Source organism: Cupriavidus taiwanensis, assembly GCF_900250075.1.
GTDB classification, from domain to species: Bacteria; Pseudomonadota; Gammaproteobacteria; order Burkholderiales; family Burkholderiaceae; genus Cupriavidus; species Cupriavidus taiwanensis_C.
Genome location: NZ_LT977070.1, coordinates 2,163,153 through 2,218,392 on the forward strand (window position 1 = coordinate 2,163,153; position 55,240 = coordinate 2,218,392).

55 protein-coding genes and 1 tRNA gene (2 of these 56 only partly in view) are annotated in these 55,240 nt (G+C 67.7%); 15 read left to right on the top strand and 41 right to left on the bottom strand.

What is annotated here, in order from left to right:
• The 3 genes in view from CBM2588_RS09980 to tsaB are tightly spaced (each overlapping or abutting the next) and all read right to left on the bottom strand, a layout consistent with a single transcriptional unit that may run on beyond the window.
• Positions 1–148, bottom strand: the start of a protein-coding gene (locus CBM2588_RS09980) for a uracil-DNA glycosylase (RefSeq protein ID WP_115680409.1). The gene continues 719 nt to the left of window position 1, outside the view; the window shows 148 of its 867 coding nt (coding positions 1–148); the start codon lies at positions 146–148; its stop codon lies off the left edge, out of view.
• On the bottom strand, positions 145–705 hold the full coding sequence (rimI, locus tag CBM2588_RS09985) for a ribosomal protein S18-alanine N-acetyltransferase (protein ID WP_115680410.1): 561 nt from the start codon (positions 703–705) through the stop codon (positions 145–147). The genes CBM2588_RS09980 and rimI overlap by 4 nt, the downstream gene beginning before the upstream one ends.
• On the bottom strand, positions 702–1,457 hold the full coding sequence (gene tsaB, locus CBM2588_RS09990) for a tRNA (adenosine(37)-N6)-threonylcarbamoyltransferase complex dimerization subunit type 1 TsaB (RefSeq protein WP_115681455.1): 756 nt from the start codon (positions 1,455–1,457) through the stop codon (positions 702–704). Before tsaB ends, rimI begins: the two co-directional genes overlap by 4 nt.
• Before the next feature lie 131 nt (positions 1,458–1,588).
• Between tsaB and CBM2588_RS09995 the strand changes: the two genes are divergently transcribed.
• Entirely contained in the window at positions 1,589–1,858 is a 270-nt protein-coding gene (locus tag CBM2588_RS09995; RefSeq protein ID WP_012353003.1) for an acyl-CoA-binding protein, read from the top strand.
• A gap of 21 nt (positions 1,859–1,879) precedes the next feature.
• Here CBM2588_RS09995 and CBM2588_RS10000 read toward each other — a convergent pair whose 3' ends face one another.
• Both CBM2588_RS10000 and CBM2588_RS10005 read right to left on the bottom strand, forming a co-directional pair.
• Positions 1,880–3,361 carry a DHA2 family efflux MFS transporter permease subunit gene (locus CBM2588_RS10000; protein WP_115680411.1) on the bottom strand — a complete coding sequence of 494 codons (1,482 nt, stop codon included), beginning with the start codon at positions 3,359–3,361 and terminating at the stop codon, positions 1,880–1,882.
• On the bottom strand, positions 3,358–3,828 hold the full coding sequence (locus CBM2588_RS10005; protein ID WP_115661942.1) for an SRPBCC family protein: 471 nt from the start codon (positions 3,826–3,828) through the stop codon (positions 3,358–3,360). The genes CBM2588_RS10000 and CBM2588_RS10005 overlap by 4 nt, the downstream gene beginning before the upstream one ends.
• A 243-nt stretch (positions 3,829–4,071) precedes the next feature.
• On the opposite strand from CBM2588_RS10005, the gene CBM2588_RS10010 reads away from it, so the two are divergent.
• The 7 genes from CBM2588_RS10010 to CBM2588_RS10040 all read left to right on the top strand — a co-directional run bounded on the left by CBM2588_RS10010 (position 4,072) and on the right by CBM2588_RS10040 (position 9,240).
• A complete protein-coding gene (locus tag CBM2588_RS10010; RefSeq protein WP_115680412.1) occupies positions 4,072–4,479 on the top strand; it encodes a VOC family protein in 408 nt (135 codons plus the stop codon).
• Positions 4,480–4,645: 166 nt separating this feature from the next.
• Positions 4,646–4,894 carry an AbrB/MazE/SpoVT family DNA-binding domain-containing protein gene (locus tag CBM2588_RS10015; protein ID WP_025584520.1) on the top strand — a complete coding sequence of 83 codons (249 nt, stop codon included), beginning with the start codon at positions 4,646–4,648 and terminating at the stop codon, positions 4,892–4,894.
• Entirely contained in the window at positions 4,888–5,208 is a 321-nt protein-coding gene (locus CBM2588_RS10020) for a type II toxin-antitoxin system PemK/MazF family toxin (protein ID WP_115680413.1), read from the top strand. The genes CBM2588_RS10015 and CBM2588_RS10020 overlap by 7 nt, the downstream gene beginning before the upstream one ends.
• A gap of 201 nt (positions 5,209–5,409) precedes the next feature.
• Positions 5,410–6,219, top strand: a complete 810-nt coding sequence (locus CBM2588_RS10025) for a MetQ/NlpA family ABC transporter substrate-binding protein (RefSeq protein ID WP_115680414.1) — start codon at positions 5,410–5,412, stop codon at positions 6,217–6,219.
• 116 nt (positions 6,220–6,335) lie between these two features.
• Positions 6,336–6,422: transfer RNA gene (locus CBM2588_RS10030), tRNA-Leu, on the top strand.
• A 309-nt stretch (positions 6,423–6,731) separates the two neighbouring features.
• Positions 6,732–8,288, top strand: a complete 1,557-nt coding sequence (locus CBM2588_RS10035) for a serine hydrolase (RefSeq protein WP_115680415.1) — start codon at positions 6,732–6,734, stop codon at positions 8,286–8,288.
• A 94-nt stretch (positions 8,289–8,382) separates the two neighbouring features.
• Positions 8,383–9,240: a metal-dependent hydrolase gene (locus tag CBM2588_RS10040; RefSeq protein ID WP_439897444.1), complete on the top strand. Its 858-nt coding sequence runs from the start codon at positions 8,383–8,385 to the stop codon at positions 9,238–9,240.
• 9 nt (positions 9,241–9,249) lie between these two features.
• On the opposite strand, the gene CBM2588_RS10045 is transcribed toward CBM2588_RS10040, so the two are convergent.
• Entirely contained in the window at positions 9,250–10,353 is a 1,104-nt protein-coding gene (locus tag CBM2588_RS10045; RefSeq protein WP_115680417.1) for a mandelate racemase/muconate lactonizing enzyme family protein, read from the bottom strand.
• Between the two features lie 304 nt (positions 10,354–10,657).
• Here CBM2588_RS10045 and CBM2588_RS10050 point away from each other — a divergent pair, with 304 nt between their 5' ends.
• On the top strand, positions 10,658–12,097 hold the full coding sequence (locus CBM2588_RS10050; protein ID WP_172583578.1) for a hypothetical protein: 1,440 nt from the start codon (positions 10,658–10,660) through the stop codon (positions 12,095–12,097).
• A 98-nt stretch (positions 12,098–12,195) separates the two neighbouring features.
• Here CBM2588_RS10050 and CBM2588_RS31025 read toward each other — a convergent pair whose 3' ends face one another.
• Positions 12,196–12,951, bottom strand: a complete 756-nt coding sequence (locus CBM2588_RS31025; RefSeq protein WP_115680420.1) for a helix-turn-helix transcriptional regulator — start codon at positions 12,949–12,951, stop codon at positions 12,196–12,198.
• A 326-nt stretch (positions 12,952–13,277) separates the two neighbouring features.
• Between CBM2588_RS31025 and CBM2588_RS10060 the strand changes: the two genes are divergently transcribed.
• Positions 13,278–13,697, top strand: a complete 420-nt coding sequence (locus tag CBM2588_RS10060; RefSeq protein ID WP_115680421.1) for a DUF1801 domain-containing protein — start codon at positions 13,278–13,280, stop codon at positions 13,695–13,697.
• Between the two features lie 12 nt (positions 13,698–13,709).
• Here the strand turns inward: CBM2588_RS10060 and CBM2588_RS10065 are convergent, their stop codons facing one another.
• Positions 13,710–14,696, bottom strand: a complete 987-nt coding sequence (locus CBM2588_RS10065) for a Bug family tripartite tricarboxylate transporter substrate binding protein (protein WP_115680422.1) — start codon at positions 14,694–14,696, stop codon at positions 13,710–13,712.
• A 291-nt stretch (positions 14,697–14,987) separates the two neighbouring features.
• Here CBM2588_RS10065 and CBM2588_RS10070 point away from each other — a divergent pair, with 291 nt between their 5' ends.
• Both CBM2588_RS10070 and CBM2588_RS10075 read left to right on the top strand, forming a co-directional pair.
• The gene (locus tag CBM2588_RS10070) at positions 14,988–16,751 is read left to right on the top strand and encodes an ABC transporter ATP-binding protein/permease (RefSeq protein ID WP_115680423.1); all 1,764 of its coding nucleotides are present in this window, start codon (positions 14,988–14,990) and stop codon (positions 16,749–16,751) included.
• A 90-nt stretch (positions 16,752–16,841) separates the two neighbouring features.
• A complete protein-coding gene (locus tag CBM2588_RS10075; RefSeq protein WP_115680424.1) occupies positions 16,842–17,360 on the top strand; it encodes a hypothetical protein in 519 nt (172 codons plus the stop codon).
• Between the two features lie 35 nt (positions 17,361–17,395).
• Here the strand turns inward: CBM2588_RS10075 and CBM2588_RS10080 are convergent, their stop codons facing one another.
• The 6 genes from CBM2588_RS10080 to CBM2588_RS10105 form a co-directional block, all read right to left on the bottom strand.
• On the bottom strand, positions 17,396–17,872 hold the full coding sequence (locus CBM2588_RS10080) for a ferritin-like domain-containing protein (protein ID WP_115680425.1): 477 nt from the start codon (positions 17,870–17,872) through the stop codon (positions 17,396–17,398).
• A gap of 71 nt (positions 17,873–17,943) precedes the next feature.
• Complete coding sequence (locus CBM2588_RS10085) at positions 17,944–18,375, bottom strand: universal stress protein (RefSeq protein WP_115680426.1); 432 nt, start codon at positions 18,373–18,375, stop codon at positions 17,944–17,946.
• A 184-nt stretch (positions 18,376–18,559) separates the two neighbouring features.
• Positions 18,560–19,303, bottom strand: a complete 744-nt coding sequence (gene phbB / locus CBM2588_RS10090; RefSeq protein WP_115680427.1) for an acetoacetyl-CoA reductase — start codon at positions 19,301–19,303, stop codon at positions 18,560–18,562.
• A 276-nt stretch (positions 19,304–19,579) separates the two neighbouring features.
• On the bottom strand, positions 19,580–20,137 hold the full coding sequence (phaP3, locus tag CBM2588_RS10095; protein ID WP_115680428.1) for a TIGR01841 family phasin PhaP3: 558 nt from the start codon (positions 20,135–20,137) through the stop codon (positions 19,580–19,582).
• Positions 20,138–20,479: 342 nt separating this feature from the next.
• A complete protein-coding gene (gene aceB / locus CBM2588_RS10100) occupies positions 20,480–22,066 on the bottom strand; it encodes a malate synthase A (RefSeq protein ID WP_115680429.1) in 1,587 nt (528 codons plus the stop codon).
• Positions 22,067–22,117: 51 nt separating this feature from the next.
• Positions 22,118–22,819 (bottom strand): haloacid dehalogenase type II, encoded by a 702-nt coding sequence (locus tag CBM2588_RS10105; protein ID WP_115680430.1) that lies wholly within the window; start codon positions 22,817–22,819, stop codon positions 22,118–22,120.
• 291 nt (positions 22,820–23,110) lie between these two features.
• On the opposite strand from CBM2588_RS10105, the gene CBM2588_RS10110 reads away from it, so the two are divergent.
• Positions 23,111–24,061: a LysR family transcriptional regulator gene (locus tag CBM2588_RS10110; RefSeq protein WP_115680431.1), complete on the top strand. Its 951-nt coding sequence runs from the start codon at positions 23,111–23,113 to the stop codon at positions 24,059–24,061.
• A 169-nt stretch (positions 24,062–24,230) separates the two neighbouring features.
• Positions 24,231–24,665 (top strand): universal stress protein, encoded by a 435-nt coding sequence (locus tag CBM2588_RS10115; RefSeq protein WP_012353026.1) that lies wholly within the window; start codon positions 24,231–24,233, stop codon positions 24,663–24,665.
• A 79-nt stretch (positions 24,666–24,744) separates the two neighbouring features.
• Here CBM2588_RS10115 and CBM2588_RS10120 read toward each other — a convergent pair whose 3' ends face one another.
• The 25 genes from CBM2588_RS10120 to CBM2588_RS10240 form a co-directional block, all read right to left on the bottom strand.
• The gene (locus tag CBM2588_RS10120) at positions 24,745–25,506 is read right to left on the bottom strand and encodes a M48 family metalloprotease (RefSeq protein WP_115680432.1); all 762 of its coding nucleotides are present in this window, start codon (positions 25,504–25,506) and stop codon (positions 24,745–24,747) included.
• A 654-nt stretch (positions 25,507–26,160) separates the two neighbouring features.
• Positions 26,161–27,456, bottom strand: a complete 1,296-nt coding sequence (gene aceA, locus CBM2588_RS10125; RefSeq protein ID WP_115680433.1) for an isocitrate lyase — start codon at positions 27,454–27,456, stop codon at positions 26,161–26,163.
• A gap of 337 nt (positions 27,457–27,793) precedes the next feature.
• Entirely contained in the window at positions 27,794–28,744 is a 951-nt protein-coding gene (locus tag CBM2588_RS10130; protein ID WP_172583579.1) for an alpha/beta fold hydrolase, read from the bottom strand.
• Between the two features lie 98 nt (positions 28,745–28,842).
• Positions 28,843–29,259 (bottom strand): gamma-glutamylcyclotransferase family protein, encoded by a 417-nt coding sequence (locus tag CBM2588_RS10135; protein ID WP_115680435.1) that lies wholly within the window; start codon positions 29,257–29,259, stop codon positions 28,843–28,845.
• 2 nt (positions 29,260–29,261) lie between these two features.
• Complete coding sequence (gene rraA / locus CBM2588_RS10140) at positions 29,262–29,759, bottom strand: ribonuclease E activity regulator RraA (protein WP_115680436.1); 498 nt, start codon at positions 29,757–29,759, stop codon at positions 29,262–29,264.
• 48 nt (positions 29,760–29,807) lie between these two features.
• Positions 29,808–31,547 carry a thiamine pyrophosphate-binding protein gene (locus tag CBM2588_RS10145; RefSeq protein WP_115680437.1) on the bottom strand — a complete coding sequence of 580 codons (1,740 nt, stop codon included), beginning with the start codon at positions 31,545–31,547 and terminating at the stop codon, positions 29,808–29,810.
• Between the two features lie 57 nt (positions 31,548–31,604).
• Positions 31,605–32,867, bottom strand: coding sequence for an MFS transporter (locus tag CBM2588_RS10150; RefSeq protein WP_115681456.1), 1,263 nt, complete (start codon positions 32,865–32,867; stop codon positions 31,605–31,607).
• A gap of 153 nt (positions 32,868–33,020) precedes the next feature.
• Positions 33,021–33,845 carry a LytR/AlgR family response regulator transcription factor gene (locus CBM2588_RS10155; RefSeq protein ID WP_012353034.1) on the bottom strand — a complete coding sequence of 275 codons (825 nt, stop codon included), beginning with the start codon at positions 33,843–33,845 and terminating at the stop codon, positions 33,021–33,023.
• A gap of 119 nt (positions 33,846–33,964) precedes the next feature.
• The gene (locus CBM2588_RS10160) at positions 33,965–35,140 is read right to left on the bottom strand and encodes a sensor histidine kinase (protein WP_115680438.1); all 1,176 of its coding nucleotides are present in this window, start codon (positions 35,138–35,140) and stop codon (positions 33,965–33,967) included.
• 61 nt (positions 35,141–35,201) lie between these two features.
• A complete protein-coding gene (locus tag CBM2588_RS10165; protein WP_115680439.1) occupies positions 35,202–35,597 on the bottom strand; it encodes a terminase in 396 nt (131 codons plus the stop codon).
• A 245-nt stretch (positions 35,598–35,842) separates the two neighbouring features.
• On the bottom strand, positions 35,843–36,787 hold the full coding sequence (locus CBM2588_RS10170) for a CysB family HTH-type transcriptional regulator (RefSeq protein ID WP_111517800.1): 945 nt from the start codon (positions 36,785–36,787) through the stop codon (positions 35,843–35,845).
• Positions 36,784–37,896: a sulfate/molybdate ABC transporter ATP-binding protein gene (locus CBM2588_RS10175; RefSeq protein WP_115680440.1), complete on the bottom strand. Its 1,113-nt coding sequence runs from the start codon at positions 37,894–37,896 to the stop codon at positions 36,784–36,786. Before CBM2588_RS10175 ends, CBM2588_RS10170 begins: the two co-directional genes overlap by 4 nt.
• Positions 37,893–38,834 carry a sulfate ABC transporter permease subunit CysW gene (gene cysW, locus CBM2588_RS10180; protein ID WP_115680441.1) on the bottom strand — a complete coding sequence of 314 codons (942 nt, stop codon included), beginning with the start codon at positions 38,832–38,834 and terminating at the stop codon, positions 37,893–37,895. Before cysW ends, CBM2588_RS10175 begins: the two co-directional genes overlap by 4 nt.
• A gap of 1 nt (position 38,835) precedes the next feature.
• Positions 38,836–39,804, bottom strand: coding sequence for a sulfate ABC transporter permease subunit CysT (gene cysT, locus CBM2588_RS10185; protein ID WP_115680442.1), 969 nt, complete (start codon positions 39,802–39,804; stop codon positions 38,836–38,838).
• Positions 39,805–39,960: 156 nt separating this feature from the next.
• Positions 39,961–40,632, bottom strand: a complete 672-nt coding sequence (locus CBM2588_RS10190; RefSeq protein ID WP_115680443.1) for an RBBP9/YdeN family alpha/beta hydrolase — start codon at positions 40,630–40,632, stop codon at positions 39,961–39,963.
• Entirely contained in the window at positions 40,629–41,501 is an 873-nt protein-coding gene (locus CBM2588_RS10195) for an EAL domain-containing protein (RefSeq protein WP_115680444.1), read from the bottom strand. The genes CBM2588_RS10190 and CBM2588_RS10195 overlap by 4 nt, the downstream gene beginning before the upstream one ends.
• 197 nt (positions 41,502–41,698) lie before the next feature.
• Positions 41,699–42,616 (bottom strand): ATP-binding cassette domain-containing protein, encoded by a 918-nt coding sequence (locus tag CBM2588_RS10200; protein ID WP_115680445.1) that lies wholly within the window; start codon positions 42,614–42,616, stop codon positions 41,699–41,701.
• A gap of 36 nt (positions 42,617–42,652) precedes the next feature.
• Positions 42,653–43,456: an aliphatic sulfonate ABC transporter permease SsuC gene (gene ssuC / locus CBM2588_RS10205; protein WP_115680446.1), complete on the bottom strand. Its 804-nt coding sequence runs from the start codon at positions 43,454–43,456 to the stop codon at positions 42,653–42,655.
• Between the two features lie 14 nt (positions 43,457–43,470).
• Positions 43,471–44,643, bottom strand: coding sequence for an FMNH2-dependent alkanesulfonate monooxygenase (gene ssuD / locus CBM2588_RS10210; protein WP_115680447.1), 1,173 nt, complete (start codon positions 44,641–44,643; stop codon positions 43,471–43,473).
• 30 nt (positions 44,644–44,673) lie between these two features.
• Entirely contained in the window at positions 44,674–45,702 is a 1,029-nt protein-coding gene (locus tag CBM2588_RS10215) for a sulfonate ABC transporter substrate-binding protein (protein WP_115680448.1), read from the bottom strand.
• A gap of 158 nt (positions 45,703–45,860) precedes the next feature.
• Entirely contained in the window at positions 45,861–46,484 is a 624-nt protein-coding gene (ssuE, locus tag CBM2588_RS10220) for an NADPH-dependent FMN reductase (RefSeq protein WP_115680449.1), read from the bottom strand.
• A 73-nt stretch (positions 46,485–46,557) separates the two neighbouring features.
• Complete coding sequence (locus tag CBM2588_RS10225) at positions 46,558–47,562, bottom strand: sulfate ABC transporter substrate-binding protein (protein ID WP_115680450.1); 1,005 nt, start codon at positions 47,560–47,562, stop codon at positions 46,558–46,560.
• A gap of 401 nt (positions 47,563–47,963) precedes the next feature.
• Complete coding sequence (locus tag CBM2588_RS10230) at positions 47,964–48,503, bottom strand: ferritin-like domain-containing protein (RefSeq protein ID WP_115680451.1); 540 nt, start codon at positions 48,501–48,503, stop codon at positions 47,964–47,966.
• 254 nt (positions 48,504–48,757) lie between these two features.
• Entirely contained in the window at positions 48,758–48,973 is a 216-nt protein-coding gene (locus CBM2588_RS10235; protein WP_115680452.1) for a hypothetical protein, read from the bottom strand.
• Positions 48,974–49,038: 65 nt separating this feature from the next.
• Positions 49,039–50,301, bottom strand: coding sequence for an MFS transporter (locus tag CBM2588_RS10240; protein ID WP_115681457.1), 1,263 nt, complete (start codon positions 50,299–50,301; stop codon positions 49,039–49,041).
• 240 nt (positions 50,302–50,541) lie between these two features.
• Between CBM2588_RS10240 and CBM2588_RS10245 the strand changes: the two genes are divergently transcribed.
• Entirely contained in the window at positions 50,542–51,519 is a 978-nt protein-coding gene (locus tag CBM2588_RS10245; protein ID WP_115680453.1) for a GlxA family transcriptional regulator, read from the top strand.
• 145 nt (positions 51,520–51,664) lie between these two features.
• Here the strand turns inward: CBM2588_RS10245 and clpB are convergent, their stop codons facing one another.
• Both clpB and CBM2588_RS10255 read right to left on the bottom strand, forming a co-directional pair.
• Positions 51,665–54,253: an ATP-dependent chaperone ClpB gene (gene clpB, locus CBM2588_RS10250; RefSeq protein ID WP_115680454.1), complete on the bottom strand. Its 2,589-nt coding sequence runs from the start codon at positions 54,251–54,253 to the stop codon at positions 51,665–51,667.
• 223 nt (positions 54,254–54,476) lie between these two features.
• Positions 54,477–55,240 carry the 3' portion of a MaoC/PaaZ C-terminal domain-containing protein gene (locus tag CBM2588_RS10255; protein ID WP_115680455.1) on the bottom strand. It continues 118 nt past the right edge of the window, so the window shows 764 of its 882 coding nt (coding positions 119–882); the start codon falls outside the window, past its right edge; it ends in the stop codon at positions 54,477–54,479.

Sequence of the window (55,240 nt, forward strand, 5' to 3'; positions counted from 1 at the left end):
TCATTGCCGCGGGCGCCTCGGCTGCCGGCATCGCGGCCGGCTGCGCCGCCAGGTCGGGCTGCGCCTCTGCCTGCGCCGCCCGGGACGCGCGCGGCACCCATTCGGTCGGAATGCCCAGCACCTCGAGGAACTGCGCACGGCGGCTCATGCCCGTCCCTCCGTGCCGTCGTTGGCGGCGGCCTGCGCCGGCCAGGCGCGGCGCAGCACCAGCGCGTCTTCGCGCTTGCCGCCGGGTGCCGGGTAATAGCCCTTGCGGCGTCCGATCTCGGCAAACCCCGCCGCCTGGTACAGCGCGATCGCGCCGGTATTGGAGGGCCGCACCTCCAGCAGCATGGTGTGGATGCGGTGCGCGTGCGAGGTCGCCAGCACCACCGCGAGCATCAGGCGCCCGAGCCCCTGGCGCTGGCGCTGCGGCTCGACCGTGATGTTGAGCAGGTGCATTTCATCGACCACCGGCATCAGCACGGCGTAGGCCACCAGCGTGCCCGCCGGGTCGCGCAGCGTCAGCCCGAGATGCCCGGACTTGACCGAGTTCTCGAAATTGCCGCGCGTCCACGGATGGCTGTAGGCGCGCGCCTCGATGCCCGCCACCGCCTGCAGGTCCAGCGCGCTCATGCGGCCCAGCGACCAGCCCTCGGGCAGCGCCGGCATGGCCGGCACCTCGGGCCAGTCGTTGCGGTCTGCGAGGGGATACGCGGCGCTCACGATGCGCTCCCCGGCCGGGCCGCCGCGCGCGCCGCCGCCACGGCCTCGCGCTCGGCGATGGTCTGGGCGACCTTGTCGCGCAGGTAGACCGGCATGGCCTGGTCGGCGTCGATGGTCTCGCCGCGCGCCAGCGCGCGCAGCGCCAGGGCAACCATCGGCTGCGCATGCGGCATCGCCTCGGGCAGCACGCGCGCGGCGCGGCCGAGGCCCGCCAGGCGTTCGCCAAACACCGTGGACGCGTTGCCGGCCAGCCAGAATTCGCCGTCGGGCAAGGCCACGGTTTCGGGCGCGCCGACCTGCATCGGCGTGAGTTCCGTCCACTCCCGCGCGCCCGCGTTCCAGCCGAAGGCCGCCGCATAGGCCTCGTCCATGCGCGCATCCAGCGCCACCAGCACCGCGGTGCCGTCCGGCAGCGCCGGCGTGGCGGCGCGGGCGCGCTCGGCGCAGGCCATCAGGGTGTTGACCGGCACCACCGGCAGGCCGGCGCCGAACGCCAGCCCCTGTGCCACGCCGCAGGCGGTGCGCAGGCCGGTGAACGAGCCCGGGCCGGCGCCAAAGGCAATGGCCGCGCAATCGGCCAGCGCAATGCCGGCTTCGGCGAGCAATTCGCCGGCGGCCGGCAGCACGCGCGCCGACGAGCGTGCGCCGGTGTGCTCATGACGCACCAGGCACTCGAGGCCGGCGTCTGCCGCGCGTCCGAGCGCGACCGAGCACCACTCCGTAGAAGTTTCAACAGCAAGAATCCAGGACATGGCGCGATTGTAGCCGTTGGGCCCGGAATCGAGGGCTTCTTCGGTTTTATACGGACGGCGCGCCCGCGCGGGGCGGCTATCATCGGACTGCATTTTCGCAATCCAAGACAGTCCACACGGAGGAACCCCCAATGAGCGACCTGCAGGCACGCTTCGAACAGGCCCAGATCGACGTCAAGCAACTGAGCGAGCGCCCCAGCAATATGTCCCTGCTGCGCCTGTACGCGCTGTTCAAGCAAGGCAGCGAGGGCGATGCGCACGGCGACAAGCCAGGCATGACCGATTTCGTCGGCCGCTACAAGTTCGAGGCGTGGGAAGCGCTGCGCGGCACCGCGCGCGAACAGGCGATGGAGCAGTACATCGCGCTGGTGGAAGAACTGCGCAGCGGCGCCGCCAGCTGAACCATTCCGGCGCGGCCGGCTTCAGGCCGCCGGCGCCGGACGCGGCCGGATGCGCCAGGCCGCCAGCATCGCGCTGGCGATCACCACGCCCACCGCGAGGAAGGTCTCGTCGAAGGCGCGGATGCGCGCCGCCTGGAGCGCGCTGTCGCCGAGCTGGCCCAGCAGTGCGCCATGCTCGGCCAGGCGCCACTGCAGCCCCACCCCCGCCAGGCTCACGCCGATGGCGCCGCCCAGTTGCCGCAGGAAGTTGATGCAGCTGGAACCCTGCGCGATCAGCGTGAAGTCCACGCCGCGCATCGCGCCCAGTGTCAGCGATGGCAGGATGCAGCCCAGGCCGATCCGCCCCAGCACCGCCAGCGCCACCAGCACCAGGTAGGGCGTGGCGCGCGAGCTCAGTGCCATCAGCAGGAACGACAACGACAGCAGCGCCAGCCCGAACGACACCTGCACATGCGGCGGGATCCGGTGCGTGAAGCGCCCCGCCGCCGCAATCGTCAGCGCCAGCATCACGCCCGCCGGGAACAGCACCAGGCCGGCGCGCGACGGGGTGTATTCCAGCGCCATCTGCATATAGACCGGCAACAGGTAGGTCGAGCCAAACAGGCCCGCGCCATAGATGAAGGCCACCACCGCCCCGGCCGCGAACTGCCGGTAGCTGTACAGCCGCATATTCATCAGCGGGTACGCCGCGCGCAGCTGCCACATCACGAAGGCCGCCAGCATCAGCACGCCGAAGCCCGTCAGCGCCAGGCCCGCGGCGACGCTCTCGCGCATCTCGACCACGCCGTTGAGCAGGCTGACAGTGGCGAGGCCGGCCAGGCCCAGCCCGCGCCAGTCCAGCGGCTGGCGCTCGCCCATCATGATCGAGTCCACCGCCATGAAGCGGCGCGCCATCAGCACCGCCAGCAGCGTCAGCGGCACCACCACGAAGAAGATCGAGCGCCAGCCGAAGGCCTCGACCAGGAAGCCGCCCAGGCTGGGCCCCAGCGCCGGCGCCAGCACCACGCCGAAGCCGAACATGCTGATCGCCTTGCCCTGCTCGCGCTCTTCAAACACCCGCAGGATCAGGATATTGGGCAGCGGCTGCATGATGCCCGCGGCGATGCCCTCGGCCACGCGCATGGCGATCATCACGCCGTAGTTGGGCGAGAAACCGCCCACCAGCCCGCCCGCGCCCAGCAGCAGCGACGCGCCCAGGAAGGTGCGCCGCAGCCCGTAGCGATTCAGCAGCCAGGGGGTCAGCAGCATCGACATGGTCATCGCGATCATGAAGCTGGCCGCGACCCATTGCGCGCGCTCCTGCCCCAGCACGAAATGCCGGCTCAGGTCGGGAATCGCCACATTGACGATGGTGGACGAGACGATCGACGAGATCGTGCCCAGCATCAGCGTCGCCAGCACCAGCCAGCGCAGCCGTTCGCCATAGCGCTCGCGCAGCGACTGCCGGGTCGGCAGATCCGACCGCTGGCCGGAACCTTCCGGCGTGGCGGGGCCCTCGCTCACCCGAGCCGCCCGGTGTCGGCGATCTCGCGGATCTTGCGGACGGTGTCGATGTCGGCCGCGTGGTACGCGGACTTGACGATCTCGGCGTAGCGGTCGTCGCCGCTGGCGTCGACGGCCGGCATGGTGGTGTCATAAATAAAGCGCAGCAGCAGCGCGCCCGGACCCGGGGTCTCGATCGCCATGGTCAGCGTGCCGCCGGCATGCTCGGCGGTGGCCGCGGTCTCATAGCGCACCAGACGGCGCGGCTCGTAGACCACGTGATCCTCGATCGAGGCCTCGCCGAAATGCAGCACCCGGTCGATCCAGTTGTCGCCACGGCCCACCACTTCGGCGCGGTCCAGGCCCAGCACGAAAAGCTCGGGAGATTCGGCGCGCAGCACCAGGCCCTGCCACACCTGCTCGGCCGTCAGCGGTTCCAGCTGCGGGTTGCCCGGATCATTGATCTCCACCAAGTGCTCAAAACGCAACTTCACTCTCCCATTTGCGATAAGTCGATATTATGAAGTCTCCGCGTATTCGCGAGTCCTTTTTGTCTGCGCACTGCAACATTGTGCCGACCCTGGCCCTCTCGGATATCGGCCAGACTCGCGTCGGCTGGAGCCCCCCGCGTGAACGCCGCGCCCGGCTGCAACATCACTCCTGACAGCAGCTGTCAGGAGGCCCGGCGCACAATGCGGCCGCTTTCACACGGAACGCTGCAGGAGGCTGCGATGGAGTTGCTGATCAATATCGATGTCGACGACCTGGCGCGCGGCATCGATTTCTACGCGCATGGATTGGGGCTGCGGCTGGGCCGCAAGCTGTTCGACGGTTCCGTCGCCGAGATGCTGGGCGGCAATGCCCCGATCTACCTGCTCGCCAAGCCCGCGGGCACGCGCACGACCACGCGCGCCGCGACCCGGCGCGACTATCGCCGTCACTGGACCCCGGTTCACCTCGATTTCGTCGTCGCCGACCTCGAGCAGGCCATCGAACGCGCGCTCGAGGCCGGCGCCGAGATCGAGGACTGGCCCCAGGAATTCGCCTGGGGCCGGCAGGCCACGCTGTCGGACCCGTTCGGGCACGGGCTGTGTTTTATCGAATGGAAGGGCCAGGGCTACGGAGCTGTCGCCAACTGATTCGGGCGTACCGCGCGGCGCGGGCGTTTTCGGACAATTCGCCTGTTGCCGGCTGCGCCGGGATGTCACATTTCCATGCAGCGTCGTGCCTGCCTGTTTCCTTGATGCCCGCGGTGTAATAACATTGTGCTGACGCCAGTACTGGCTACACCATGAGCAACAAGACATGAAGGCAACGATCCGCAAGATGGGCAACTCGCAAGGTGTCCTGATTCCCAAGGCAATCCTGGCACAGCTGGGTCTGGAGAATGAAGTGGAAATGGAAATCGTGAATGACACGCTGGTGCTGCGCCGGCCCCGGCAGGCACCGCGGCAAGGCTGGGCCGAAGCCAGCCGGCAGATCGCCGCGGACGGCGACGACACCCTGGTGCTGGGCGAGCTGCCCAACGCCGACGACGCGGAGCTCAAATGGTAGCGCGTGGCGATGTCTGGCTGGTCGCGCTCGATCCCACCGTCGGCAGCGAGATCGAGAAGACGCGCCCCTGCGTCATCCTGTCGCCGCCCGAGATGCATGACTACCTGCGCACGGTAACGGTCGCGCCGATGACCACCGGCAGCCGGCCGGCACCGTTTCGCATACCGGTGACGTTCCAGCGCAAGACCGGCCTGATCCTGCTGGACCAGCTGCGCACCGTCGACAAGTCGCGGCTGGTGAAGCGCGCGGGCGGCCTGAGCGACCGGACCGTGGCAGACACCTTGCGTACCTTGCGCGAATTGTTTGCGGACTGAGCCGCGGCGCCGGGGCATTAAATGCCGGCACGCGGCCGCTGGCTGGCTTCATAAGCTTATGAAAAAGAAATAGACGCCAGAATCGTCCGCGCCGCGCCATCCGGACGCAATTGCGTTAATCTGTGCCCTCGCTCCGGACAGGCGATCCCTGCCCCTGCGATTGCCTCTCACTCGCCACACAACAAGATCTTCACCATTCCTATGCGCACGTCTTTCATCAAGCGTCTGGCGGCAGCTGTGTCCGCCGTGGGTTTTATCGCCGCCGGCAGTGCCGGGGCCCAGGAACAGACCATCCGTGTCGGCACGGTCAGCGGGCCGGACGCCGAAGTCTGGCAAGTGGTCCAGAAGGTGGCCAAGCGCAATGGCCTGAACGTGAAGGTGGTCGAGTTCAACGACTACGTGCAGCCCAACGCCGCGCTCGACGCCGGCGACCTCGACGCCAACAGCTTCCAGCACCAGCCGTACCTGGACAGCCAGGTGAAGCAGCGCGGCTACAAGATGCAGAGCGTGGGCTACACCTATATCTCGCCGCTGGGCATCTACTCGAAGAACCTGAAGTCGCCCAAGGACCTGCCGCAGGGCGCCAAGGTGGCGGTGCCCAACGACCCCTCCAATGAAAACCGCGCGCTGCTGCTGCTGCAGGCGCAAGGCGTGATCAAGCTGAAGGCCGGCGCCGGCACCAACGGTTCCAATGCCACGCCGCTGGACGTGGCCGAGAACCCCAAGAAGCTGAAGCTCGTCGAACTGGACGCGGCCCAGCTGGCGCGCGCGCTGCCCGATGTCGGCGCCGCCGTGATCAACACCAACTACGCGCTCGCCGCAGGCCTGCAGCCGACCAAGGACGCGATCGCGCTGGAAGACATCCACAGCCCGTACGCCAACATCATCGTGGTGCGCACCCAGGACAAGGACAAGCCGTGGGTCAAGAAGCTGGTGGCCGCGTACCAGTCCGAAGACGTGCGCCAGTTCATGAAGGCGCAGTACAAGGGCGCGATGGTGCCGTCGTTCTGATTGCCGACGCGCGCCGCGATCGCTGCTGAGCACGGTCGTTAAAGTTTTTTTACACGGCGCCCGCGCAAGGGCTTGCAAATTCCGCCGCCTTCGGTAGAATTCGCGGCTCACCACCTGCCCAGGTGGCGGAATTGGTAGACGCACTAGGTTCAGGTCCTAGCGGTGGCAACACTGTGGAGGTTCGAGTCCTCTCCTGGGCACCACAATTCAAAAAAGGTCTGCGCATGCAGGCCTTTTTTCTTTTCCGCCCAGGAAGAAAAGCGCTTGAGCGCTTTTCGCGAGGACGAGAAGGGCTGCGCTTGCAAGCGCAGCCGGGGTCGCGCATGCGTGACCGAGTCCTCTCCTGGGCACCAGAGTTTCAGGCAAAGGCCCGCACGACAGTGCGGGCCTTTTGCTTTTGCAGCGTCGTAACCTCTCTCTCCTTCGCCTCCGGGCTACCGATCGCATACAGTAGTTCCATCCACAGGCCACGGCCCAGCCACGCCTGTTCCGCGTCATAACGGAGAACTACCGTGGGCAAACTGCAAGAGCGTCGCCGTTTCCTGGGAGCCGCGCTGGGCGGCCTGCTGGTCCCCGCGCTGCCGGCGTGCGGCGGCGACGACGACGAACCGCCCAAGCCCACGCCACCCGAGCCGGTTCCTCCGGCGCAGATTACCCAGGCCATCGCGCAACTGGACCAGCTGGTCGCGGACCTGATGGCGAGTTCACGCGTACCCGGGATGGCGGTCGCGGTGGTGCGCGGCAACCAGACTGTTTACGCCAAGGGCTTTGGGCGCCGGCTGGTGACCGATCCCGCGCCGGTCGATGCCGACACCGTGTTCCAGCTGGCCTCGGTGTCGAAGTCCATCGGCGCCACGGTGGTCGCGCGCCAGGTCGGGCGCGGCGGCATCAGCTGGGATACGCCGGTGCGCACGCACCTGCCCTGGTTCACGCTGGCCGATGCCGAGGTGTCGGCGGCCGTCACCATCGGCGATCTCTACGCCCACCGCTCCGGCCTGCCGGACCACGCCGGCGACCGTCTCGAGGACATCGGCTACGACCGCCAGCAAGTGCTGACGCGCCTGCGCTTCATGCCGCTGCATCCGTTCCGCGCGGTCTACGCGTACACCAACTTCGGCATGACCGCCGCCGCCGAAGCGGTTGCCGTCGCCGCCGGCACCGACTGGGCCACGCTGTCGGAACAGGCGCTGTACCAGCCCCTGGGCATGACGCGCACCAGTTCGCGCTTTGCCGACTATGCCGCGCGCGACAACCGCGCGCTCGGCCACGTGCGGGTCAACGGCAACTGGGTGCAGGGATCGACGCGGATGCCCGATGCGCAATCGGCGGCGGGCGGCGTCAGTGCGTCGGTCAACGACATGGCGAAATGGCTGACGATGCTGCTCGCCAAGGGCGAGTTCGGCGGGCAGCGGGTGGTCGATGCCGCCGCGCTGGCGCCCGCGATAAGTCCGCAAATGCAGAGCAACCCGCCCGCCGGCGAGCGCCCTGCCGGCTACTATGGCTATGGCTTCAATGTCGGCACCACCGAACTGGGCCTGACCTCGCTCAACCACTCCGGCGCCTTCGCCCTTGGCGTCGCCACCAGCTTCATGGCGGTACCAGAACTAAACCTGGCCATCGTGACGCTGACCAACGCGCAGCCCATCGGCGTGCCGGAAACCCTGAGCGCCCAGTTCTTCGACCTGGCGCAATTCGGCGCCATCCGCCGCGACTGGGGCAAGCTCTACGGCGATGCGCTGGCACCGCTGCTGGAGCCGGAAGGCCGGCTGGTGGGACAGCCGCGCCCGGCCAATCCGCTGCCGGCGCGTGCGCTGTCGGCCTACACCGGCACCTACCGCAACGACTACTATGGTCCGCTGCAGGTCGCCGACCAGGGCGGCACGCTGGTGATGACGCTGGGCGCGACGCCGCTGGTGCTGCCGCTGAGCCACTGGGACGGCGATATCTTCACCTTCACGCTCGCCAATGAAAACGCCATGCCGGGCACGATCTCGCAGGCCGCGTTTTCCAGCGACCGCGTCTGGCTGGAGTTCTACGACCATGAGGGCCTCGGCATGTTTGTGCGCTAGCCCGCTGCGTTGCATAGGGATCCGGTATCGGTCCGGCATCGATCCGGCATCGATCCACTCACGGAGGAAGGACATGCTCAGACACCTTGCGAGGATGCTCGCCGCCGTCATCACGCTCACCGCCCTGCTCGGCGCCTGTGCCGCGCCCACGCCGCCGGCGGACGCCCCGCGCCCGGTAACGCCCGGCCAGCCCACCGCGGGCAAGGCCGAAGTGCTGTGGCTGGGCCAGGCCGCCACGCGCATCACCACGCCGGGCGGCAAGGTCATCGTGATCGACCCATGGCTGACCAACAATCCCAAGACCCCGCCCGGCTTCAAACAGCTGCCCGCGCTCGGCAAGGTCGACCTGATCCTCGTCACGCATGCCCACAACGACCACCTCGGCGACACCCCCGCGCTGGCCCGGCTGACCAACGCGCCGGTGTACAACGGCGGCGGCCTGGGCCGGGCGCTGGTCAGTCTCGGCCTGGTCCCGGAGGCGCAGGTGCAGCGCTTCGGCAAGAGCGGCACGGTGATGCCGTTTGGCCCGGCGGGCCCGAAGATCACGGCGGTGCATGCGGAACACTCGTCGGAACTGGCGCTGAAGAACCCGGCCACCGGCAAGGACGAGACCCACTACGGCGGCGAGCCGGTCGGCTACGTCATCGAACTGGAGAACGGCTTCCGCATCTGGCACATGGGCGATACCGGGCTGTTCGGCGACATGCGCCTGATCGGCGAGATCTACAAGCCGGATCTGGTGCTGATCCCGATCGGCGGGCATTCCACCATGGGACCACAGGATGCCGCGATCGCCGTGCGCGACCTGATCCGGCCGCGCTTCGCCATTCCGATCCACTACCAGACCTCGCCGCAAGCGAGCGGCACGCCGGAGCAATTCAAGGCGGCGCTCGGTACTGGTGCCGCGGCAAGCGTGATCGTGCCGCAGCCCGGAGAGAAGGTCGACTTCTGAGCGCCGGCGTCAGCCGACGCGGTAGCGCCGGATCACTTCCGGATCCGGGTCGAGGCCCAGGCCCGGGCCGGCGGGCAGCGCGATCATGCCGTCGCGCGGCACCACGGCATCGCCCAGCACTTGCGCGGCCATGTCGAAGTAGCGCCATTCGATCATGGCGTCGGCATCGCCCAGCGCCGCGGTGGCATGCATGGCCGCCAGCAGTCCGGGGCCGTCGTAGAAGGTATGGACCATCACCTGCGCGTTGTGCGCCCTGGCCAGGGCAAAGACATCGCGCAGCGCGCTGATGCCGCCCATCTTGGCCGGGCTCGGCTGCACCACATCGACGGCACCGATGCCAAGCAGGTGCTCGAATTCCATCAGCGTGGTCGCATTCTCGCCGGCGGCGAGCGGAATCGCGCATTGCCGGCGCAGCGCCGCGAGTCCGGCGTAGTTCTCGGGCGGCCACAGCGGCTCTTCCAGCCACCTTAGCGACAAGGGCTGCAGGGCGCGGGCCATATCGATGGCCTCGTGCAGCGTCCACGGGCAATTCGTATCCAGCGTGATCTCGATATCCGGGCCCGCGGCCGCGCGCGCAGCGCGGATCACGGCCAGGTCGACTTCATGCAGCTTCAGGCTGCGGTAGCCATCGGCGATGGCGCGCCTGACGTTGACCGCGATCGCTTCGGCATCGGCATAGCGGATCAGGCTGGCGTAGGCCGGCAGCTGCTCGCGCCGCGCCCCGCCCAGCAGCCGGTAGACGGGTAGCCCCGCCGCCTTGCCGCACAGGTCCCACAGCGCGATATCGAGCGCCGACAGCCCGTAGAACAAGGGCCCGCTGCGCCCGAACACATGGAAGCTGCGTTGCAGGTCGAGGCCGATCGCATCGATCTGGCTCGCGTCACGGCCGATGCAGGCCGGCGCCAGCATCTGCTCGATCGCCGCCCGGGCCGCGGGAACGCCGACAAAGCCGAAGGTTTCGCCCCAGCCGACCAGGCCGTCATCGGTGCTCACCTTGAGCAGCAGCGAATCGGCGGCCTGCATGCCGGCCCCGCCCCAGACCCCCGCAGCCGACACGCCGCCGACCGTGAACGGAATGCGCAGGGCGATGGCTTCGATGCCGGCGATCTTCATGGCGCGCTCCTTTGGTCCGCGGTCGCTCGGGCTACGACAGGCAATGCCGATGCCCATGCCGCGCAGGACTTCAATATAGGCCACAAGGCGGCCCCGCATGACCGTGGACCACCGGCGCGTATTGCAGCCACCCTGTGGAATCCCACAGGGTCGGCGCGCCACCCTGCCCGCCTTTCCCTATTCTCGCCCGTGGCAATTCGCGCCAGCCCCAGGCATCGCGTCCGCTGCGGCCTCCACAGCGGCGCCATGCCGGCCCCGGCCGCGAATTGATCGTTGAAGAACAAGATCCGAAAGGGAAGACTCAATGCGTAAGACGATTTTGCTGATGGCGATTTGCGCGGCGCTGTCCGCGTGCGGCGGGGACGATAACAGCACGACACCGCAACCCAACACCGGCAACCCTGGCACCCCGGGAACGCCCGGCACGCCCGGCACGCCCGGCACGCCTGGCAACCCCGGCACGCCAGCGCCGGCGGGCTGGACCGATCCGGCGCCGTTCACCGAGGCCGGCGCGGGCCATGTCAACGTCGCCATCGATGCCGCGGGCAACGCCATCGCGGTCTGGATGCAGCTCGATGAGGGCACCGCCAACGAAAGCGTGCTGGCAAGCCGCTACGTGCCGGGTTCCGGCTGGAGCGCGCCGGTGGCGCTGGAAAACGACGCCGCCGGCGCCACCGACGGTCCGCAGATCGCGATGGACCGCGCTAGCGGCCGCGCCATGGTGGTGTGGGCGCAGCTGACCACCGCGGGCGCCTACGACATCTGGGCCCGGCCCTTCGACCCGGCCACCGGCTGGGGCACGCTGGCCCGCATCGAGACCGGCGCCGGGCTGGCCGTGCAGCCACAGGTCGGCATGGACACCAGCGGCAACGCGGTCGCGGTGTGGAGCCAGCGCGACGGCCAGTTCGGCCCGTTCAAGATCGTCGCGAACCGCTACACCCCCGCCAGCGGCTGGGGCACGGAATCGACGTTCGCGACGCCCAATGACGCCGGCATCCAGAACCTGCGGCCGCAGGTTGCCATGGCGCCCTCGGGCGAGGCGATCGCCGTGTGGGAACTGACCGACCTGGCCAGCAACGGCATCTGGACCAGCCGCTTCAGCGGCGGCAGCTGGGACGCGCCCAGCGAGCTGGTGCGCGACGACAGCATCGACCGCTCGCTCGGCTATCCCGCCATCGCCATGGACGGCAGCGGCAATGCCACGCTGGTATGGGGACAATCCGATGTCGCCAACGGCACCGTGGCAAGCACGCTGTACGCGCGGCGATTCACCTCGGCCTGGCAGAACCCCGTCGCGGTGGCGCCGCCGGTGGCCGAAGCCTTCATCAGCAAGGCGCGTCTGTCGGTCAATGCGCGCGGCGACGCCATGGTGGCCTGGGGCCGCAACGACAACACGCTGGTGGCCAGCGTGGCCCCGGCCAACGGCGCCTGGGGCAGCGAGACCGTGCTGCTGAGTGCCAGCACGCGCACGCCGAGCCTGCCGACGGTTGGCCTGGACGGCGCCGGCAATGGCTTTGTCGCCTGGACCCAGGCGCCCGACGGCAGCAGCGTGGCCGACCTGTGGACCAACCGCTATGTCGCCGGCACCGGCTGGGGCACCGCCGCGCTGGGCGAGAGCTACGGCGACACCGCCGCGATTCCCGCGCTGGCGGTGAACGAGAAAGGCAATGCGGCGCTGGTCTGGAACCAGTGGAGCGATGCCGGCACCCGTATCGCCGGCCGCTATTACACGCCGGCCAACTGACGCGCGGTCGTCGCGCCGACTGCAAGCCCCGGGGGAAGGTGTTGCCCCGGGGCTGCTCCGCGTTAACCGCCGGCCGCCCGGTCAACGCCGCATTGGTGTCAGATCGACAGCAGCCCCAGCGCCACCGCGCGCGCGCAGGTGGCCTGGCGCCCGCGCGTATTGAGCTTGCCGGCGGCAACGTTGAGGTGGAAGTAGACGGTGCTCTCGCTGATGCCGAGGATGCTGGAGATCTCCCATGTGGTCTTGCCGATCGCCGCCCAGTGCAGGATCTCGCGCTGGCGCCGGCTCAGCGCCGGGCGCGCGGCCTCGCCTTGCAGCCGCCGCAGCGCCGAATGCAGGCAGTGCGCAAAGTAGCTCATCGGTGGCAGCGTGGTGCGCAGCGCGCGCAGGTCGCAGGTGGCATCGGTGGTCAGCGTCATGAAGGCCCAGTCGATGCCGGGCGTCCATAGCGGAATGGTCAGGCCGGCGTTGAGCCCGTGCTCGCCCGCGCTGCGCAGCAGCTTGCGCGCGCTCTGTCCGATATCGCGACGCGTGTGGTCGACCTCGCCCAGCGCATTCCACGACGTCGCCGGCATGCCCGCGCGCACGTGCGCCACGCGGGCGTCGCCATCCTCGTGCCGCTTCGCGCGCAGCGGCTCGTAGCGCGCCCGCGCCCAGTCCGCCGAAAAATCGTGGAAGCAGACGAAGTCGTTGTCGTCGTGCGGGCCCAGCGTGGGCTGCTTCATGACGTAGGCATGGTGGTTGAAGCCCATGGCCCGGGCCGCGCGCAGCGCCACCTGTGCCACTTCCTGCGGCGTGCGCGCGTTCAGCACGGTCTCGGCATATTGCCAGTCACGAAGCGGATCTACCTTCATGCAATCTCCGGCAGGATGCGCGCCCGTCGCGGGTGCGATCGTGAAGACGCGGCCGTGCGGCAACTGGCCGCCGGCCAATGAAGCTTGCGAGGGTATGCGAATTCCGCCGCCATGGAACGCCCCGTTCGGGGGAAGCGCTTCGGCATGCGCGGGCCGCGCGGCCCCTGGCTAAGGCTTCCACTCCGGCAGCGCCGCGGCCTGCCGGATCCAGTGCGCCGGCAGCGCCTCGTCGAAGTTCTCGCCTCCCCTGGTTGACGCGGGTCGGCGAGACCGCACTGAGCGGCTATGATAAGCCGGTCAGCCAGAACCTTGAGGAACGAGCATCGATGCAGCCATCTGAACAGATCGACCAGCTGATCGCGGGCCTGGCCGACTGGCGCGGCCAGACCCTGGCCAGCCTGCGCAAGGCCATCCTTGCCGCAGACAGCGGCATCGTCGAGGAATGGAAATGGATGGGCAGCCCGGTATGGTCGCGCGACGGCATGATCGCCGTCGCCAACGCCCACAAGGCCAAGGTAAAGGTTACCTTTACCAACGGCGCCAGCCTGCCCGACCCGGACCACCTTTTCAACGCCGGCCTGGGCGGCAGCAAATGGCGCGCGATCGACTTCGCCGAGGGCGACAAGATCGATGCGCGCGCGCTCAAGGCCCTGGTCCGCGCCGCGATCGCATTCAACCAGGGCAAGGCGAAGAAAAAAGCGCCGGCGCGCACCCGGGCACAGGCCAGCCAGCAAGACGACGCTTGAAGCGCAGGGAGTTCAGCTTCCCTCGATCTTGAAGCCGATGTCCTTGATGAACTGCCCCCAGCGCGCGTGGTCGGCGCGGATCTGCGCGGCAAACGCATCGGGCGTGACCGCCTGCGGCGGCAGCACGCCCACGCCCGCCAGCCGCTTCTGGTAGGCGGGATCGGCCAGCACCTTGCGCACCGCGGCGGAGACCGCCTCCACCGTCTCGCGGGGCATGGCCTTGGGGCCAAACAGCGCGAAATAGCCGCTGAGCTGCTCCATCTCGGGGTAGCCCAGTTCGCGGAACGTGGGCGCGCCGGGCGCGAGCTCGGAGCGTTCCGGGATGGTGGTGGCCAGCACCTTGGTCTTGCCGGACTGGTACAGCGGCACGCCGGTGGTCAGGCCGTCGATCATCAGCGGCACCACGCCGCCCACCAGATCCTGCGTGGCAGGCGCGGACCCCTTGTACAGCACCGGTTCGAGATTGGTGCCGGCGAGCCGGTTGAACAGCAGCGGGCCGAAGTGTGACGACGTGCCCGGACCGTACGAGGCCGAGTGGATCGGCTTGCCCGGATTCGCCTTGGCGTAGGCCACCAGTTCCTTCAGCGTGTTGTACGGCGCATCCTTGTTGGCGGCCAGCAGCACTGGCGCGCGGCCGAGTTCGGCGAGCGCGGTCAGGTCGGTCAAGGGATCGTAGGGAACGCGGTTGATATGCGCGCCCGAGGTGGCCGAAGAGCCCAGCGTCACCAGCAGGGTCTGGCCGTCGTTCTTCGCGCGGATCACGTCCTGCGTGGCGGGAATGGTGGCACCGCCGGGCTTGTTCTCCACCACCACCGACTGTCCGACCACGCGTGCGAGGTAGTCGGCGAACAGGCGCGCCACCACGTCGGTGCCGCCGCCCGGCGGATAGGCCACCACCAGCCGGATGGCGCGCGCGGGCCATTGCTGGGCCAGCGCGTGCGGCGCCACGCCGGCGGCCACCGCGAATGCGGTGGCGCCCAGGAACTGTCGACGATCCATAGATGAAGTCTCCGCGTTATCGTTGTGCGCCGCACCGGCGGCGGGTCTTTCATCTTAGTGACTGTTCAGGCCGGGGACACGCCCGGGTTTCCACCATGCGCGGCGGCGGCAGCCGGCGGCGGGCCGAACCCTTGCGCATAGGCTCGCCGTGCCCGGAGGGCGCGCAAAAGCGCCGGGCATCGTTTTTGCTGGCCTATATTTCAATAGTCATTTTCCGCCGCGCCGCGGTCCACGCCCGAAGCCGTGCCGCGATGTGACGATAATGAAATCCGCTCACCCCGGAGGTGGATTATGAGCGCCGTGCCCGAGCCTCAGGTGGCCGACAGCACTACGCCCCCCGGCAAACGCCCCGCCACGTCGACGCGGCATGTCTGGACCCGCTATTGGGTGATTGCCAAACCCTACTGGGTCTCGCAGGAGCGATGGAAGGCCGCCGGCCTGCTGCTGGTGCTGATCCTGCTGCTGCTGGGCCAGACCCAGGCCGAGGTGCTGATCAACGAGCAGACCGGCGAATTCACCTCGGCGCTGGCGGCGCGCGACGCCGAGCGCTTCTGGGCCTCGATCCGCACCTGCCTGTATATCCTGATCGTCGCCATACCCGTCTACGCGGTCTATTACTACATTCGCAACACGCTGGGCCTGCACTGGCGGCGCTGGATGACCCACCATTACCTGGACGGATATTTCAAGAACCGCATTTTCTACAAGCTCAATGCGGATGCCGGCATCGACAATCCCGACCAGCGCATCTCCGAGGACATCAACACCTTTACGCGGCAGTCGCTGTTCTTCCTGTCGATCGGCATCGGGGCGCTGCTGCAGCTGATTGCGTTCAGCGCGGTGCTGTGGATGATCTCCAGGGAGCTGGTCTATTTCCTGGTGGTGTACGCGATTGCCGGCACCTTTGTCTCGATCGCCTGTTTCGGGCGGGTGCTGATCGGCCTGAATTTCTACCAGCTCAAGCGCGAGGCCGACTTCCGCTTCAGCCTGATCCGCGTGCGCGAGAACGCCGAATCGATTGCGTTCTATCGCGGCGAGCCGCAGGAGTCATCCCACGTGCGCGGGCGCTTCGGCAAGGCGTTCCAGAATTTCGAGCGGCTGATCCGGTGGCAGCTGGGGCTGAACATGTTCCAGTATGGCTATGGCTTCCTGACCATCCTGCTGCCCAGCGCGATCGTGGCCTCGCGCGTGCTGGACGGCGAGCTCGAGGTCGGCAGCGCGATCCGCGCCGCGGGCGCCTTCGCCGCCGTGCTGAACGCGCTGACGGTGATCGTCGACAACTTCGAAGACCTGAGCCGGTTCGTGGCCGGACTCGACCGCCTGGACACGTTCTCCAGCACCCTGACCGGGAAAAAGACTACGGCGCCGCGGGCTGCCTCCACCATCGAGTCCCGCCAGGACTCGCGGCTCGCGCTGGAACATGTCACGCTGCAGACGCCCAACCAGGAGCGCACACTGGTCACCGACCTGAGCGTGTCGATCAGTCCCGGCGAGGGACTGCTGATCGTCGGCGCCAGCGGCGGCGGCAAGAGTTCGCTGATGCGCGCGATCGCGGGGCTGTGGAACAGCGGCACCGGCCGCATCGTGCGGCCGGCGCCGCAGGACATGCTGTTCCTGCCCCAGCATCCGTACATGGTGGTCGGCAGCCTGCGCAGCCAGCTGCTCTACCCCAACCATGTCGGCCGGCGGGTAGCAGACGACGAGCTGCTGCAATTGCTGGATACCGTCAACCTGCGCGACATTGCCGGCCGCTTCGGCGGGCTCGACACGGAAGTGGACTGGAGCAAGGTGCTGTCGCTGGGCGAGCAGCAGCGCCTGACCATCGCGCGCGTGCTGCTGGCGAGGCCGCGCTATGTGATGCTGGACGAGGCCACCAGCGCCCTGGACATCATCAACGAAGAGGCCTTGTACCAGTTGCTGGCCGGCTTGCAGGCGACGCTGGTCAGCGTCAGCCACCGGCCCACGCTGCTGAAGTACCACCACCAGGTGCTGGAGCTGCCGGGCGACGGCAGCTGGCGCCTGCATCCGGCAAAGGAGTACCGATTCGGCTGGTAACGGGCACCGCGGCGGCAGCGGCTGCACGCGCCCGGATGCGTTGCGCTATGCTGAACAGATCCCCTGCGCAGTGCTTACCGGAGACCCACCATGCGCCATCGCCTGTCCGTCTGGCTGGCCGCCGCCGCGGCGACCCTGCTGTGCGCCTGCGCAACGCTGCAGCCCGTGCAGACCGCGCAGAAAATGATCGGCAGCCCGCAGAGCGCCGTGCGCGATACCTTCGGCGCGCCTTCCGAAACCTACCCGCTCGCCAATGGCACCAGCCGCTGGATCTATTCCAAGCAGCCGCTGGGCTTCGAGGTGTATGCCGCCGACTTCGACGCCGGCGGCAAGCTGACCAGCTTCCGCCAGATGCTGACCGAGAAGGAAATCTACGCCGCCCGCCCGGGCGTGTGGACCAAGCAGGACGTGGCCGAGCACTTCGGCCTGCCACGCGAGCCGGTCGAGTACTACCCGATGATGAAACGCGAGGCGTGGTCGTACCGGCTCTACGCCGGCGCGTTCCAGCCGGCGCACTTCAGCGCGTACTTCGACGAGCGCGGGGTGCTGGACCGCACCATGATCATCGTCGATGCGATCGGCGGGGATGCGCGCGATGGCAGCAAGTGAGCGGGCCGGCAACAGGCCGCCACGCCATGCCGGCCCTATCCGGGGTCGGCGCGTCTGGCAGGATCGGGCATCATTGGCGCGCCCGGCTTGCGCAGCATCTTCTCGACCTCGCCTGCATGCAGCTCCTCGAGCTGGATCAACTGCCGCGCATACTCCTCCAGGGCAACGGAGCGGCCCTCGACCAGGCCGAGCAGTTCCCGGTACAACGCCAGCGCCTCCTGCTCCGTGGCCAGCGACTCGCGCAGGATCGCGCCGATATCCTGGGTGTGGGCGTCCAGCAGCTCGCCGATGCCGAGCGAGGGATAAGCGCCAAGAGTGGTGATCCATTCGCCGGCCTGCTGCGCATGCAGCAGCGACTCGTTGGCCTGCTCGCGCAGCCACGACACGATCGGGATGCGCCCGAAGCCGAAGATCAGGAACGAATAGTGCGTGTAGCGCACCACGCCGGCGAGCTCGGCCTCGAGGATCCGGTTGAGCACGCCGACAACCTTGTCCTGTTCGATGTCCGCCATGGCAGCACCTCCCTGTGGGTGAAGTCCAGCGGCAGGCCCGCAGCGCGCGCCTGCGCCCTGCTCCCGCGCCTTCAGCGGTAGACCAGCACCGGGACCCGGCAGTGGGTCAGCACCTTCTGCGTTTCACTGCCGACCAGCAAGGCATCCAGGCCTCTGCGGCCGTGCGACGCCATGAAGATCACATCACACTCGTGCCTTGCCGCGGCGTCGATGATGCCCTTGTAGGGAACGGTTGCCGTCATGTCGGTGGCGCACGCTACGCCCGCCGCCCTGGCGGCGGCAACCACCTCATCCAGCCGCGCCCTGGCCCGTTCGGCTTCCTGCTCTTCGAAGGCCTTGCGCCTGGGATGGCCGGCGTCGCCCGATGCCAGGTAGGGATACTCCTCCATGCAGGTATAGGCAGTCAGCCTGGCGCCATCGGCCTTGACAAAGCCGATCGCCGCTTCCATCGCCATCCTTGAAAGTTCCGAGCCATCGGTGGCCAGCAAGATGTGCTTGAACACGATTCCCCTCCCAATGCGTTGGTTCGCGGCGGAGGTGAGGCGCTCCGCCGGCCAAGCTTCAGTATGGACAAGAATCCGGCCTGCGGAGGAACGCAACGATGGCCGGCGGCCGGCGCGCTTGCGACGTGGGAAGCATGGGCGGAAGCGGGCCAGGACCCTTGCCGAGATCCTGGCACTGTCTTCCTTACTGCATGTGCTGCCCGCCGTTGATGGCGATATTGGAGCCGGTCACATAGGCCGCGTCCTCGGAGCACAGGAAGGCCACCAGCGCCGCCACTTCCTCCGGCTTGCCGACCCGGCCCACCGGGATCTGCGGCAGGATCTTGGTCTCCATGATTTCCCTGGGCACGGCGTTGACCATCCTGGTGGCCAGGTAGCCCGGCGAGACCGTGTTGACGGTCACGCCCTTGCGCGCCACTTCCAGCGCCAGCGACTTGGTGAAGCCGTGCATGCCGGCCTTGGCCGCGGCATAGTTGGTCTGGCCGAACGCCCCCTTGGAGCCGTTCACCGACGAGATATTGATGATGCGGCCCCAGCCGCGCTCGACCATGCCCTCGCACAGCGGCTTGGTGAGATTGAACACCGAATCGAGATTGGTCCGCATCACCGCATCCCAGTTCGGCTTGTCCATCTTCTTGAACGCCATGTCGCGCGTAATGCCGGCATTGTTTACCAGGATGTCGACCTGGCCGACGTCGGCCAGGATGCGCGCGGCGCAGGCCTGGCAGGCGTCATAGTCGGATACGTCGACCTCATAGGCGCGCATCTCGCGGCCGCTGGCCGCCATCGTGGCCAGCCACTCGCCGGCGTTGGCATTGCCGGGCGAGTGCGTCACCACCACGGCATGGCCGGCGTCGTGCAGCCGGATGCTGATGGCTTCGCCGAGTCCACCCATGCCACCTGTTACCAATGCGATTCTCTTCGTCATGCTGATTGCGTCGTTCGTGAGTTGAAAGACCCCTGCCTTGCAGGAGGGGACATTCCCCCGGTAGTCCCCGAGCAAGTTCCCGCCACCGTCGCGCAGGCAAAGCGCGTCCATGCCGGGCCGGACCGTGCCGGTCCCGGTGCGCATGGATGGGGCGGGAAGATATGGTGTCGCAGTGCCGCGGGGCCGGGAACGCGGGGCTCCCGGGCCTGCATGCCTGCGATCTGTGTGCAGCGCGCGCTCCGGCCTGGCCGGGCCAGCGCTGTGTTCGCTGTGCTGTTACGCCTTGGCGGCGCGCGGCGTAGCGTTCGCGGCCGTGGCCGACGCGGCTGCGGCGGTCTTGGCAAAGTTGGCCCTGGCGACTTCGGCGGTCTGCTTGGCGGCGTCCTGGAACGACTGGTAGGTATTGCTGGCCGCGGCAACGCCCGACTGCAGCAGCGCGGTCAGCGCTTCCGATCCCGCCGGCGCGTTCTTCACGAAGGTGTCGACGAAAGCCTGGACGTTGCGGTTGTGCTGTTCGTACTGGGCCTCGACGGCCTTGCTCAGTTCGGCCTGCGTATTCGACGCGATCTCATAGACGTGGCGCGCATACGCCACCGCCTTCTCGGCAGCCGGCTGGGCCAGGTTGCCCTGCGCCGCGAACACTTCGCGCAAGTCCTTGCCGGCCAGCGCCGCCTGGACGTTTTCCTGGCCTTCGCTGAGCGTGGCCCTGAGCGTCTGCAGGTTCAGTTCGGTCAACTTCTGGAAGCCTTCAAACGCCGTGTTCGTCAGCGCGAACAAATGGCTCACGTTGGACTTCTGCGCCGCAGCAAATTGTTCGGGCGTAAAAGGTGACATGCAGATCTCCTATGGGGTGGATCGGGACGGGGTGGCGCACCGGCACTGGCAAGGGAACACGCACAAGCTTCGTTCCCTGGCCGCGCCGCCAATCTTGCAGCGCACCATCGAACCCGCATCCTAGAGTCTTTCTCTGTTTTCACGCGCTAGGGATAAACCCAAATAGTCTTGAAGACCGGACAATAAAAGCGTTGCGGAGGACCCAAATGTTACAAGTACTTACGGTGTATTGTTGCAGCGCAGGACAGATATAAGAGCGGCTTAATTCAACCCTTCCCAGTGGAAAAAACGAAAAAAAACCGCAGCCGAAGCTGCGGTTTCCTGGATGCGGCAAGTGCTTGCTCAGACTTCTTCGTACAGCGGCAGCGTCAGGAACTCGGCAAAGTCCTCCGACGTCGACATCTGCTCGAAAATCTCGGCGGCACGGTCATAGGTGCTGGTGTCGCCACCAACCAGTTCCTTCACCTTGGCCAGCTCTTCCGGGATCAGCTTGCGCACCAGCTCGGCCGTGACCTTGGTGCCGTCTTCCAGCTTGCCCTTGGGCGAGCGGATCCACTGCCACACCTGCGAGCGCGAGATCTCGGCGGTGGCGGCGTCTTCCATCAGGTTGTGGATCGGCACGCAGCCGTTGCCGGCCAGCCAGGCGCCCAGGTAGTGGATGCCGACGTTGATGTTCATGCGCAGGCCGTGCTCGGTGATCGGCGTTTCCGGCTGGAAGTTCAGCAGGTCGGCGCCCTTCACCTGCACGTCCGGACGCTGCTTCTCGAACTGGTTCGGCTTGTCGCCCAGCACCGCCACGAATTCCTTCATGGCCGGCTCGACCAGGCCCGGGTGCGCCACCCAGCCGCCGTCGTAGCCATCGGTGGCATCGCGGCGCTTGTCGCTGATGATGCCTTCCATGGCGATGGCGTTCTTCTCCGGATCGTTCTTGATCGGGATCAGCGCGCTCATGCCGCCGATCGCGGGCGCGCCGCGGTGGTGGCAGGTCTTGAGCAGCAGCAGCGCATACGAGCGCATGAACGGCGCGGTCATGGTGACCTTGGCGCGGTCGGCCAGGCAGAAGTCCTTGTCGTTCTTGAACTTCTTGATGCACGAGAAGATGTAGTCCCAGCGGCCGGCGTTCAGGCCCGCGCTGTGCTCGCGCAGCTCATACAGGATTTCGTCCATCTCGAACGCGGCGAGGATGGTCTCGATCAGCACGGTGGCCTTGATGGTGCCCTGCGGCAGGCCGATTTCGTTCTGCGCCATCACGAAGATGTCGTTCCACAGGCGCGCTTCCAGATGGCTTTCCATCTTCGGCAGGTAGAAGAACGGGCCGGCGCCGCGGGCGATCTGCTCCTTGGCGTTGTGGAACAGGAACAGCGCGAAGTCGAAGATGCCGCCCGAGACGCGCTTGCCGTCGATGGTGACGTGCTTCTCGTCCAGGTGCCAGCCGCGCGGACGTACCTGCAGCGTGGCGATCTTGTCGTTCAGCTTGTACTGCTTGCCCTTGGATTCCAGGGTCAGCGTGCGGCGCACGGCGGCCTTCAGGTTGACCTGGCCCTGCAGCTGGTTGTGCCAGTTGGGGGTGTTGGAATCCTCGAAGTCGGTCATGTAGCTGTCAGCGCCCGAGTTGAAGGCGTTGATCACCATCTTGGCTTCGACCGGGCCGGTGATTTCCACGCGGCGGCATTCCAGCGCCTTGGGCACCGGGGCAACCTTCCAGTCGCCTTCGCGGATGCTCTTGGTTTCCGGCAGGAAGTCGGGCACCTCGCCGGCGTCCAGGCGCTTGGCGCGCGCGACGCGCGCGGCCAGCAGTTCCTGACGGCGCGGCTCGAAGGCGCGGTGCAGCTTGTCTACCAGGGCCAGGGCTTCCGGCGTGAGGATATCTTCGTAGGCCGGCAGGATTTCGCCGGTAATCTTCATGCCCGCGGGCAGCGTGATAGCCATCTGTGTTCTCCTGTTAAACGATAGCGATAGCTTTGGTTGTTGGGCGCCCTGCTATGCCGCCACGCTACGGGCGCGGACGAATTCGAGCAGGTCGTTCATGTCGTGCCCGGTGCCGGCGGGGGCGACATCGAGCCGCTCCGCCGGATGGCCGGCACGGTTGATCCAGAAAGTGGTGTAGCCGAACCAGGTGGCGCCGCAGGCGTCCCAGCCGTTGGACGAGACGAACAGCATCTCCTGCGCCTCCAGGCCGAAGGCCAGCGGCCCCAGCGCATAGGCGGCCGGCGCTGTCTTGTACTGGCGCACCGCATCGACCGACAGCACGTGGTCGAACAGTCCGTGCATGCCGGCGCTCTTGACCGAGATGTCGAGCATCTCCGCGTTGCCGTTGGACAGGATGCCCAGCGGCAGCCCCGCCTTGCGCAGGCGCTTCAGTGCACCCAGGTTTTCCGGGAACGCCGACAGGCACGCGTATTCCTTCAGCAGCTGCGCCTCGGCGGCTTCGTCCAGCGGCAGACCCAGGCGCTCGGCGGCGTAGCGCAGCGCGTCCACGGTGATGGCCCAGAACGGCTTGTAGTGCGCGCCGTCGGGCGCGGCCATGGTGCGGATGCGCGTGTAGTCGATCTGGCGGTCGCGCCACAGCAGCGCCAGCGCCTCGCCGCGGCCCGGGAACAGCTGCTCCGCGCGCGCGGTGACGGAATACACGTCGAACAGCGTGCCATAAGCATCGAAGACGACGGCGCGGATCTTGTTCATGGGAGCCTGGACAACTGCAACGGTACGGGGCAACTGCGTGAGCGGCGGCCAGCCCACAGCTGCGTGGCTCTGTACACCATTGAATGCATCGAATTGTAGGGAGACGCTGCAGTGCGGCAAAGTGGCCGTCGGTCACTTGATCTTTTACTTTTACACAACTAATCTTGGCTGACTAAAACAAAACTCCGCACCAAATCCTCTTCACTGGTGACCGAAGGCCCGCCTTGGCACCCTTTGCGTGGCCAGCGCGGCACCCCGCGGGAGCTTCCGTGCAACTCAGGCGAAACATTCGTGGACCATTTCAAACAACTGGAGACCTTTGTATCCGTCGCCTCGCGCGGCAGCCTGTCCGCCGCCGCCGCGGCCGAGGGCGTGGCGCCCGCGATCATCGGCCGGCGCATCGATGCCCTGGAAGAGCGGCTGGGCGTCAAGCTGCTGGTGCGGACCACGCGCAAGATCAGCCTGACCTTCGAGGGCTCGGCGTTCCTGGAGGACTGCCAGCGCATCCTGAACGACCTGCACAACGCCGAAGCCAGCGTCTCGGCCGGCGGCGTCAAGGCCAGCGGCCACCTGCGCGTGACCGCACCCGCAGGTTATGGGCGCAAGCACGTGGCGCCGCTGGTGCCGCTGTTTATCGAGTCGCACCCGGACGTGTCGATCACGCTGGACCTGTCTGACCGCGTGGTCGACCTGGTCAACGAAGGCTTCGACTGCGCCATCCGCCTGGGCGACCTGCCCGATTCCAGCCTGGTGTCGATCCGGCTGGCCGAAACCCGCCGCGTGGTGGTGGCCGCGCCGGAATACCTGGCGCGCGCCGGGCGCCCGAACACGCCGGAAGACCTGCAGCGCCATAACTGCCTGGCCTTCGGCGCCAGCGCCAACATGCAGCGCGGCTGGGTGTTCCAGGAAGAAGGCCGCGCCGTGACCGTGAAGGTGGGCGGCACCATGGAATGCAGCGACGGCGCGGTGCTGCACGAGTGGTGCCTGCAAGGCAACGGGCTGGCCTGGCGCTCGTGGTGGGAAGTCGGCAGCGAGATTGCCAGCGGACGGCTGGTGACAGTACTGGACGAGTTCCAGGCGCCGCCGATCGGCATCCATGCGGTGTTTCCGCAGCGCAAGCACCTGCCGCTGCGCGTGCGGCTCTTTATCGACCACCTGAAGAACACCTACGGCAATCCGTCCTACTGGCGGCGGTCCGAGCAGGCCGCGGCGCTCCCCATGGCGGAAGTGCTGGCGGACTGAGCCGCGGGCGTGCCGAGGATCCATCCGGACGCCATTGACATTACGCAATGCCCTTCTCGGCACACTGACTACAATGCATTCAAGACAGGCGCTGCCCGGCGCCGCGGCGATGCCGCGAACCGACGGGTCACCGCCCTGCCCCGACCCCTAGTCAGCAAAGGAGCCCCGCATGTTCCAACATATCCTGCTTCCCACCGACGGCTCGGAACTCTCCAAGAAAGCCATCAACGGCGGTCTGGAGCTCGCCAAGGCCATCGGCGCGCGCGTCACGGCCTATGTCTGCCTGGAGGAATACCCGTACACGCCGTTCAGCGAAATCGTGGTCGAGGCCCCGCAGGCGTTCAAGGACCGCATCGAGAACCAGGCCAAGCTGTATCTGAAAGAGGTCGAAAACCTGGCCACGGCGGCCGGCGTGACCTTCGACGCCGACATGTCGACCTTTGCCGTGCCCTACCTCGGCATCATCGACGCCGCCGAGCGCCACGGCTGCGACGTCATCTTCATGGCCTCGCATGGCCGGCGCGGGCTGTCCGGCCTGCTGCTCGGCAGCGAGACGCAGAAGGTGCTGACGCATACCGACATTCCGGTGATCGTCTACCGCTGAACCAAGGCGCCGCGCGCCAAGGCAAAACCGCCCGCACCGGCATGACCGGTGCGGGCGGTTTTTTGCTTGCGCGGGCGGCTTACGACGCCTTGCTGATGCGCTGCTCGATATGCTTGGCGCGGTCTTCCGAGCCCGGGTGCGACGAGAACATGCTGGACTTGCCGCCGTCGAGCTTGGCCAGCTTCTGGAACGCCGTGACCAGGCCCTTGGTGCTGGCCTTGTTCTTGGTCAGCAGGTCGAAGGAATAGTCGTCGGCCGCGGTTTCCTGCGACTGCGAGAACTGCGCGTTGATCAGCTTCTCGCCCAGTTCGCCCAGCTGCGATTGCGACAGCGCCGCCACCGCGCCATTGCCGGCCGACGCTGCCGCGCCGCGCGCCGCGGTGGCGGTATAGGCCACCTGCATGGCCTTCTTGGTGTGGCCCAGTGCCACGTGGCCCAGTTCGTGGCCCAGCACGCCGCGCACCTCGTCGTCGGTCATCATGTCCATCAGGCCGCTGTAGACGCGCACGCAGCCATTGGCCATGGCCCAGGCGTTGACGTCCTTGGTCAGGTAGACCTTGGCATTGACGTTGGGCACGTCGCTGTTCTTCAGCCCGCTCATGATCTTGACCAGGCGCTTGTTGTAGGTGCTGTTGGCAGCGGCGATCTTGTTGGTCTTGTCCGATTCGGCGCAGGCCTGGTCCGACAGGCTCTTGACGTCGGCGTCCGACAGCGTGGCCGCCTTGGCCAGCGAGGTGCCGGCGCTCAGCATGCCGTCGACATTGGTGGGCATGCCGCCGGAACAGCCGGCCAGCAGTGCCGCCGCGATGGCGCAGGAAGCGAGCGTGAAAGTTGCTTTCATGATGTTGTTCTGGGTGAAGTGGCTCGGAGAGTGCCGATAAAGGCTCCGGCACTTTAAGCCATCTGTCCGCGCCAGGGAATCACCCAAATGCTGCAAGCCGCCAGAAATGACAATTTATTGCATTTGGACAATCTCTCAGATCGAAGGGCGCAAAAAATGCGGCGGCCTTGGGCGTGTTTGCATCGATCCCGCAGCGAGACCGCGAGGTCCGGCGGCAGCCAGTCGCTCAATGCTGGGTGGCGCAATCGCACCGCAACAAACCTTTACAAATCCGTCCGTGAAATCTCAGACCGGTGCCCTAGCCTGTTCCCATGCTTTCGAGGGAGATGGCCATGCCTTCGTCAAGGGACACATTCAAATTGCGTCGACCTGGGCGTCGCACGATGAACTGGCACGACGTCGCCCTGATCGCGCTCGGATGGGTTGGCCTGTGTCTCGGCGTGGGGTGGACACTCTCCAAGGCCGCTGGCACTTTCGAGTGAGTCGCCGGTACGCGCTCGGGCGCCAAGGCCATGTACGGCGGTCGCATTGGGAATAAAAAATCGCGCCGTCCCTGAGAGAGAGAACGGCGCGTCGCCTAAAAGGGAGAGCGTGATGGTCGCACGCCCTCCCGATCCCGCCGGACCCACGAGCCGGCGGGAGTGACCAGGAGAGTCAGGCCACTTTCTTGTCTTCGAAGAACTGCTCGTCTTCGGTCGAACCCTTCAGCGCGGTCGTCGACGACTGGCCGCCTTCGATGGTCTGGGTCACGGCGTCGAAGTACCCGGTGCCGACTTCGCGCTGGTGCTTGACCGCGGTGAAGCCCTTCTCGGCGGCCTTGAACTCGGCTTCCTGCAGTTCGACGAACGCGCTCATCTGGTTGCGGGCATAGCCGTAGGCCAGGTTGAACATCGAATAGTTGAGCGAGTGGAAGCCGGCCAGCGTGATGAACTGGAACTTGTAGCCCATCGCGCCCAGTTCGCGCTGGAACCTGGCGATGGTGGCGTCGTCCAGGTTCTTCTTCCAGTTGAACGACGGCGAGCAGTTGTAGGCCAGCATCTTGCCCGGGAAGCGGGCGTGCACGGCCTCGGCAAACTTCTTGGCGAATTCGAGGTCCGGCTTGCCGGTCTCGCACCACACCAGGTCGGCCACCTCGGCGTAGGCCAGCGCGCGCGAGATCGACTGTTCCAGGCCGTTGCGGACGCGGTAGAAGCCTTCGACGGTGCGCTCGCCGGTGCAGAACGGCTTGTCGTTGTCGTCGATGTCCGAGGTCAGCAGGTCGGCGGCCTCGGCGTCGGTGCGGGCGATCACCAGCGTCGGCACGCCGGAGACGTCGGCGGCCAGGCGGGCGGCGGTCAGCTTGGCGACGGCTTCGCGGGTCGGCACCAGCACCTTGCCGCCCATATGGCCGCACTTCTTCACCGAGGCAAGCTGGTCCTCGAAGTGCACGCCGGCAGCGCCGGCCTCGATCATGGACTTCATCAGTTCGAAGGCGTTCAGCACCCCGCCGAAGCCCGCTTCCGCGTCGGCAACGATGGGGGCGAAGAAGTCGGTGTCGCCCGTACCTTCGCTCCACTGGATCTGGTCGGCACGCTGGAAGGTGTTGTTGATGCGCTTGACCACCTGCGGCACCGAGTTGGCCGGGTACAGCGACTGGTCGGGGTACATCTCGCCAGCCAGGTTGGCGTCGCCGGCGACCTGCCAGCCCGACAGGTAGATCGCCTTCAGGCCCGCCTTGACCTGCTGCATGGCCTGGTTGCCGGTCAGCGCGCCGAGCGAGTTGACGAACGGCTCGGTATGCAGCAGGTGCCACAGCTTTTCGGCACCACGACGCGCCAGGGTGTGCTCGACCTGAACCGAACCGCGCAGGCGCACCACGTCTTCGGCGGTGAAATTACGCTTGATGCCCTTCCAGCGCGGATTGGTGTCCCAGTCTTTTTGCAGGGCCTGGATCTGCTCTTGGCGGTTCATGGTCGCTCTCCTGAACGTGATTGGGAATGGCTGAGGATCTCGTGCTCGCCTGGCTCGGTCTGCGTCGTGTCGCCGCTGCGTTGACCGCTGTTTAGTGCGCGATGTCCTGTGTCTTATATAAGAGTGTAGAGAACGCTACCGCGTTGCAACAACCCCCAACCCAGCACGCCACCAAGATATATTTTTCTTTTAAATCATTGATTTGCAGAAAATATTCCACGATGCGGGACAGAATCTTCCATGATGAGAAATGGCGTTGTGCCCCGCAAACCGGACATTTTTGCGGTCCAAAACCTTTTTCCACATCGTGAAAAGCCGGCCGATGTGGCGCAAGCTGCTAGCGGACGCGACAGGCCTGCAGCGCCGCCGAGGCCGGCGCGCCTTCGATATGGTCGACAAATTCGCCGACCATGGCCGCAAACCCCGCCGGGTCCGCCAGCGGCAGCCAGTGCTGCGCCGCCACGTTGCGGCGCCACAGCCGCGGGGTCCAGCGGTGCATGCCTTCTGTCACCGCGGGCTTTACGTAACGGTCATGCAGCGGCACGATCAGCTGCACCGGCGCATGTGCGGCACGGCGGCGTGGCGCGCGCAACACCGGCAGGATATTGGCGCGGTACAGGCGCACGCCGTGGCAGCCGTCGGCGGTCTGGGTCGGATTCGGCCTGGCGCGCACGCCCTCGGTCAGGCGCAGGTAGCGCGGCCAGGCCCGGCTTAGCCAGAGCCGCCATGCCAGTTCTGGCAGCCACGGCAGGTGGAAGACGCCGATGTACCACGAGGCCATCAGCTGGCGCAGCGCCTGGCCGAGCGCCGCCAGCGAGCGCTGCCCGCGCAGTTCGCGCAGCGCGATGGCCGCGTGGTCCAGGCATGGGCCCGAGCAGGAAGTGAACGAGGCAATGCGCCCCTGCAGGCGGGGATCGGTGACGAATTCCCAGCCCTGGATCGACCCCCAGTCGTGGCCGACCAGATGCACCGCGCGCCGCGGCGACACCGCGTCGATCACGGCGATGAAGTCGTCGGCCAGCTTTTGCAGCCGGTAGGCCGAGGTCGCCTGCGGGGCGGTCGAGCGCCCGGCGCCGCGCACGTCGTAGGCCACCACGTCGAAGCGCCCGGCCAGTTGCGCCGCCACGGCGTGCCAGACGTCGCTGTTGTCGGGATAGCCGTGCACCAGCACGATGGTCGGCCGCGTCGGCCCGGGCGCGCCCCAGCGGGTAACGGCCAGGCGCACGTCGCCGGCATCGATGCAGCACGTTTGCGGGGGAATTTGCTGCGGGACTTGCGGAGCATGCATGGCCGTCGGTTCCATCGTGCGATGTCATGGCCGGCCATGCTACGCAAAAGCAAACGGCGCCGCGAATGGGCGCCGCCTGTTTGAAACGCGTACGGGATTCAGGCCGCTGCCGTATCGCGGGCGCGGCGATAGCTTACCCAGTCTCCGCTGTCGATGCGCGGCAGCGCGGCGGCCGCGGCGTCGGCCACCGGGTACAGCAGGCAGGCGACAGGCTGGCCCTTGTGCTGCACCGCCTGTTCCTCGCGCACGAACAGCGTGGCCTGGCCCGGATAGACCTCCTCGATCTCGTCCAGCACCGGCAGCAGGGCGTCGGCAATCTCGTAGATGTCGCCGACCACCGGCCCGCCGCCGGCGTCCAGCACCAGGCCGGGATAAGTGCCGAAGTCATAAAGCCTGCCGGCCACCGTACCCGTGCCCAGCAGCGTGGGCGCGGCAATGCCGTGGCGCAGGGCTGCGGCGTTCAGGTCGTTGACCTCGCCGGCGCGCAGCGTGCCATAGACGAAGACGCGCGGCATGCTCAGCGCTCCAGCGCTTCGTCGGCGACCAGGATCCCGTCGACATCGACATAGATCCAGTTGCCCGGGCGCACCACCGCGCCCGGCATCTGCACCGTGACCTCGCTCTCGCCCACGTTGCGCTTCTGGCTCTTCTGCGGATGCGCGGCCAGCGCGCGGATGCCGATGTCGCACACGTCGAGTTCGGCGGTATCGCGGATGCAGCCGTTGACGACGATGCCGACCCAGCCGTTCTTCTCCGCCAGCAAGCCCAGGTTGCCACCCACCAGCGCGCAGCGCAGCGAGCCGCCGCCGTCGACCACCAGCACGCGCCCGCGGCCCGGCGACTCCAGCGTGGCGCGCACCAGCGCGTTGTCTTCGAACACCTTGAGCGTCGCGGCCGGACCGGCAAACGCCGGCTGCTTGCCGAAGGCACGGAACACCGGCGCCATCACGCGCAGCGTGCCGTCGGCAAGGCGGTCTTCATGCGCGTCGCACAGGTCGGTGGTGACGGGCTTCATCTCGGGTCTCCTGGTCGGTAAGAAAAAATACTGTCTGGCCGCGCAGCGTCATGGCTTCTGGCTCGCCAGCGCCTGCGCCCGGATCGCGCTCAGCGTGGTGCGCGGCGTGATCACGTCCGGGTCCACCTGGATTTCGATCAGCGTCGATACCGGCGCGGCCAGCGCCTCGCGCAATGCCGGCGCAAACGCCCCGGTGGCGGTCACGGTAACGCCGCGTGCCCCATAGGCGCGCGCCAGCGCGGCAAAATCGGGATTGCGCAGCTCGGTGCCGGACACATGGGTCGGGTATTCGCGTTCCTGGTGCATGCGGATGGTGCCGTACATGCCGTTGTTGACGACGATGATGATGACCGGGGCGCCGTATTGCATCGACGTAGCAAGTTCCTGGCCATTCATCAGGAAGCAGCCGTCGCCCGCCAGTGCCACCACCGTGCGCTGCGGGAAAGCGATCTTGGCACCGACCGCCGCCGGCACGCCATAGCCCATCGCGCCGCTGGTCGGCGCCAGCTGGCCGCGTCCGCCGCTGGTGAACGGGCGATAGTGGAAATAGCGGTGCAGCCAGCCGGCATAGTTGCCGGCGCCGTTGGTCACCACCGCGTCGGCCGGCAGCATCTGGTCCAGCGTGCGGATGACCTCGGCCATGTCGACGCCCTGCGCCGTGAACGGCGGCGGCTGCAGGTAGCGTTCGTAATCGGCGTGCGCGGCTTCGGTCCAGTCTTGCCAGCGCGGCGCGGCCAGCGGCTGCAGGCCTGCCAGGCGCGCGGCGATGGCCGGCATCGAGGCCTGGATCATCAAATCGGCCTGGTAGACGCTGCCCAGCTCTTCCGCGCCGGCATGGACATGGACCAGCGTCTGCGCCGGCCGCGGCGCCGCGATCAGCGCGTAGCCGCCGGTGGTCATCTCGCCCAGGCGCGGGCCGATCGCGAGCACCAGGTCAGCGTTGCGGATACGCTCGGCCAGCGCGGGATTGATGCCGATGCCGACATCGCCGGCGTAGTTGGGATGGCGATTGTCGAACAGGTCCTGGCCGCGGAAGGCGCAGCCCACCGGCAGCGCGAAGCGCTCGGCAAAGGCCTGCAGGTCGGCGCACGCCTGCGGCGTCCAGCCGCTGCCGCCGGCCAGCACGAACGGGCGCTCGGCGGCCTGAAGCATTTCCGTCAATCGCGCCAGCTCGGCCTCGCCGGGCCAGGCCATGACGCGCTGGTAGGCCTGCAGCTGCGGCACCGCGGCGGTTTGCGCCAGCATGTCTTCGGGCAGCGCCAGCACCACCGGGCCGGGACGGCCCGAAGTCGCGGTCTGGTAGGCGCGCGCGATGTATTCGGGAATGCGCTCGACCCGGTCGATCTGCGCCACCCACTTGGCCATCTGGCCGAACATGCGGCGGTAGTCGATTTCCTGGAAGGCCTCGCGGTCCATGAAGTCGGTACCGACCTGGCCGATGAACAGGATCATCGGGGTCGAGTCCTGGAACGCCGTATGCACGCCGATGCTGGCATTGGTGGCACCCGGCCCGCGCGTGCAGAAGGCAAGCCCGGGGCGGCCGGTCAGCTTGCCATAGGCCTCGGCCATCACCGCGGCCCCGCCCTCCTGCCGGCAGACGATGAAGCGCAGCTGGTCACGGCGGCGGTGGAAGCCGTCGAGCACTGCAAGGTAGCTCTCGCCCGGCACGCCGAAGGCCAGTTCGGCCCCGTGCGCCAGCAGCGCATCGACGAGGATATGGCCGCCCGGCAGCGGCGCGCCGCGATCGGTGTCTTCAGGCTGGGTGGCGTTGGCCGGCGTCGTTGGCATGGAAACGTTCCTCAGGCAAGCGGATTCGGAAAGCGGCGGGCGGACTGGCGGGCTCGTCTAGGCGGCCTCCGCCCGTGCCGTGGCCTGGCTGCGCGAGCGGTTGCCGTTGCCCACGGTCACCGCGGTGAAGATCGACAGCAGCTGGAAGCCGCCGATCATGAAGAAGACCCAGGCCGGCAGCCTGGCGTCCATCAGCGCGCCGAAGAACAGCGGGCCACAGGCCAGGCCGATATCCAGCCCCGAGTAGACCACGCCGTAGACGCGCCCGGTGGCGCCGGCCGGGGCTGCCGCGCGCACCAGCAGGTCGCGCGAGGGCCCGGCGGTACCGGCGCCAAAGCCGATCACGCCCATCAGCACCGGCACCAGCAGCGCCGGCACCAGGTTCAGCCCCACCAGCACCGCCATCAGCCCCGACACAGTGAAGCTGACCGCGATCAGCCGGTCATGGTTGCTGGTGCGGCTGGCGGCAAAGCCGCCGACAATCATGCCGCCGGCACTGCACAGCATGTAGACCGTGTACGACGCGGTCGCCAGCGTGAACGGCATGCCATAGAGGTAGGTCAGCGCGGTGGGCGCAAAGCTCTGGATGCCGGCGGCGGAGAACGTCGTCAGCAGGAAGAAGCCCCAGCACACCCACACCTGCGGCAGGCGCAGGAAGCCCAGCACGCTGCCGCCCGCCCCCGCGGCCCTGGCCGCGGGCCGGCCCACGGCGCCCTGAACTTCGCGCGGGTCCAGCACATGGCGCAGCGCCACCAGCACGGCCAGCACGATAAAGGCCACCGCCGAGGCCGCCGCCAGCGCCACGCGCCAGCTGGCCAGGTTGGCAATCGCCACCAGGAACAGCGGCGCCGCCGCCCAGCCCAGGTTGCCGGAAATGCCGTGCACCGAGAACGCGTGCCCCAGCCGCGGCTGCGACACATGCTTGTTCAGCAGCGTGAAGTCGGCCGGGTGGAACACGCCATTGCCCAGGCCCGCCACCGCCGCGCCCAACAGCAGCCCCGCATAGCCGCCGCTGGCCGACAGCAGCAAGGCGGCGGCGCCCAGGCAGGCCAGCCCGCCGAACAGCACCGGCCGCGCGCCGAAGCGATCCACCACGAAGCCCGACGCGGTCTGCACCACCGCCGAGACCGCGAAAAACACCGTCATCAGCAGGCCCAGCTCGGCATAGCTGAGCCCGAACTCGGCCTTGATCCACGGGAACAGCGGCGCCAGCAGCAGGTGGTAGAAGTGCGAGACCCCATGCGCCAGCCCCACCAGCCCGATCACCTGGGCGTCGTGGCGAAGGGAATTGGGCGTGGGTTCGAGGGTGGCGGTGGGCATGGCGCTGGCGTTCGGAAGGACGATGCGGTGGGCTGGGCGGCGGGCAAAAAAATACGGGCCGAAGCCCGCATCATAGAGGAAACCCCTGCCTGCCGCTGGCAGGGTGGCGGCCACGCCGCCCCGCGCCGGCCGATCCGTGCGCCGCGCGGGCCTTCACATCTGCTTGAACAGGTGCGCGTACTGGCGCGCCACCGGCAGCAGTTCCGGGCGGTCGCGCAGCCGCAGCGAGAGCCGGCCCAGCGACTGGTTGACCGCGCTGGCGACGCAACTGATGTTGACCACGGTGCCGCGATGCACCTGCCAGAAGCGCTCGGGATCGAGCTGCTGCGTCAGCTCGCGCAGGCTGGTGCGGATCAGCGCCTCGCCGGCGCCCGAGACCACGTTGACGTACTTGTCGGTGGCTTCCAGGTAGATCACTTCGTCGACCGGGATGATGCGCACCTCCTGCCCCACCAGCGCCTTGATAAAGCGCAGGTACTGGCGCTGCGGCGCGCCGGCCGCGCCCGGCGCGGCATGCTCGAGCGATTCGAGGCGCGCCAGCAGCTGGCCGAGCCGGTCGGTGTCGGCCACCGCGGCCTCGTCATCGTCGTCTTCCGCTTCCGTCGAATCGGACAGCCGGGCCTTCAGGCGCTGCACGGTCGCTTCCAGCCGTTCGCGCTGCACTGGCTTGAGCACGTAGTCGACCGCGGCGCGCTCGAAGGCCTCCAGCGCAAACTGGTCGTAGGCGGTGACGAACACCACCAGCGGCGGCGCATCGAATTCGATCAGTTCGCGCGCCACGTCCATGCCGCTCATGCCAGGCATGCGGATATCGAGGAAGGCCACGCGCGGCTGGTGTTCGCGCGCCGCCGCCAGCGCGGCCACGCCGTCGTGGACCACGGACACGACCCGCGCCTCGGGCCACAGGGCCGCCAGTTCGGATTCCAGCACGCGTGCGAGCAGCGCTTCGTCGTCGGCAATCAGCAGGGTCGGGGTCATGGGGGCGTGGGGGGCGTGGGGGGCGTTGGCGTTGGCAGCTTCATGGCGCTGCAGGCGCGCCGACACGGGCGAAACCTGCTGCGCTTGTTGTTTTCAGGTGAAACGACAGCGAGTGCGCGTCAGAGCCGTGGCATGGCCGGGGCAGAGACCGGCATGCCCTCCGGCACCGCGGTGACGGTCTGGGTCAGGGTGGGCGCCTCGGCCGGGCGCTCCAGCGGCAAGGTCAGCCGCACCACCACGCCGCGCGGCGTGTTCTCTTCCATCTGCATGGTTGCCGCCGCGCCGAAGATACGCGCCAGGCGCTCGCGCACATGGGTGATGCCCAGCCCCGAGCCTTTGCCCGAGGCATGGCCGAACCCGACCCCGGTATCGGCGATCACCACCTGCACCGCGTTGTCGCCGGCCGCGCGCGCCGACAGCCGGATATGGCCGCCGATCATGCAGGGTTCGATCCCATGCGTGACCGCGTTTTCCACCAGCGGCTGGATCAGCATCGGCGGGATTTCCACCTTCGCCAGTTCGCGCGGCAGGTCGATGTCATATGAGAGCCGCTGGCCGAAGCGCATGGCCTGGATCTCGAGGTAGCTGCGCAGCAGTTCGAACTCTTGCCGCAGCGTGCATTGCTCGGCGCGGGTATGCGCCAGCGACATGCGCAGGAAGCCGATCAGCCGCTGCAGCAGCTGCCGCGCCGCCGGCGGATCGGTGGCAATCAGGCCGTCGAGGTTGGCCAGCGAGTTGAACAGGAAGTGCGGCTCGATCTGCGCCTGCAGCGCCATCAGCTGCGCGCGCACCAGCTGCTTTTCGGCTTCCTCGCGCTGCAGCGCGTCCAGCGCCGCCTGCCGCTCCAGCGATGCCAGCTTCTCGCGCGACCAGTAGAAGTAGATCATCGACGCCGCCGCCAGCATGCCCACCACCAGGCACATGCGCAGCATGCCGCCCGCCTCGTCGGCAGACTTGGGCGGCAGGTCCAGCACCACGCGCGTGGCCCAGCTGCCGAACACCACGCCGGCGGGCACGGCGGCGGCGGCCAGCAGCAGGAAGGGCCAGCGGCGCGGCCGGTCGTTCCACCAGATCACCACGCGCGGGATGTCGATCAGCACCCAGATCGACAGCCCGATCAGCTGGCTGTAGACGAAGTTGTGCCACAGCGAGCCGCCGGTCTGGAAGCCGTAGTTCAGGCTGATGGCGATCACCGAGTTCATGCACAGCACGAACAGCAGGTCGCGCCCGAGGATATTCAGGCGGGACGGAATGGCGGTGCAGGCGTGTGAGAAGCAGCGGTCCATGGCGTTCATGTTAGCGCGGCTTTCGCCATGCGCAATACAGCGGGTGATGTGACGGCGACATGGAGGAGCGTCAGCCGCCCTTCCCGGTCGCGTCGCCAGGCCGCGCCGGCGCCGGGCTGCGGCCGGCCAGCGCGCGCCACCACTGCCCGGACAGCACATAGCGCGGAAAGGTGATCCACTGCTCGGCCAGGATACGGCCCGCGATGTCGGCTGGCCCGGCAAACGGCTCCGGCGCATGGGCTTCCAGCCGGTGGCCGCGGCCTTGCAGCGCCATCGACATGCCCATGCACACCAGCCCCAGCGCGATCGCCGGCAGGTTCAGGCGCAGCAGGCCATAGAGGCCCAGCACGGTGCCGGCCATGAACATCGGCACGGCCACGATATGCAACAGCAGGTTGCGGGGATGCTGGTGGTTGCGGGCATAGCCGCGCCACTGCCAGCGCAGCAGCGGTTCGTCGTCGCGCATGATCGTCTCTCTCTCCCTTGCCCGGTCCTTGCCGACCGGCGGCCGTGCGCAAACTTTGCTGCGCTGCGGTGCACGTGCGGCGCCGGCCGGGATGCCAGTGCGGGCACGTGCAGGGAATGTACCCCGCGGCGCGGGGAGAAGAAAGTCTGTTGCGACGAACGGCCGGCACGGGGTGCGAACGGCACCGGGCGGGTGCGGACGGCGTGTCCGCCGGCCCGCGGGGTGCTGCCGGCGCCGCGCGCGGCTCAGGCGGCCAGGGCCTGGCGGTCCTGTTCGGACAGCGCGCTGCTTACGGTATCGCGCGACAGGTGCGGCGCGAACATGTTGATGAAGGCGTGCGCATAGCCGCGCAGGTAGGCCCCGCGGCGCACCGCCACGCTGGTGGTGTTGGGCGCGAACAGGTGGTCGGCCGAGATCCGCACCAGGCCCGAGTCCTTGCGTTCGTCATAGGCCATCGAGGCGATGATGCCCACGCCCAGGTCCAGTTCGGCATAGGTCTTGATCACGTCCGCATCCAGCGCGGTCAGCACGATCTCGGGCTGCAGCCCGGCCTCGGCAAAGGCGCTGTCGATCTTGCGGCGGCCGGTGAAGCCGGCGTCGTAGGTGATCAGCTGGAAGTTCGCGACGTCTTCGAGCGTGGGCTCGGGCAGCCGCGTCAGCGGATGGTCCGGCGACACCACCAGCACGTGCTGCCAGCTGTAGGCCTCGAACGAGGTCAGCCCGGCCTCGGTCGCGAGCGCCTCGGTGGCAATGCCGATATCGGCCTGGCCCGTCAGCAGCAGCTCGACGATATGCGTGGGCGACGCTTCCTGCAGCGCCAGCGTCACATGCGGGTATTCGCGGCGGAAGGCCTGGACCACGCGCGGCAAGGCATAGCGCGCCTGCGTGTGAGTGGTGGCGACGGTAAGCCGGCCGGTGTGGCGGCCGGCGTATTCGTCGCCAGCCTGGCGCAGGTTCTCGGCCTCGAGCAGCAGGCGCTCGACGATGCGCACGATCTCGCGGCCGGGCTCGGTCAGCCCGGTCAGGCGCTTGCCGTAGCGCTCGAAGATCTCCACGCCCAGTTCCTCTTCCAGCTCGCGGATCTGGCGCGACACGCCGGGCTGCGAGGTATAGAGCGCGTTGGCGACCTCGGTCAGGTTGAACTGGCGGCGCACCGCCTCGCGGATCGAACGAAGTTGCTGGAAGTTCATCGTGCGGCCTCTTGTTTTTGGGTGGGGGCGGTGCCGTTGGCTTGCGTGAAGACGCGCAACTGGCGCGGGCGCACGGCGAGCAGCTCGCCCTCGCGGAAGCCCGCGTGGCGGAAGCGCTCCAGCGGCAGCGCCACCTCGATCACGTCCTGGTTGTCTTCACGCTCGAGTTCGAGCTGCGCCACCGGGCCCAGCGTCAGCGCGCGGCGCAGCGTCACGGCGATGCCGTCGGCGCCAGGCGAATAGCGCTCCAGGTCCAGGTCGTGCGGGCGGACATAGGCGACCGCATCGCCGGCGGTCTCGTGGCCGCTGCCGATCACCGGCAGCACCGCCTCGCCGGTATGCAGCAGGCCGCCGCTCTCGCCGACTTCCAGGCGCCCGTGGAACAGGTTCACATTGCCGAGGAAGCCGAACACGAACGGCGTGGCGGGATGGTTGTAGACCGCCTCGGGCGAGCCGTGCTGCTCGACGCGGCCGCGGTTCATCAGCACCACCTGGTCGGCCACTTCCAGCGCTTCTTCCTGGTCGTGCGTGACGAACACGCTGGTCACGTGCAGCTCGTCGTGCAGGCGCCGCAGCCAGCGGCGCAGCTCCTTGCGCACCTTGGCGTCGAGCGCGCCGAAGGGCTCGTCGAGCAGCAGCACGCGCGGCTCCACCGCCAGCGCGCGCGCCAGCGCGATGCGCTGGCGCTGGCCGCCCGACAGCTGCGCCGGGTAGCGGTCGGCGAGCCAGTCGAGCTGGACCAGGTCGAGCAGCGCATGCACCTTCTCGCGGATCTGTGCTTCGCTGGGGCGCTCGGCGCGCGGCTTCACGCGCAGGCCGAAGGCGACGTTCTCGAACACGCTCATGTGCTTGAACAGCGCGTAATGCTGGAACACGAAGCCCACCTGGCGCTGGCGCACGTGCTGGTTCGAGGCATCGCGCCCGGCCAGCACGATCTGGCCGGCGTCGGCGCGCTCCAGGCCGGCGATGATGCGCAGCAGCGTGGTCTTGCCGCAGCCCGAAGGCCCCAGCAGCGCGGTCAGCTCGCCCTCGTCGAAATCGAGCGAGACATTGTCCAGCGCGACGAAATCGCCAAAGCGCTTCTCTACGTTCTTGACCTGGATGCTCATGATGCTTGTCCTTGCACTGAAGCCGGCAGGCTTGCCAGCGGCCGCTCGGGCGCGGCCTCTTCGGTTTCCTTGCGGGCGCGGAATTCCACCAGCGTCTTGATGCCGAGGGTCACCAGCGCCAGCAATGTCAGCAGCGACGCCACCGCGAACGCGGCCGCGAAGTTGTACTCGTTGTAGAGGATCTCCACGTGCAGCGGCATGGTGTTGGTCAGCCCGCGGATATGGCCCGACACCACCGACACCGCACCGAACTCGCCCATCGCCCGCGCATTGCACAGGATCACGCCGTACAGCAGGCCCCAGCGGATATTGGGCAGCGTGATATGGCGGAAGGTCTGCCAGCCGGAGGCGCCCAGCACGATCGCGGCCTCTTCTTCTTCGCTGCCCTGCGCCTGCATCAACGGGATCAGTTCGCGCGCAACAAAGGGGAAGGTCACGAAAATGGTGGCCAGCACGATGCCGGGCACCGCGAACATGATCTTGATGTCGTGCGCTTGCAGCCACGGACCCAGCCAGCCCTGCGCGCCGAACAGCAGCACGTAGACCAGGCCCGAGATCACGGGCGACACCGAGAACGGCAGGTCGATCAGCGTGATCAGCAGGTTCTTGCCGCGGAAATCGAACTTGGCGATGGCCCACGCCGCCGCCACGCCAAACACCACGTTCAGCGGCACCGCGATCGCCGCCACCGTCAGCGTGAGCTGGATCGCGGCCAGCGCGTCGGGCTCGACCAGCGCTTCCCAGTAGGTCTGCACGCCCTTGCGCAAGGCTTCATAGAACACCGACGCCAGCGGCACGAACAGGAACAGCGTCAGGAACAGCACTGCCACCGCGATCAGCGTGTAGCGCACCCATGGCGCCTCGCCGGTGGCGTCGAAGCGGTGATGGCCCCTGGCGCTGCCCTGCCCGCCGAGGCGTCCCGAGATTGAGCCGGCCATCTCAGAACTCCTTGCCCGTGGCGGGCGCTTCTGCAGCCAGCGCGGCGCGCCCGCCGGACTGGTGGCGGCGCGTCCACGCCTGCAGCAGGTTGATCAGCAGCAGCAGCGCGAACGAGATCACCAGCATCACCACCGCCACCGCGGTGGCACCGGCGTAATCGTATTGCTCCAGCTTGGAATAGATCATCAGCGGCGCGATCTCGGACACCATCGGCATGTTGCCCGAGATAAACACCACCGAGCCGTACTCGCCGGTGGCGCGCGCGAAGGACAGTGCAAACCCGGTCAGCAGCGCCGGCAGGATCGCCGGCAGGATCACGCGATGGAAGGTTTGCAGCCGGTTGGCGCCCAGGCTGGCCGCGGCTTCTTCCAGTTCCTGCTCGACGTCTTCGAGCACCGGCTGCACCGTGCGCACCACGAACGGCAGGCCGATAAAGGTCAGCGCCACCACCACGCCCAGCGGCGTAAATGCGACCTTGATGCCGAGCGGCTCCAGGTAGCGGCCGATCCAGCCGTTGCCGGCGAACAGCGCGGTCAGCGCGATGCCGGCCACCGCGGTCGGCAACGCGAACGGCAGGTCGACCAGCGCATCGATCAGGCGCTTGCCGACAAAGCGGTAGCGCACCAGCACCCACGCCACGATCAGCCCGAACACGGTATTGACGATGGCCGCGACCAGCGACGCGCCGAAGCTCAGCTGCAGCGATGCCACCACGCGCGGCGCCGTGATGGAGGTCCAGAACGCGTCCCACGTCATCGTGAAGGTCTTCAGGAACGTGGCCGACAGCGGCACCAGCACGATCAGCGTCAGGTAGAACAGCGTGAACCCGAGCGACAGGCCGAAGCCCGGCAGCACGGTGAAGCGCTGCCTGGACGGGTTGCGCGGCGCGCGCGCCGAACCGGACCCGGACTCGGGCGCGCGGGGCGCCGCCGGCGGCGGCGTGTCCGCCAGGGAAATGGATGGAGGCATGTCGTCTCGTCTGTGAGCGGTGCGCTGCCAGGCCGATGGCCAGGCCCGGCACGCCGTTCTTTATGACGCCGGCGCATATTGCGCCGGCCTACGAGACAGATTCTGCAGATCCGTCTTTATAAAAAGAACGAATCTTTATGAATTTTCTTAGAAGGTTTAGATATAAGGGACCGTCGAGGCAACTTCGACCTCGGCCTCCCAGGCGGTGATTGAAGCACTTGGAGCGCTGGCGTCGCCGGCTTGTGCAATACGCTGCACCAGGGTATCGAGCAGCGCGAGGCCTTCCGGCCACTCGCCGAGGCCCGAGTCGGCATTGATATGGCCGAGATGGCCCACGTCGACCAGCTCGCTGCCCCACAGCGTGCCCCACGAGAATGCGGTGCGCTGCGGCATCCAGGGGTCGTTGCGGCTGGCCGCGAGTATGGTCGGGAACGGCAGCCTGTAGGCGGGCAGCAAGGCCGCCACGCCGAACTTGTCCGGGTCGGCCGGCGCCACCAGCAAGGCGCCGGCGATGCCGACCGGGTCCAGCGCGGCCTGGCGCAGCGTGGCCAGGCAGCCGAAGCTGTGCGCCACCAGCACGGCGCCGCGCGCGGCCACGCGCCGGGCCCGCATCACGCCTTCGGAAACGCGCTCGGCCCACAGCGGCAGGCTCGGCCGCGACCAGTCATGCTGCTCCACCCGCTGCCAGTCCGGAAACTGCTGCTCCCAGCGGCTTTGCCAGTGCCCCGGGCCGCTGCCGTGCAAGCCGGGCACCGTCAGCACCTGCAGGTGGCGGGGAATGTCCAGCCGCGTGGCACGGCCGGGTGCGGTCCTGTCCGATGGCGTCATACCGGCTCCTCGTTCAGTGCATGCAACGTCGCGGCATGGGATGCCGCGGCTGACCGATCCGGCGCGCGCAGCGCGGCCGCATTCACCAGCCCGCCGGCAAAGGCGCCCTGCCCCAGGCCGATGCCGGCCGCCTGCAGGCGCTCGATGCTTTCGGCGTCCTGCAGGCGCCGCCCGATCAGCGTCACGCCCGCGCTGGCAGCGCTGGCGCGCAGGCCGGACAGCTGGCGGTCGGTCCAGGTGCGGCGCATGTCCAGCTTGAGCCAATCCGGCAGCGCATGGGCCATCAGCGCACCCGCCTCGGCCGGATCCGAGGCCTGCAGGCTCACCGCGAAGCCATTGCGGCGGTAGTTGCCCACCACATGCAGCAACAGCCCGAGATCGTCGTTGGCGCTGGCCGGCACCTGGATCACAAAGCGCTCCAGCGGCAACCCCAGCGACTGCAGCGCGCGCCGGAACGCCGCGCCGTGGTCATCGGCCACCGCGGCCAGCAGCCGGTTGTGCACGTTCAGCACCAGCTTGTGCCCGCCGTCCGCGGCAAAGTAGTTGATGGCATGCAGCAGGCGCGAGAGCCGGTCCAGCGACACCAGCGTGTGATCGTCCGCCGCCATCGCGAACAGCTTCCACGCCGCCAGGCCGACCCCGTCCTCGGCGTAGGTATGGATCGCGCCTTCGTGCGCCACCACCTGCCGGTCCGCCAGCGTGACCAGCGGCTCGAACGCGCTGGTCAGCGAGCAGTTGAAGAACTGGCCCTGCACCTGCCCGCGCGCATCGCGCCACAGTTGCCGGTCCGCCAGCGGCTGGCGCGGCAGCGATTCGAGATAGCGTTGGAGCGCAGACGCTGCGCCCGTGGGTTCATGCTCGCCTGGCATGGTGGTCCTTGGCTTGACCGGGCCAATCGGGCCCGCGGTCGGATGGGTGATGGGTGATGGGTGGTGGGCAAGCTCCACGCCAGCGGCTGCCTGCCTGCTCATGATAGAAGCTCGGCGCGCGCGAGCGTATGAAGATTAAGGACTGTCGATATGCGGCGCCCGGCACTACGGCGCAAGCCTGGCCGGGCGCGCTGCCGTCAGGCCGCCCAGCTCACATTCAGTGCCGCCGGCGCCGCGGGCGCGGCTGCCTGCGCACCGGCTTGCGCGGCCGCCGGCGGCGACGGCCGCATCACCCGCTGCAGCACCTCGGCTTCCAGTTGCGCAAAGCCCGCGGCACCGCGTTCGCGCGGACGCGCCAGCGCTACGCGCGTGTCCATGGCGATGCGGCCGTCCTCGATCAGCACGATGCGGTCGGCCAGCGCCACCGCTTCGGAGACATCGTGCGTGACCAGCAACGCGGTGAAGCCCAGGCGCCGCCACAGCGCTTCGATCAGCGCCTGCATTTCGATGCGCGTCAGCGCATCCAGCGCGCCCAGCGGTTCATCGAGCAGCAACAGCTGCGGGTGGTGCACCAGCGCGCGCGCCAGCGCCACGCGCTGGCGCTGGCCGCCTGACAGCCGTGCCGGCCAGGCCTGCGCGCGGTCGGCCAGCCCGACCTGGGCCAGCACCTGAGCCGCTTCGGCGCGGCGTGCGCGCGGCAGGCCCAGCGCCACGTTGTCCAGCACGCGCTTCCAGGGCAGCAGCCGCGCGTCCTGGAACATCACGCGCACGTCCGCCGACGGCGCGCGGCCCGTGGCAGCGGCCTCGCCGTCGATGGCGATGCTGCCGCCGTCGGCCGCCTCGAGCCCCGCCACCAGCCGCAGCAAGGTGCTCTTGCCGCAGCCGCTGCGCCCGACGATGGCCAGGAACTCGCCCGGCGCGACGTCCAGCGCCACGTCGTGCAGCACGGTGCGGCCGTCGTAGCGCTTGACCACCTGACTCACGCGCAGCGCCACGCCGCCCGCGGCCTTGCCCGGCACCACGTCGGCCGCGTTGGTCCCAGCGGACGCCTCGCGCCGCGCCAGGCCCGCTTCCAGCTCGGCCAGGGCCGCCTGTTCCACCGGATACATCTGCATCTCGATCTCCTTGCCTTGATTGGTTGCCGGCGCCGCTCAGGCCGCGGCGTAGCCCGGGTGCCAGCGCAGCCAGTAGCGCTCCAGCCCGCGCGACAGCCAGTCGGCCAGCTTGCCCAGCAGCGCATAGAGCAGGATGCCGACCAGCACCACGTCGGTTTGCAGGAACTCGCGCGCATTCATCGTCATGTAGCCGATGCCCGACTGCGCGGAGATGGTTTCCGCCACGATCAGCACCACCCACATCAACCCCAGCGCGAAACGCACGCCCACCAGGATGCCCGGCAGCGCGCCGGGCAGGATGACCCCGCGATACAGCTGCCAGCCGGACAGGCCGTAGCTGCGCGCCATCTCCACCAGACCCGCGTCGACCGAGCGGATGCCGTGGTAGGTGTTCAGGTACACCGGGAAAAACACGCCCAGCGAGACCAGGAACAGCTTGGCGCTCTCGTCGATGCCGAACCACAGGATCACCAGCGGGATCAGCGCCAGCGCCGGGATGTTGCGCACCATCTGCAGCGTGCTGTCGAGCAGCGTGGCGGCGCTGCGGAAGGTGCCCGTCAGCAGCCCCAGCAGCAGCCCCAGCCCGCCGCCGATGGCAAACCCCAGCAGCGCGCGCCAGGTGCTGACGCCGACGTGCCGCCACAGCTCGCCCGAGCGCGCCAGCTCCCACGCGGCCTGCACCACGGCCAGCGGGGCCGGCAGCACGCGGCTGGACAGCCAGCCGTGCTGCGAGGCCAGCTGCCACGCGACGATCAGCAGCATCGGCACGATCCACGGCGCGGCCGCACGCCACAATGCCTGCGGCGCCTGGCGCGGCGGTGGCAATAGCGGAGTCGTCATGGTTGCGCCTCCCCTCAGCTTTGCGCGGCGCGCGGCACAATGCCGGTCGCCATGACTTCACCGAACGGGCCGGACAGCACCTTGCCCGGCAGCGTGTCGAACGTCGCGCGCACCGTGCGGGGCAGCAGCGGGAACACCAGTTCGGCGAAACGGTAGGCTTCTTCGAGGTGCGGATAGCCGGACAGCACGAAGGTGTCGATGCCCAGCGCAGCGTATTCGCGCAGGCGCTCGGCCACGGTATGCGGGTCACCCACCAGCGCGGTGCCGGCGCCGCCACGCACCAGCCCGACGCCGGCCCACAGGTTGGGGCTGATCTCCAGCGCCTCGCGCGTGCGGCGGGTGCCGCCCGCGTGCAGTGCGGCCATGCGGCGCTGGCCTTCGGAATCCATGTTGGCGAACACGGCCTGCGCGCGCGCCACGGTGTCGTCGTCGAGCCGGCTGATCAGGTCCTCGGCCGCGGCCCATGCGGCGTCATCGGTTTCGCGCACGATCACATGCAGGCGGATGCCGAACTTCACCGTGCGGCCGTGGCGGGCGGCGTGGCGGCGCACGTCGTCCAGCTTCTGCGCCACCGCCGCGGGCGGCTCGCCCCAGGTCAGGTAGGTATCGACCTGCTCGCCGGCCAGCGCATGCGCCGGCGCCGACGAGCCGCCGAAATACACCGGCGGATGCGGCTGCTGCAGCGGCGGGTAGAGCACGGTGGCGCCCTTCACGCTGAGGTGCTTGCCCTCGTAATCGACCTTGCCCCCGTCATGGCTGGCGGCCAGCACCCGGCGCCAGATGCGCAGGAATTCGGCCGAGGCCTCGTAACGCGCGGTGTGGTCGAGAAACAAGCCGTCGCCCTCCAGTTCGGCGCGATCGCCGCCGGTAACGAGGTTGACCAGCAAGCGGCCACTGGAGATGCGGTCGAAAGTCGCGGCCATGCGCGCGGCCAGGGTCGGCGCCATCAGGCCCGGGCGCACCGCGACCAGGAATTTCAGGCGCTGCGTCACCGCGGCCAGCGCCGATGCCACCACCCACGGGTCTTCGCATGAGCGTCCCGTCGGGATCAGCACGCCTTCATAGCCCAGCGTGTCGGCGGCCACGGCGACCTGCCTGAGGTAATCGAAACCGACCGCGCGCGCGCCTTCGGAAGTGCCCAGGTAACGGCTGTCGCCGTGGGTGGGGATGAACCAGAATACTTGCATGTCGTGCTCCTGTTCTTGTTGGCCGGCGTGTCAGCGCCTGGCCTGCTGCTGCGGCGGGGCCCAGCGCGCATCGGCGACCCTGACCGGTTTGGGAATCAGCTTCAGCGCGTGAAACGCATCGGCAATGCGTTGCTGCTCGGCCAGCACCTCGGCGCTGACCGGGCGCGCGCCGTACGAGAAGCGCGACACCGCAAGCGCGAGCACATCGGCCGGCAGCCCGGTTTCACCGGTGAGCACCGTGGTGGCCTCCTTCGGGTGCTGTTGCGCCCACGTGCCCAACGTGGCCAGTTCATCCAGGATCAGGCTGACGATCTCCGGCCGGGCCTGGGCATAGGGGCGCGACGCCAGGTAGAACTGGTGGTTGCTGACCACGTTCTTGCCATCCGCACCGCGGCCATCGGCCAGCACGCGCGCGCCCAGCTGCTTCTCGGCGGCGGCCAGGAACGGATCCCAGATCACCCACGCATCCACCGCGCCGCGCTCGAAGGCGGCGCGCGCATCGGCCGGCGGCAGGTAGACCGGCTGGATCTCGCTGTAGGGAATGCCGGCCTGCTCCAGCTGGCGCACCAGCAGGTAATGCACGTTGGAGCCCTTGTTCAGCGCCACGCGCTTGCCGCGCAGGTCGGCCACCGAGCGCAGCGCCGAGCCCTTGGGCACGACGATGGCCTCGGCCACCGGTGCCGGCGGCTCGTTGCCGACATAGGCCAGCTGCGCCCCCGCGGCCTGGGCAAAGATCGGCGGCGCCTCGCCCACGGTGCCGAAGTCGATGGCGCCGACATTGAGGCCTTCAAGCAGCTGGGGTCCCGCCGGAAACTCGGTCCACCGGACGCTGATGCCTTGCGGCGCGAGGCGCTTTTCCAGCGTGCCGCGCGCCTTCAGCAGCGTCAGCGTGCCGTACTTCTGGTAGCCGATGCGCAGCACCTTGGCATCGATCTGGTTCGACTGCGCCTCGGCGCGGCCGGGCAGCAGCCCGTAGGCCAGGCCAGTGGCAAGCACCAGCGCGGCGGTAATGAGTCGGCGGCGCTGGCTTGACGTGCGCAGCGGCTTGGTCGTTGTCATGTGAAGTCCTCCTTGGCCCGCGCCGATGTGCCGCGGGCCGTATTCGATGTCCGGGATGTTTTGGCAGCACGCCGCCCTGCCGGCCCCGCATGGCGGGTGGCATCGCGTCGCTGCCGTAGCGCCGGGCTGGCCGGCGCCACTACAGTCAATCCATCAGTTCAGGCGGAACATCGCTCGGCCGCCGCGAGCGCGGCGGCGTGCCGGACGTAGGCGCCGGGCACCACGTCGAGCGGCACCTCGATGCGGGCATGCGCCAGCGCATCGCGCACGCGCAGCACGCCTTCGTCCAGCCGCGCGGCCAGCGCGGCATCGAAGCGCGCCTGGCGCGCGCCGGCGGCATCGACCGCTTCGATCTGCTGGTCCACGGCGAAGATGCCGGGCAGGATCTGGCGTGAGCCGAGCGCGGCCAGCACCGGCCGCAGCGCGTAGTCGATCGCCAGCGCATGGGCCAGGCTGCCGCCGGTGGCGATCGGCAGCACGGTCTTGTCGCGCAGGCCGGTCTGCGGCAGCAGGTCCAGGAAGGCCTTGAGCAGCCCGCTGTAGGCGGCCTTGTAGACCGGCGTGGCCAGTACCACCACCTGGGCCTGCACCACCGCACGCAGGGCGCCATCGATGGCCGGGTCGTCCGTGCGCGCGGCGAGCAGCGGCCCGGCCGGAAGGTCGCGCAGGTCGAGGTGGCGGGTGCGTTCGCCTGCAGCCTCGAGCGCCGTGCGCAGGTGCGCCAGTACCAGGCCGGAGCGGGACTGGGCCGACGGACTGCCGGAGAGCGTCAGGATGGACATCGGGCTTCCTTGTTCTGAGGCACCGGCGGGCGCCGCGGCCGCCCACGCGGCCGGGTGCGCCGGTCCCGGGTTTTTACTTCTTGCCGGGCTGGTAGATCTGGTCGAACGAGCCGCCGTCGGCGAAGTGGGTCTTCTGCGCCTTCTGCCAGCCGCCGAAGACCTCGTCGATGGTGAACAACTTCACCTTCGGGAAATTGGCGGCGTACTTGGCCGCGACCTTCTGCGAGATCGGGCGGTAGTAGTTCTTCGCCGCGATCTCCTGCCCTTCGTCGGTGTACAGGAACTGCAGGTAGGCCTCGGCCGCCTTGCGCGTGCCCTTCTTGTCGACCACCTTGTCGACCACGGCCACCGGCGGCTCCGCCAGGATCGACACCGACGGCGCGACGATGTCGAACTTGTCCGGCCCCAGCTCCTTGATCGCCAGGATGGCTTCGTTCTCCCACGCGATCAGCACATCGCCCAGCCCGCGTTCGACAAAGGTAGTAGTGGCGCCGCGCGCGCCCGAATCCAGCACCGGCACGTGCTTGAGCAGCTCGCCGACGAACTCGCGCGCCTTGGCGTCGTTGCCGCCCGGCTGGCGCAACGCATAGCCCCACGCCGCCAGGTAGTTCCAGCGCGCGCCGCCCGAGGTCTTGGGGTTGGGCGTGATCACCTGCACGCCGGGCTTGACCAGGTCGCCCCAGTCCTTGATGCCCTTGGGATTGCCCTTGCGCACCAGGAACACGATGGTCGAGGTGTACGGCGAGGCGTTGTGCGGCAGGCGCTTCTGCCAGTCCGGCTTGATCAGGCCCTTTTCCGCGATGGCGTCGATGTCGTAGCCCAGCGCCAGCGTGACCACGTCGGCGTCGAGCCCGTCGATCACCGAGCGTGCCTGCTTGCCCGAGCCGCCGTGCGACTGGCGCACGCTCACGGCGTCGCCACCCTGGGCCTTCCAGGCCTTGGCGAAGGCGGCGTTGACATCGACATACAGTTCGCGCGTCGGATCATAGGAAACGTTCAGCAGGTTGGTAGCGCTCGCGGTCTGCGCCGCGCTGATGGCTGCCAGGACGGCCAGGCCGATGGCCAGTTTGCGGATCATCTTGTGTTGCTCCCGTCAGTGTCGTGAATGGCGCGGTGCGCCTGTTTGCGTCGCCCGCCCTGGCGGGCCGGCTGGTGTCAGGAGCAAGACTACTGATGGGGCATTCCGAACGGAACGAAGGGTTTCGCCGATCCTTCGCTGTTTTCTGCATAAGATCCGGCGGAAATATGGGCATACCCGACATAGGGTGCATAGCGGTGCGCAAAAACGTGCGCACAAGTGGCGCAGGCGGCACACCCAAAAGAAAACGCCCGCACCGGCAAACCGGTGCGGGCGAAGTTTCCATTCTGGAAACGGGTAGACAAGTCATGAAGAGCGCCCCCGCATCTCCATGACAGGGCAGATCTTATCGGGCTGGCCGCCGCCGCGGCTTGACCCATATCAAGTGCGCAGCAACCCCGTCAGCCGCCCTGCCGGCTCAGCAGGTCGGCCATCTCGTCGGCATGCTCCTCTTCCACGGCCAGGATCGATTCCATCAGCCGGCGCGAAGTCGGGTCGCGCTCGCCCAGGAACTGGATGATTTCCCGGTAGCTGTCGATGGCAATGCGCTCGGCCACCAGGTCTTCCTTGATCATGTCGGTCAGCGAGCTGCCGGCCACATACTCCGCGTGCGAGCGGCTGGTCAGCCCGTCCGGGGCAAAGTCAGGCTCGCCGCCCAGTTGCACGATGCGCTCGGCGATCTGGTCGGCATGGCCCTGCTCTTCATTCGAATGCGCCAGGAATTCATCGGCCACGCTCTTCGAGTTCGGCCCCTTGGCCATGAAGTAGTGCCGGCGGTAGCGCAACACGCAGACCAGCTCGGTCGCCAGCGCGTCGTTCAGCAGCTTCAGTACGGTGTCGCGGTCGGCCGCGTAGCCCGCGGTCACCGCGCCTTCGTCGATGTGCTGACGCGCACGCTCGCGCAGGGTCTTGACGTCTGTGAGGAAAGGCTTGTCGTTCATAAAGGGCTCCTGGGGGATGGGGCTGCGTGGGCGCAGCGCCTTGTGCGGAAACTCAACCCTTTTGTAACGCGAGAAGTGTGCCACTCGGCCCGCCGGCCGAAACGCGCGGCTGACAAGGACACCGTCGGCACCGCGGCGTGCAAAAATTGCACGGCACCGACCGGCTTACACGCCGCGGGAAATGGAAGCGAAAGGCGAAAGCAGCTTGGGCACGATCCACCTGGACCCGAACCGTTGTCCATATGCCAGACCCGCTAGCCGCCGCAAACCGGGCCAAATATGACGCCATCCACACGCGCACGCGCGACCGTGGTCGGGCCCATGGCAAGCAGCACGCTGACGAGCATGGCCAGGCAAGCCCATGCGAGTCGCGTCCATATGCGAGTCTCGACCGTCAACGAGTCAAGCATCAACGGGATCATGCTTACGCCAACAAGCAGAAAGGTGACGACGATGATGTGGACCATCATTGCTACGCGCTCGCGTCCTCCTGATTCATCGGGGCCATGGAACCATTCGCGGTCGCCGGCCCGGGTCAGCCATTGGTTTCCAGGCTCGGCCCGGCCGGGCTTGTCGTCCGGTCAGAACTGTTGGACCATGGTCCGCTACCGCGCAGGCCGAACCACGAGCACATCGCCGAGACCAGCGTAATCAAGGAGAGCCCCATGATGGCATGCACGTAGCTGCCACTCGATTCAAAGGACCAGGCTCCCAATTGCACAGTCAGAAACGCGCCGACCTGGTGAACAAGAAAAAGCAAGCCGAACACTTTACCCTTGACCTCGGTGCCATAACGCTCGAAGCAAAACATCGATGTCAGGATAACCGTGCCCAGATAGCTGGCGCCGAAGAGTACCGCAAATGGCAGGAAGCCTAGCCAAGGCGCGATAAGCAGGAGCATCGACAGCGAACGCATCGCATAGAAGAGCCCAAGCAACCGGTGCTTGTCGAATCGCAAGGCAAGGATGCCCGATGCGATCCCGCTCAGCAGTTCAAGCGCGCCCAGGACACTCATGGCAAAGGCCATCTCCACCCTTGGCAGGCCCTGATCCTGCCAGTGCGCTAGAAGGTGGACATCGATGAACGCCATCGTAGCGCCACAGCCGAAGAATCCTGCCGCCAGCACATAAAAGCCGGGATCATGGCGCACCACCGACCAGGCGTTCGCATACGGCGCTTTGGTTTGCGTGTCGGGCGTGAGAGCCGAAGGAGGCTCCCACCGTGATACCAACCAAAGGGCAGCGGTTACGGGCACGGCCAGCACGATCCCGACCACGCCGAATACGGTCATCCAGCTCGCCTGCGGCTGCAGCCATATCCACATCGGAGAAAGCACGATGAAGCCAATCGCGGTGCCATTGGTCACTACAGCATACGCCAGACCCTTCCTCTTCTCTTCAAAGAGACGGTCCACCAGCACGCCCATCGGCACGAAGGTCATTGCCGCGAGTCCGAACGCGCCCACGACGCCGAAGGCCAGGCTGAAGTACACAATCGACTGATGCCAGACCGCCACGCTAGCGCAGGCGGCGCCCGCGGCGAATGCGCCGATAGCGGACGTGCGCAACGGTCCGACCCGATCGCTCAGCGCCCCCACCACAGGGGACATGAAGCCGGTAGCCAGCATGAACAGGCCACCTGACCACGCGAACTGAGCACGTCCTCGGCCATAGTGTTCCGCCAACTCGACAAAGTAGACCTGGTAGATGCCCTTTATCGCCGTGGAGACAAACATCGCGGCGAAACCGATGGCGATCAGCAAGGAGATGAGCGAGCGGGAGTTTCGGTGGCCGGTCATGTCAGCGTCCATTCCTGGGAACCGTCAGAGCGCCATTTGAAGTGAATTGAGTTTTCACGGTAAGTCTTCACGTCATTTTGATGACTGCAAGCCTAAGCCGGTGACTTGCGGCCAGCCAGCAAATGACTGGCCAGCGTTAGCAAATATCTGGCCATATCCAAACACCTATAGAATTTCCGTTCCGAGCGCTCGAGGAAGCGAGAATCCCGTCAGCGCCCACTCAGTCGGAATCGACGCCACATGAGATCCGCTTACCTCCTCGTACTGCCTGGCGTTCATATGCTGGACCTGGCCGGTCCGCTACAGGTCCTGTCTACCGTCTCGGAGCTAGGTATCGGTCAGCTTTCCGTTCAGTGCGTCGGCCCTGATGCGAACGTGCAGGCCTTTCAGGGAGTGGCTCTAGGCCGAATCGAGGCATTGCCTGCGCGCGTCAATAGCCGCGACCTGGTAGTGGTGATCGGCAGCAAGCTGCAGACTTCATTGATGGCATCGCAGCCCTGGCGCGATGCCGCTGCGTGGCTGCGCCGCATGTTCACGGGCCGTCAAGCCCCTGACACGACTATTGCCGCGGTCTGCACCGGCGCCTTTCTGCTGGGAGACGCGGGACTACTCGACGGCCGGCTGTGCACCACGCATCATGCCTTCATCAGGAGGCTTCGCGCGCGGCAACCGCATGCCTCGGTGGTCGACAACCGGGTCTTTGTCTGCGATGGCAAGGTCTGGACCTCCGCGGGAGTCGCATCCGGCATCGACATGGCGCTGAGGCTGGTGGCGGAGATTTTTGGCGACGACGCCGCCATTCGTGTAGCACGCGAGAATGTCGTGCCATTCCGGCGCTTTAGCAATGACCCGCGGCTCGATCCGCAGTACCAATCACGTTCGCATGGCAACCAGTTGATCCATGCCGTCCAGGATGCCATCTCGCGAAACCTGGAGGCTTCCGTCTCCGACCCCCGCTTTGCCCAGAGCTTTGCGATCAGCGTCAGGCACCTTTCCCGGGTGTTTCTGGAAGAAACGGGGCTGACACCAAAGCAGTACCAGCTTGCCCTGCGCATGGCACGTGCAAGGAAGCTGCTGACGGCTTCAAGCCTTTCCGTGGAAGAGATCGCATCGAAGTCCGGCTTCAGCAGCGTTCAGGCCTTCCGCAGTTGCTGGGACAAGATTGAAACCCTGACGCCAAGTCAGTACCGGAAGTCCAAATCCACCAGAAGGACTTGAGCTCTCGATGGCATTGAACCTTGCGCACCCAACAAAAAGCCCCTGCGCTATGGCGCAGGGGCTTGAGTGCGATCGGCCGCCTCGACGCTTCCCTTCCTGCTAACGGAAGCGAAGCAAGCGGCTGTGCGGGGGACGGCGCGCAGCCTCAGTCCAGCTTCCGCCCGAACGTGAACTCCCCATCGGCATAATCCACCGGCACCACGTCCTTGGCGGCGAACTTGCCTTCGAGGATGGCCCGTGCCACCGGGTTCTCGATCTGCTGCTGGATCGCCCGCTTGAGCGGACGGGCCCCGAACACCGGGTCGTAGCCCGCGCTGGCGATCTTCTCCAGCGCATGATCGGTGACCTCCAGCGTCATGTCCATGCGGGCCAGGCGGGCCTGCAGGCGCTGCAGCTGGATGCGCGCGATCGACTCGATGTTCTTCTGGTCGAGCGCGTGGAACACCACGACTTCATCGATCCGGTTGAGGAACTCGGGCCGGAAATGCGTGCGCACTTCCTGCCAGACCGCGCCCTTGATCGCTTCCTGCGGCTCGCCGGTCATTGACTGGATGATCTGCGAACCCAGGTTGGACGTCATCACGATCACCGTGTTCTTGAAGTCCACCGTGCGGCCCTGGCCGTCGGTCAGGCGGCCGTCGTCCAGCACCTGCAGCAGCACGTTGAAGACGTCCGGGTGGGCCTTCTCGACTTCGTCGAGCAGCACCACGCTGTACGGCTTGCGGCGCACGGCCTCGGTCAGGTAGCCGCCTTCTTCATAGCCCACGTATCCCGGCGGCGCGCCGATCAGGCGGCTGACGCTGTGCTTCTCCATGAATTCGCTCATGTCGATGCGGATCAGGTGTTCTTCCGAATCGAACATGAACTCGGCCAGCGCCTTGCACAGCTCGGTCTTGCCGACGCCGGTCGGGCCCAGGAACAGGAACGAGCCATAGGGCCGGTTCTCGTCCGCAAGCCCGGCACGCGAACGGCGGATGGCATCGGACACCAGCCGCACGGCTTCGTCCTGGCCGACCACGCGCCCATGCAGGCGGTCTTCCATCTTCAGCAGCTTCTCGCGCTCGCCCTGCATCATCTTCGATACCGGGATGCCGGTGGCGCGACTGACCACTTCGGCGATTTCCTCGGCGCCCACTTGCGTGCGCAGCAGCTTGTTGGGCTGCTTCTGCTCGCTGGCCTCGGCATCGGTCGCGGCCTTGAGCTTGCCTTCCAGGCCCGGCAGCTTGCCGTATTGCAGCTCGGCCACCTTGTCGAGCTTGCCTTCGCGCTGCAGCCTGGAGATCTCCAGCTTGATCTTCTCGATCTCTTCCTTCAGCGCGGCCGTGCCCTGCGCAGCGCCCTTCTCGGCCTTCCAGATTTCGTCGAGGTCGGCGTACTCCTTCTCCAGGCGCGCGATCTCCTGCTCGATCAGCTCCAGGCGCTTCAGCGAAGCCTCGTCGGTCTCCTTCTTGACCGCCTCGCGCTCGATCTTCAGCTGGATGGTGCGGCGCTCGAGCTTGTCCATCGACTCCGGCTTGGAATCGATTTCCATCTTGATGCGCGCGGCAGCCTCGTCGATCAGGTCGATGGCCTTGTCAGGCAGGAAGCGGTCGGTGATATAGCGATGCGACAGCTCCGCCGCGGCGACGATGGCCGGGTCGGTGATCTCGACGCCGTGGTGCAGTTCATACTTCTCCTGCAGGCCGCGCAGGATGGCGATGGTGGCTTCCACGGTCGGTTCGTCGACCAGCACCTTCTGGAAGCGGCGCTCGAGCGCGGCGTCCTTCTCGATGTACTTGCGGTATTCGTCCAGCGTGGTGGCGCCGATGCAGTGCAGCTCGCCGCGCGCCAGCGCCGGCTTGAGCATGTTGCCCGCGTCGATCGCGCCCTCGGCCTTGCCTGCGCCCACCATGGTATGGATCTCGTCGATAAAGACGATGGTCTGGCCCTCGTCCTTGGCGACGTCGTTCAGCACGGCCTTGAGGCGTTCCTCGAACTCGCCGCGGTACTTGGCGCCGGCCAGCAGGCCGGCCATGTCCAGCACCAGCACGCGCTTGTTCTTCAGGCTCTCGGGCACTTCGCCGTTGACGATGCGCTGCGCCAGCCCTTCGACGATGGCGGTCTTGCCCACGCCCGGCTCGCCGATCAGCACCGGGTTGTTCTTGGTGCGGCGCTGCAGGATCTGGATCGCGCGGCGGATCTCGTCGTCGCGGCCGATCACGGGGTCGAGCTTGCCGATGCGGGCGCGCTCGGTCAGGTCGATGGTGTACTTCTTCAGCGCCTCGCGCTGGCCCTCGGCCTCGGCGCTGTTGACCGAATCGCCGCCGCGCACGGCCTGGATGGCCGACTCCAGCGACTTGCGGTTCAGGCCGTTTTCACGCGCGATGCGGCCGGCATCGCCCTTGTCGTCGGCGACGGCGAGCAGGAACAGCTCGCTGGCGATGAACTGATCGCCGCGCTTGATCGCTTCCTTTTCGGTGGCGTTGAGCAGGTTGACCAGGTCGCGGCCGATCTGGACCTCGCTGGTGCCCTGTACCTGCGGCAGGCGCTTGATGGCGGCGTCCAGCGCCGTCTGCAGGCCTTGCACGTTGACGCCTGAGCGCGCCAGCAAGGCCTTGGCGGCGCCGTCGTCCTGCGACAGCAGCGCGCGCAGCACGTGCTGCGGGTCGATGTATTGGTTGTCGTTGGCCAGGGCCAGGCTCTGCGCATCAGCCAGCGCTTCCTGGAACCGGGTGGTCAGCTTGTCAAGACGCATAAGGAATCCCTCTCTCGGATAGGTCGTGTCCTGATGCGGGGGGCGTCGGCGGCGAAGCTTGCCGCGGCGCCCGTATGCCCTGCCGGACACTCATGTCATACCGAAAGATAAGGCTTGGCCGTGACATTTCAAGGCCGCAGGCCGTGCGGCGTTGCGCCCGGCCCGCATGGCCCGCCGGCCGGCCACCATGTGATGCTCGCGATACGCGCGATACGCGCGCCCGCTACGCGGCGCGGTCGGCGCCCTTGTGCGCCAGGTTGCGCACCAGCACCAGCGACTCGCCCTGCACCACCACCCGGCCGTCCGCGCCGGTAACCAGGCTGGCCAGGTTGACGAGATCCTTGTCCGCGCGCAGCCGCACGATGCGCACGCGCGCCGTCAGCGGCTCGTCCAGCCGGGCCGGCGCGGCCAGCCGCAGCGACTGCTTCATCCAGCCGGTGCCGCGGCCGGGCAGCCGGGTGCCGAGCAGGTCCGAGAACATGCCGGCCAGCAATGGCAGCGGCACCAACGGCCCGGAGAAACCCCGGGCGCGGGCGAAGCCCGCATCGGCGTGGAACGGGTTGGCATCGCCGGTGAGCGCGATGTACTCGTCCAGGTCCGCCGCGGTGAAGGCCCGCACCGCGCTCGCCTGCTGGCCCGGACGCAGGCCGTACAGGGCCGCATCGCCGTCCTGCGCAACCGGGTCCGCTCCGGCTGAGTGGTCGGCCAGTGCGGCAGGACTCGCGTCCGCCAGCCAGCGCGACTCGCCCACGGCCGTCACCCGCGGCGCCTGGCCTGGCCCGCCCGCACAGCTGACCGTGGTGGCGTAGGCGGCAAGCCCGACGGGCGCTGCTTGCGCAGACAGCGCAAACTGCACCGCGTCGCCAACGAACGCCGGCGCCGGGAACATCAGCGCCTGTACGACCGGCAAGGCCGGCCGTGGCAGTTGCCGCGCGCTATGCGCGCACAGCAGCGAGAACAGCAACATGCCGTGCGCCACCGTGGCAC

Bases quoted from the DNA above. Each gene is read 5' to 3' on its own strand.
- tsaB (WP_115681455.1), bottom strand. From the start codon at position 1,457: ATGTCCTGGATTCTTGCTGTTGAAACTTCTACGGAGTGGTGCTCGGTC.
- CBM2588_RS09995 (WP_012353003.1), top strand. From the start codon at position 1,589: ATGAGCGACCTGCAGGCACGCTTCGAACAGGCCCAGATCGACGTCAAG.
- CBM2588_RS10010 (WP_115680412.1), top strand. From the start codon at position 4,072: ATGGAGTTGCTGATCAATATCGATGTCGACGACCTGGCGCGCGGCATC.
- CBM2588_RS10015 (WP_025584520.1), top strand. From the start codon at position 4,646: ATGAAGGCAACGATCCGCAAGATGGGCAACTCGCAAGGTGTCCTGATT.
- CBM2588_RS10020 (WP_115680413.1), top strand. From the start codon at position 4,888: ATGGTAGCGCGTGGCGATGTCTGGCTGGTCGCGCTCGATCCCACCGTC.
- CBM2588_RS10025 (WP_115680414.1), top strand. From the start codon at position 5,410: ATGCGCACGTCTTTCATCAAGCGTCTGGCGGCAGCTGTGTCCGCCGTG.
- CBM2588_RS10040 (WP_439897444.1), top strand. From the start codon at position 8,383: ATGCTCGCCGCCGTCATCACGCTCACCGCCCTGCTCGGCGCCTGTGCC.
- CBM2588_RS10045 (WP_115680417.1), bottom strand. From the start codon at position 10,353: ATGAAGATCGCCGGCATCGAAGCCATCGCCCTGCGCATTCCGTTCACG.
- CBM2588_RS10050 (WP_172583578.1), top strand. From the start codon at position 10,658: ATGCGTAAGACGATTTTGCTGATGGCGATTTGCGCGGCGCTGTCCGCG.
- CBM2588_RS31025 (WP_115680420.1), bottom strand. From the start codon at position 12,951: ATGAAGGTAGATCCGCTTCGTGACTGGCAATATGCCGAGACCGTGCTG.
- CBM2588_RS10060 (WP_115680421.1), top strand. From the start codon at position 13,278: ATGCAGCCATCTGAACAGATCGACCAGCTGATCGCGGGCCTGGCCGAC.
- CBM2588_RS10065 (WP_115680422.1), bottom strand. From the start codon at position 14,696: ATGGATCGTCGACAGTTCCTGGGCGCCACCGCATTCGCGGTGGCCGCC.
- CBM2588_RS10070 (WP_115680423.1), top strand. From the start codon at position 14,988: ATGAGCGCCGTGCCCGAGCCTCAGGTGGCCGACAGCACTACGCCCCCC.
- CBM2588_RS10075 (WP_115680424.1), top strand. From the start codon at position 16,842: ATGCGCCATCGCCTGTCCGTCTGGCTGGCCGCCGCCGCGGCGACCCTG.
- CBM2588_RS10080 (WP_115680425.1), bottom strand. From the start codon at position 17,872: ATGGCGGACATCGAACAGGACAAGGTTGTCGGCGTGCTCAACCGGATC.
- phbB (WP_115680427.1), bottom strand. From the start codon at position 19,303: ATGACGAAGAGAATCGCATTGGTAACAGGTGGCATGGGTGGACTCGGC.
- phaP3 (WP_115680428.1), bottom strand. From the start codon at position 20,137: ATGTCACCTTTTACGCCCGAACAATTTGCTGCGGCGCAGAAGTCCAAC.
- aceB (WP_115680429.1), bottom strand. From the start codon at position 22,066: ATGGCTATCACGCTGCCCGCGGGCATGAAGATTACCGGCGAAATCCTG.
- CBM2588_RS10105 (WP_115680430.1), bottom strand. From the start codon at position 22,819: ATGAACAAGATCCGCGCCGTCGTCTTCGATGCTTATGGCACGCTGTTC.
- CBM2588_RS10115 (WP_012353026.1), top strand. From the start codon at position 24,231: ATGTTCCAACATATCCTGCTTCCCACCGACGGCTCGGAACTCTCCAAG.
- CBM2588_RS10120 (WP_115680432.1), bottom strand. From the start codon at position 25,506: ATGAAAGCAACTTTCACGCTCGCTTCCTGCGCCATCGCGGCGGCACTG.
- aceA (WP_115680433.1), bottom strand. From the start codon at position 27,456: ATGAACCGCCAAGAGCAGATCCAGGCCCTGCAAAAAGACTGGGACACC.
- CBM2588_RS10130 (WP_172583579.1), bottom strand. From the start codon at position 28,744: ATGCATGCTCCGCAAGTCCCGCAGCAAATTCCCCCGCAAACGTGCTGC.
- CBM2588_RS10135 (WP_115680435.1), bottom strand. From the start codon at position 29,259: ATGCCGCGCGTCTTCGTCTATGGCACGCTGCGCGCCGGCGAGGTCAAC.
- rraA (WP_115680436.1), bottom strand. From the start codon at position 29,759: ATGAAGCCCGTCACCACCGACCTGTGCGACGCGCATGAAGACCGCCTT.
- CBM2588_RS10145 (WP_115680437.1), bottom strand. From the start codon at position 31,547: ATGCCAACGACGCCGGCCAACGCCACCCAGCCTGAAGACACCGATCGC.
- CBM2588_RS10150 (WP_115681456.1), bottom strand. From the start codon at position 32,867: ATGCCCACCGCCACCCTCGAACCCACGCCCAATTCCCTTCGCCACGAC.
- CBM2588_RS10155 (WP_012353034.1), bottom strand. From the start codon at position 33,845: ATGACCCCGACCCTGCTGATTGCCGACGACGAAGCGCTGCTCGCACGC.
- CBM2588_RS10160 (WP_115680438.1), bottom strand. From the start codon at position 35,140: ATGAACGCCATGGACCGCTGCTTCTCACACGCCTGCACCGCCATTCCG.
- CBM2588_RS10165 (WP_115680439.1), bottom strand. From the start codon at position 35,597: ATGCGCGACGACGAACCGCTGCTGCGCTGGCAGTGGCGCGGCTATGCC.
- CBM2588_RS10170 (WP_111517800.1), bottom strand. From the start codon at position 36,787: ATGAACTTCCAGCAACTTCGTTCGATCCGCGAGGCGGTGCGCCGCCAG.
- CBM2588_RS10175 (WP_115680440.1), bottom strand. From the start codon at position 37,896: ATGAGCATCCAGGTCAAGAACGTAGAGAAGCGCTTTGGCGATTTCGTC.
- cysW (WP_115680441.1), bottom strand. From the start codon at position 38,834: ATGGCCGGCTCAATCTCGGGACGCCTCGGCGGGCAGGGCAGCGCCAGG.
- cysT (WP_115680442.1), bottom strand. From the start codon at position 39,804: ATGCCTCCATCCATTTCCCTGGCGGACACGCCGCCGCCGGCGGCGCCC.
- CBM2588_RS10190 (WP_115680443.1), bottom strand. From the start codon at position 40,632: ATGACGCCATCGGACAGGACCGCACCCGGCCGTGCCACGCGGCTGGAC.
- CBM2588_RS10195 (WP_115680444.1), bottom strand. From the start codon at position 41,501: ATGCCAGGCGAGCATGAACCCACGGGCGCAGCGTCTGCGCTCCAACGC.
- CBM2588_RS10200 (WP_115680445.1), bottom strand. From the start codon at position 42,616: ATGCAGATGTATCCGGTGGAACAGGCGGCCCTGGCCGAGCTGGAAGCG.
- ssuC (WP_115680446.1), bottom strand. From the start codon at position 43,456: ATGACGACTCCGCTATTGCCACCGCCGCGCCAGGCGCCGCAGGCATTG.
- ssuD (WP_115680447.1), bottom strand. From the start codon at position 44,643: ATGCAAGTATTCTGGTTCATCCCCACCCACGGCGACAGCCGTTACCTG.
- CBM2588_RS10215 (WP_115680448.1), bottom strand. From the start codon at position 45,702: ATGACAACGACCAAGCCGCTGCGCACGTCAAGCCAGCGCCGCCGACTC.
- ssuE (WP_115680449.1), bottom strand. From the start codon at position 46,484: ATGTCCATCCTGACGCTCTCCGGCAGTCCGTCGGCCCAGTCCCGCTCC.
- CBM2588_RS10225 (WP_115680450.1), bottom strand. From the start codon at position 47,562: ATGATCCGCAAACTGGCCATCGGCCTGGCCGTCCTGGCAGCCATCAGC.
- CBM2588_RS10230 (WP_115680451.1), bottom strand. From the start codon at position 48,503: ATGAACGACAAGCCTTTCCTCACAGACGTCAAGACCCTGCGCGAGCGT.
- CBM2588_RS10235 (WP_115680452.1), bottom strand. From the start codon at position 48,973: ATGATGGTCCACATCATCGTCGTCACCTTTCTGCTTGTTGGCGTAAGC.
- CBM2588_RS10240 (WP_115681457.1), bottom strand. From the start codon at position 50,301: ATGACCGGCCACCGAAACTCCCGCTCGCTCATCTCCTTGCTGATCGCC.
- CBM2588_RS10245 (WP_115680453.1), top strand. From the start codon at position 50,542: ATGAGATCCGCTTACCTCCTCGTACTGCCTGGCGTTCATATGCTGGAC.
- clpB (WP_115680454.1), bottom strand. From the start codon at position 54,253: ATGCGTCTTGACAAGCTGACCACCCGGTTCCAGGAAGCGCTGGCTGAT.